Annotated in this window: 52 protein-coding genes, 2 pseudogenes, 6 CRISPR repeat arrays and 1 riboswitch (2 of these 61 running past the window's edge); of the genes and pseudogenes, 31 read left to right on the forward strand and 23 right to left on the reverse strand. The window is 72.9% G+C overall.

All coding sequences use genetic code 11. The features are described 5' to 3' along the window. Positions 1–1,431 carry the 3' portion of an ATP-binding protein gene (locus ACSMX9_RS12700; RefSeq protein WP_445402439.1) on the forward strand. It extends 1,008 nt beyond the left edge of the window, so the window shows 1,431 of its 2,439 coding nt (coding positions 1,009–2,439); its start codon lies beyond the left edge, outside the window; the stop codon is at positions 1,429–1,431. A gap of 19 nt (positions 1,432–1,450) precedes the next feature. On the opposite strand, the gene ACSMX9_RS12705 is transcribed toward ACSMX9_RS12700, so the two are convergent. Next, positions 1,451–1,690, reverse strand: a complete 240-nt coding sequence (locus ACSMX9_RS12705) for a hypothetical protein (protein ID WP_445402440.1) — start codon at positions 1,688–1,690, stop codon at positions 1,451–1,453. A 239-nt stretch (positions 1,691–1,929) separates the two neighbouring features. On the opposite strand from ACSMX9_RS12705, the gene ACSMX9_RS12710 reads away from it, so the two are divergent. Then, entirely contained in the window at positions 1,930–2,652 is a 723-nt protein-coding gene (locus ACSMX9_RS12710; protein ID WP_445402441.1) for a hypothetical protein, read from the forward strand. Positions 2,653–2,665: 13 nt separating this feature from the next. On the opposite strand, the gene ACSMX9_RS12715 is transcribed toward ACSMX9_RS12710, so the two are convergent. Then, entirely contained in the window at positions 2,666–3,484 is an 819-nt protein-coding gene (locus ACSMX9_RS12715) for an alpha/beta fold hydrolase (RefSeq protein WP_445402442.1), read from the reverse strand. Positions 3,485–3,542: 58 nt separating this feature from the next. Here ACSMX9_RS12715 and ACSMX9_RS12720 point away from each other — a divergent pair, with 58 nt between their 5' ends. Together ACSMX9_RS12720 and ACSMX9_RS12725 are read left to right on the forward strand one after the other, a co-directional pair. After that, positions 3,543–4,040 carry a MarR family winged helix-turn-helix transcriptional regulator gene (locus tag ACSMX9_RS12720; RefSeq protein ID WP_445402443.1) on the forward strand — a complete coding sequence of 166 codons (498 nt, stop codon included), beginning with the start codon at positions 3,543–3,545 and terminating at the stop codon, positions 4,038–4,040. Positions 4,041–4,204: 164 nt separating this feature from the next. Continuing rightward, complete coding sequence (locus tag ACSMX9_RS12725; RefSeq protein WP_445402444.1) at positions 4,205–4,657, forward strand: hypothetical protein; 453 nt, start codon at positions 4,205–4,207, stop codon at positions 4,655–4,657. A 142-nt stretch (positions 4,658–4,799) separates the two neighbouring features. Here ACSMX9_RS12725 and ACSMX9_RS12730 read toward each other — a convergent pair whose 3' ends face one another. Beyond that, entirely contained in the window at positions 4,800–5,477 is a 678-nt protein-coding gene (locus ACSMX9_RS12730) for a hypothetical protein (protein WP_445402445.1), read from the reverse strand. Between the two features lie 166 nt (positions 5,478–5,643). Between ACSMX9_RS12730 and ACSMX9_RS12735 the strand changes: the two genes are divergently transcribed. Both ACSMX9_RS12735 and ACSMX9_RS12740 read left to right on the forward strand, forming a co-directional pair. After that, complete coding sequence (locus ACSMX9_RS12735) at positions 5,644–6,576, forward strand: RNA polymerase subunit sigma-70 (protein ID WP_445402446.1); 933 nt, start codon at positions 5,644–5,646, stop codon at positions 6,574–6,576. A 131-nt stretch (positions 6,577–6,707) separates the two neighbouring features. Further along, positions 6,708–7,118 (forward strand): hypothetical protein, encoded by a 411-nt coding sequence (locus ACSMX9_RS12740; RefSeq protein WP_445402447.1) that lies wholly within the window; start codon positions 6,708–6,710, stop codon positions 7,116–7,118. Between the two features lie 53 nt (positions 7,119–7,171). Here the strand turns inward: ACSMX9_RS12740 and cobN are convergent, their stop codons facing one another. From cobN to ACSMX9_RS12755, 3 genes are all read right to left on the reverse strand, one after another. Further along, positions 7,172–11,053 carry a cobaltochelatase subunit CobN gene (gene cobN / locus ACSMX9_RS12745; RefSeq protein WP_445402448.1) on the reverse strand — a complete coding sequence of 1,294 codons (3,882 nt, stop codon included), beginning with the start codon at positions 11,051–11,053 and terminating at the stop codon, positions 7,172–7,174. A 53-nt stretch (positions 11,054–11,106) separates the two neighbouring features. Next, a riboswitch (cobalamin riboswitch) is annotated at positions 11,107–11,185 on the reverse strand. A 426-nt stretch (positions 11,186–11,611) separates the two neighbouring features. Continuing rightward, positions 11,612–12,921: direct repeats of the CRISPR family, unit length 28 nt; unit sequence GTGGTCCCCGCGCACGCGGGGGTGGTCC. A gap of 146 nt (positions 12,922–13,067) precedes the next feature. Then, on the reverse strand, positions 13,068–13,280 hold the full coding sequence (locus tag ACSMX9_RS12750; RefSeq protein ID WP_445402975.1) for a DUF397 domain-containing protein: 213 nt from the start codon (positions 13,278–13,280) through the stop codon (positions 13,068–13,070). Next, positions 13,277–14,119, reverse strand: a complete 843-nt coding sequence (locus ACSMX9_RS12755) for a helix-turn-helix domain-containing protein (RefSeq protein WP_366113374.1) — start codon at positions 14,117–14,119, stop codon at positions 13,277–13,279. Before ACSMX9_RS12755 ends, ACSMX9_RS12750 begins: the two co-directional genes overlap by 4 nt. 331 nt (positions 14,120–14,450) lie before the next feature. Here ACSMX9_RS12755 and tgmA point away from each other — a divergent pair, with 331 nt between their 5' ends. Genes tgmA through ACSMX9_RS12770 form a run of 3 tightly spaced genes read left to right on the forward strand, consistent with a single transcriptional unit; the run spans position 14,451 to position 16,886 of the window. After that, positions 14,451–14,747, forward strand: a complete 297-nt coding sequence (gene tgmA / locus ACSMX9_RS12760; protein ID WP_445402449.1) for a putative ATP-grasp-modified RiPP — start codon at positions 14,451–14,453, stop codon at positions 14,745–14,747. Between the two features lie 37 nt (positions 14,748–14,784). Beyond that, complete coding sequence (gene tgmB, locus ACSMX9_RS12765; protein ID WP_445402450.1) at positions 14,785–15,750, forward strand: ATP-grasp ribosomal peptide maturase; 966 nt, start codon at positions 14,785–14,787, stop codon at positions 15,748–15,750. Then, positions 15,747–16,886, forward strand: coding sequence for a methyltransferase domain-containing protein (locus ACSMX9_RS12770; protein WP_445402451.1), 1,140 nt, complete (start codon positions 15,747–15,749; stop codon positions 16,884–16,886). The genes tgmB and ACSMX9_RS12770 overlap by 4 nt, the downstream gene beginning before the upstream one ends. Positions 16,887–17,149: 263 nt before the next feature. Here the strand turns inward: ACSMX9_RS12770 and ACSMX9_RS12775 are convergent, their stop codons facing one another. Next, positions 17,150–18,430 carry a helix-turn-helix domain-containing protein gene (locus ACSMX9_RS12775; RefSeq protein WP_445402452.1) on the reverse strand — a complete coding sequence of 427 codons (1,281 nt, stop codon included), beginning with the start codon at positions 18,428–18,430 and terminating at the stop codon, positions 17,150–17,152. Positions 18,431–19,228: 798 nt separating this feature from the next. On the opposite strand from ACSMX9_RS12775, the gene ACSMX9_RS12780 reads away from it, so the two are divergent. The 7 genes from ACSMX9_RS12780 (at position 19,229) to ACSMX9_RS12810 (ending at position 26,285) form a co-directional block, all read left to right on the forward strand. Then, complete coding sequence (locus ACSMX9_RS12780; protein WP_445402453.1) at positions 19,229–19,360, forward strand: albusnodin family lasso peptide; 132 nt, start codon at positions 19,229–19,231, stop codon at positions 19,358–19,360. Positions 19,361–19,437: 77 nt separating this feature from the next. Beyond that, complete coding sequence (locus ACSMX9_RS12785; RefSeq protein WP_445402454.1) at positions 19,438–21,252, forward strand: albusnodin/ikarugamycin family macrolactam cyclase; 1,815 nt, start codon at positions 19,438–19,440, stop codon at positions 21,250–21,252. Continuing rightward, positions 21,245–21,970, forward strand: coding sequence for a lasso peptide biosynthesis B2 protein (locus tag ACSMX9_RS12790; RefSeq protein ID WP_445402455.1), 726 nt, complete (start codon positions 21,245–21,247; stop codon positions 21,968–21,970). The genes ACSMX9_RS12785 and ACSMX9_RS12790 overlap by 8 nt, the downstream gene beginning before the upstream one ends. A gap of 4 nt (positions 21,971–21,974) precedes the next feature. Next, a complete protein-coding gene (locus ACSMX9_RS12795; protein ID WP_445402976.1) occupies positions 21,975–22,532 on the forward strand; it encodes a GNAT family N-acetyltransferase in 558 nt (185 codons plus the stop codon). Positions 22,533–22,997: 465 nt separating this feature from the next. Further along, positions 22,998–23,391: a CRISPR direct-repeat array (repeat unit 28 nt; unit sequence GTGGTCCCCGCGCACGCGGGGGTGGTCC). Between the two features lie 195 nt (positions 23,392–23,586). Further along, entirely contained in the window at positions 23,587–23,868 is a 282-nt protein-coding gene (locus ACSMX9_RS12800) for a hypothetical protein (RefSeq protein ID WP_445402456.1), read from the forward strand. 208 nt (positions 23,869–24,076) lie between these two features. Next, positions 24,077–24,391 (forward strand): 4a-hydroxytetrahydrobiopterin dehydratase, encoded by a 315-nt coding sequence (locus ACSMX9_RS12805; RefSeq protein WP_445402457.1) that lies wholly within the window; start codon positions 24,077–24,079, stop codon positions 24,389–24,391. A gap of 349 nt (positions 24,392–24,740) precedes the next feature. Then, entirely contained in the window at positions 24,741–26,285 is a 1,545-nt protein-coding gene (locus ACSMX9_RS12810) for an AMP-binding protein (protein WP_445402458.1), read from the forward strand. A gap of 100 nt (positions 26,286–26,385) precedes the next feature. On the opposite strand, the gene ACSMX9_RS12815 is transcribed toward ACSMX9_RS12810, so the two are convergent. The 5 genes from ACSMX9_RS12815 to ACSMX9_RS12835 form a co-directional block, all read right to left on the reverse strand. Next, a complete protein-coding gene (locus tag ACSMX9_RS12815; protein ID WP_445402459.1) occupies positions 26,386–28,446 on the reverse strand; it encodes a hypothetical protein in 2,061 nt (686 codons plus the stop codon). A gap of 177 nt (positions 28,447–28,623) precedes the next feature. Beyond that, positions 28,624–29,151 carry an RICIN domain-containing protein gene (locus ACSMX9_RS12820; RefSeq protein WP_445402460.1) on the reverse strand — a complete coding sequence of 176 codons (528 nt, stop codon included), beginning with the start codon at positions 29,149–29,151 and terminating at the stop codon, positions 28,624–28,626. A gap of 276 nt (positions 29,152–29,427) precedes the next feature. Further along, a complete protein-coding gene (locus ACSMX9_RS12825) occupies positions 29,428–29,952 on the reverse strand; it encodes an RICIN domain-containing protein (protein WP_445402461.1) in 525 nt (174 codons plus the stop codon). Between the two features lie 507 nt (positions 29,953–30,459). Next, positions 30,460–31,097: direct repeats of the CRISPR family, unit length 28 nt; unit sequence GTGTTCCCCGCGCACGCGGGGGTGGTCC. Positions 31,098–31,264: 167 nt separating this feature from the next. After that, positions 31,265–31,483: a DUF397 domain-containing protein gene (locus ACSMX9_RS12830; RefSeq protein ID WP_366113359.1), complete on the reverse strand. Its 219-nt coding sequence runs from the start codon at positions 31,481–31,483 to the stop codon at positions 31,265–31,267. Next, a complete protein-coding gene (locus tag ACSMX9_RS12835) occupies positions 31,483–32,316 on the reverse strand; it encodes a helix-turn-helix domain-containing protein (protein ID WP_445402462.1) in 834 nt (277 codons plus the stop codon). Before ACSMX9_RS12835 ends, ACSMX9_RS12830 begins: the two co-directional genes overlap by 1 nt. 196 nt (positions 32,317–32,512) lie before the next feature. On the opposite strand from ACSMX9_RS12835, the gene ACSMX9_RS12840 reads away from it, so the two are divergent. The 4 genes from ACSMX9_RS12840 to ACSMX9_RS12855 are packed head-to-tail and all read left to right on the forward strand — an operon-like array spanning position 32,513 to position 34,212. Then, positions 32,513–32,680, forward strand: coding sequence for a hypothetical protein (locus ACSMX9_RS12840; RefSeq protein WP_351239208.1), 168 nt, complete (start codon positions 32,513–32,515; stop codon positions 32,678–32,680). Continuing rightward, positions 32,671–32,952, forward strand: a complete 282-nt coding sequence (locus ACSMX9_RS12845) for a DUF7848 domain-containing protein (protein WP_351239206.1) — start codon at positions 32,671–32,673, stop codon at positions 32,950–32,952. The genes ACSMX9_RS12840 and ACSMX9_RS12845 overlap by 10 nt, the downstream gene beginning before the upstream one ends. Before the next feature lie 26 nt (positions 32,953–32,978). Beyond that, positions 32,979–33,497, forward strand: coding sequence for a hypothetical protein (locus ACSMX9_RS12850; RefSeq protein ID WP_445402463.1), 519 nt, complete (start codon positions 32,979–32,981; stop codon positions 33,495–33,497). Then, a complete protein-coding gene (locus tag ACSMX9_RS12855; protein WP_445402464.1) occupies positions 33,472–34,212 on the forward strand; it encodes a hypothetical protein in 741 nt (246 codons plus the stop codon). The genes ACSMX9_RS12850 and ACSMX9_RS12855 overlap by 26 nt, the downstream gene beginning before the upstream one ends. A 430-nt stretch (positions 34,213–34,642) precedes the next feature. Here ACSMX9_RS12855 and ACSMX9_RS12860 read toward each other — a convergent pair whose 3' ends face one another. Further along, positions 34,643–34,912 (reverse strand): GntR family transcriptional regulator, encoded by a 270-nt coding sequence (locus ACSMX9_RS12860; protein WP_366113354.1) that lies wholly within the window; start codon positions 34,910–34,912, stop codon positions 34,643–34,645. Positions 34,913–35,093: 181 nt separating this feature from the next. On the opposite strand from ACSMX9_RS12860, the gene ACSMX9_RS12865 reads away from it, so the two are divergent. Then, positions 35,094–35,423 carry a hypothetical protein gene (locus ACSMX9_RS12865; protein WP_445402465.1) on the forward strand — a complete coding sequence of 110 codons (330 nt, stop codon included), beginning with the start codon at positions 35,094–35,096 and terminating at the stop codon, positions 35,421–35,423. After that, positions 35,420–35,623: a hypothetical protein gene (locus tag ACSMX9_RS12870; protein WP_445402466.1), complete on the forward strand. Its 204-nt coding sequence runs from the start codon at positions 35,420–35,422 to the stop codon at positions 35,621–35,623. The genes ACSMX9_RS12865 and ACSMX9_RS12870 overlap by 4 nt, the downstream gene beginning before the upstream one ends. Positions 35,624–35,919: 296 nt before the next feature. Next, positions 35,920–36,987: a CRISPR direct-repeat array (repeat unit 28 nt; unit sequence GTGGTCCCCGCGCACGCGGGGGTGGTCC). Between the two features lie 2 nt (positions 36,988–36,989). On the opposite strand, the gene ACSMX9_RS12875 is transcribed toward ACSMX9_RS12870, so the two are convergent. The 4 genes and pseudogenes from ACSMX9_RS12875 to ACSMX9_RS12890 all read right to left on the reverse strand — a co-directional run. After that, positions 36,990–37,520: a hypothetical protein gene (locus tag ACSMX9_RS12875; protein WP_445402977.1), complete on the reverse strand. Its 531-nt coding sequence runs from the start codon at positions 37,518–37,520 to the stop codon at positions 36,990–36,992. A gap of 20 nt (positions 37,521–37,540) precedes the next feature. Next, positions 37,541–38,692 (reverse strand): DNA polymerase III subunit beta family protein, encoded by a 1,152-nt coding sequence (locus ACSMX9_RS12880; protein WP_445402467.1) that lies wholly within the window; start codon positions 38,690–38,692, stop codon positions 37,541–37,543. 354 nt (positions 38,693–39,046) lie between these two features. After that, positions 39,047–39,382: direct repeats of the CRISPR family, unit length 28 nt; unit sequence GTGGTCCCCGCGCACGCGGGGGTGGTCC. Positions 39,383–39,728: 346 nt separating this feature from the next. Further along, complete coding sequence (locus tag ACSMX9_RS12885; protein ID WP_445402468.1) at positions 39,729–40,628, reverse strand: NADase-type glycan-binding domain-containing protein; 900 nt, start codon at positions 40,626–40,628, stop codon at positions 39,729–39,731. A gap of 580 nt (positions 40,629–41,208) precedes the next feature. Beyond that, positions 41,209–41,424 (reverse strand): annotated as a pseudogene (locus ACSMX9_RS12890) (phage tail protein); the annotation flags it as partial. A 320-nt stretch (positions 41,425–41,744) separates the two neighbouring features. After that, a CRISPR array of direct repeats spans positions 41,745–42,505; the repeat unit is 28 nt; unit sequence GTGGTCCCCGCGCACGCGGGGGTGGTCC. Between the two features lie 268 nt (positions 42,506–42,773). On the opposite strand from ACSMX9_RS12890, the gene ACSMX9_RS12895 reads away from it, so the two are divergent. After that, positions 42,774–43,337, forward strand: coding sequence for an HD domain-containing protein (locus ACSMX9_RS12895; protein ID WP_445402469.1), 564 nt, complete (start codon positions 42,774–42,776; stop codon positions 43,335–43,337). Here ACSMX9_RS12895 and ACSMX9_RS12900 read toward each other — a convergent pair. Together ACSMX9_RS12900 and ACSMX9_RS12905 are read right to left on the reverse strand one after the other, a co-directional pair. Next, a complete protein-coding gene (locus ACSMX9_RS12900) occupies positions 43,325–43,792 on the reverse strand; it encodes an NUDIX hydrolase (RefSeq protein WP_445402470.1) in 468 nt (155 codons plus the stop codon). The genes ACSMX9_RS12895 and ACSMX9_RS12900 overlap by 13 nt on opposite strands. Further along, a pseudogene (locus tag ACSMX9_RS12905) lies at positions 43,779–44,288 on the reverse strand (XRE family transcriptional regulator); the annotation flags it as partial. The pseudogene ACSMX9_RS12905 and the gene ACSMX9_RS12900, both read right to left, overlap by 14 nt. A 138-nt stretch (positions 44,289–44,426) precedes the next feature. On the opposite strand from ACSMX9_RS12905, the gene ACSMX9_RS12910 reads away from it, so the two are divergent. The 3 genes from ACSMX9_RS12910 (at position 44,427) to ACSMX9_RS12920 (ending at position 48,156) form a co-directional block, all read left to right on the forward strand. Next, a complete protein-coding gene (locus ACSMX9_RS12910; protein ID WP_445402471.1) occupies positions 44,427–45,890 on the forward strand; it encodes a cobalamin biosynthesis protein CobG in 1,464 nt (487 codons plus the stop codon). A gap of 83 nt (positions 45,891–45,973) precedes the next feature. Beyond that, on the forward strand, positions 45,974–46,600 hold the full coding sequence (locus ACSMX9_RS12915) for a precorrin-8X methylmutase (protein ID WP_351239285.1): 627 nt from the start codon (positions 45,974–45,976) through the stop codon (positions 46,598–46,600). Between the two features lie 2 nt (positions 46,601–46,602). Next, positions 46,603–48,156 (forward strand): precorrin-2 C(20)-methyltransferase, encoded by a 1,554-nt coding sequence (locus ACSMX9_RS12920; RefSeq protein ID WP_445402472.1) that lies wholly within the window; start codon positions 46,603–46,605, stop codon positions 48,154–48,156. A gap of 42 nt (positions 48,157–48,198) precedes the next feature. Here ACSMX9_RS12920 and ACSMX9_RS12925 read toward each other — a convergent pair whose 3' ends face one another. Further along, positions 48,199–48,957, reverse strand: coding sequence for a cobalt-precorrin-6A reductase (locus ACSMX9_RS12925; protein WP_445402473.1), 759 nt, complete (start codon positions 48,955–48,957; stop codon positions 48,199–48,201). Positions 48,958–48,974: 17 nt separating this feature from the next. Between ACSMX9_RS12925 and ACSMX9_RS12930 the strand changes: the two genes are divergently transcribed. Continuing rightward, positions 48,975–50,129, forward strand: coding sequence for a cobalt-precorrin-5B (C(1))-methyltransferase (locus ACSMX9_RS12930; RefSeq protein WP_445402474.1), 1,155 nt, complete (start codon positions 48,975–48,977; stop codon positions 50,127–50,129). A 57-nt stretch (positions 50,130–50,186) separates the two neighbouring features. Here ACSMX9_RS12930 and ACSMX9_RS12935 read toward each other — a convergent pair whose 3' ends face one another. Beyond that, on the reverse strand, positions 50,187–50,753 hold the full coding sequence (locus ACSMX9_RS12935) for a VOC family protein (protein ID WP_445402475.1): 567 nt from the start codon (positions 50,751–50,753) through the stop codon (positions 50,187–50,189). A gap of 142 nt (positions 50,754–50,895) precedes the next feature. Beyond that, complete coding sequence (locus ACSMX9_RS12940; protein ID WP_445402476.1) at positions 50,896–51,783, reverse strand: hypothetical protein; 888 nt, start codon at positions 51,781–51,783, stop codon at positions 50,896–50,898. Between the two features lie 293 nt (positions 51,784–52,076). Between ACSMX9_RS12940 and ACSMX9_RS12945 the strand changes: the two genes are divergently transcribed. The 4 genes from ACSMX9_RS12945 to ACSMX9_RS12960 all read left to right on the forward strand — a co-directional run bounded on the left by ACSMX9_RS12945 (position 52,077) and on the right by ACSMX9_RS12960 (position 55,382). Further along, positions 52,077–52,529 carry an NUDIX hydrolase gene (locus ACSMX9_RS12945; protein ID WP_445402477.1) on the forward strand — a complete coding sequence of 151 codons (453 nt, stop codon included), beginning with the start codon at positions 52,077–52,079 and terminating at the stop codon, positions 52,527–52,529. A gap of 106 nt (positions 52,530–52,635) precedes the next feature. After that, complete coding sequence (gene cbiE / locus ACSMX9_RS12950) at positions 52,636–53,964, forward strand: precorrin-6y C5,15-methyltransferase (decarboxylating) subunit CbiE (protein WP_445402478.1); 1,329 nt, start codon at positions 52,636–52,638, stop codon at positions 53,962–53,964. After that, complete coding sequence (gene cobM / locus ACSMX9_RS12955; RefSeq protein WP_445402479.1) at positions 53,961–54,710, forward strand: precorrin-4 C(11)-methyltransferase; 750 nt, start codon at positions 53,961–53,963, stop codon at positions 54,708–54,710. The genes cbiE and cobM overlap by 4 nt, the downstream gene beginning before the upstream one ends. 108 nt (positions 54,711–54,818) lie before the next feature. Further along, on the forward strand, positions 54,819–55,382 hold the full coding sequence (locus ACSMX9_RS12960; protein ID WP_445402480.1) for a dihydrofolate reductase family protein: 564 nt from the start codon (positions 54,819–54,821) through the stop codon (positions 55,380–55,382). Positions 55,383–55,442: 60 nt separating this feature from the next. Here ACSMX9_RS12960 and ACSMX9_RS12965 read toward each other — a convergent pair whose 3' ends face one another. Continuing rightward, positions 55,443–55,518, reverse strand: the final stretch of a protein-coding gene (locus ACSMX9_RS12965) for an IS110 family transposase (protein ID WP_445402481.1). The gene runs 1,025 nt beyond the window's last position; only the last 76 of its 1,101 coding nucleotides appear in the window; its start codon lies off the right edge, out of view; the stop codon is at positions 55,443–55,445.

A 55,518-nucleotide genomic window follows, 5' to 3' on the forward strand; every position in this document is an offset into this window, starting at 1 on the left:
TTCGGGGTGCCGCAGGCCGCCGCCCTGACCGGGGCCGGGCCGGTCATCACCCGGCACCTGCTGGACGCCCTGACCGGAGCGCACCTGCTGGAGCAGACGGTGCCCGCGCGGTACCAGTTCCACGACCTGCTGCGCGCCTACGCCGTGGACCAGGTCAACCAGGAGGAGACCGGCGAGGACCGCACGGCGGTGCTGCGCCGGTTGTTGACCTGGTACCTGCACACCGCGGACGCCGCCGCCCGCCACGAGTCCGGGCTGCACCGGGTGGAACTGGGGCCGCCGGAGGCGGGGGTGGTCCCCTCGTCCTTCCGCGACGGGCACGAGGCGGTCGGCTGGCTCACGGCCGAGCAGGCCAACCTGACCGCCGCGGTGCGTGCCGCGGCCGACGCCGGGTTCGACCGGATCGCCTGGCAACTCCACGTGGTGCTACGGGCGTTCTATTCGCACCAGAACCTGTTCGCCGACTGGCACACGACCGGCGCACTCGCCCTGGCCGCGGCCCGCCGCCAGGGCGACCGGCGCGGGGAGGCCGAGGTCCACCACAGCCTGGGCATGGCGCACACCCAGTCCCAGCAGCTCGACCGGGCGGCCGTGCACCACGCCGCGGCGCTCGCCGCGCGGCGGGAGACCGGGGACCGGTGGGGGGAGCTGATGTCGTTGAACGGCATCGGGCTGCTGGAGTTGCGGCGCCGCCGGCTCGACGTCGCCCGGGCCGCGTTCGAGGAGAGCCTCGCGGTGGCCGAGGAACTCGGGGACCGGCACTGGCGTGCGGTGGTCCTGTCCAACCTGGGCGAGACCGACGGCGAGCGCGAGGAGTTCGAGCGGGCCCACGCGTTGCTGACCGAGGCCCTGGAGGTCTTCCGGGAGCTGGGCGCGGAGGGGAACGAGGGCAATGCACTCCGCTGTCTGAGCGTCGCCCAGCGCGGGCTGGGACGGACCGAGGACGCCCTGCGTTCCGCGGGCCGGGCGGTGGCCCTGGCACAGGAGCACGGCAACCCGATGTGGGAGGGGTACTGGCTGCTGGAGCTGGGTCGCGTCCGCTTGGCCGGCGACCGCCCGGAGGAGGCGCTCACCGCGTACCAGAAGGCGGCGGCGCAGCAGCGTCGGCTGGGCGACCGCAGTCGGGAGGCGCGGGCCCTGGACGGTGCGGGCGAGGCGTACCAGCGGCTGGGGCGGCCGGCGGACGCCGTCGACTTCCACCGACGGGCCGCCGCGGTGCACCGGGAGCTGGGCGACCTGTGGCGGTGGAGCCGGGCGACGGCGTCCCTGGCCGACGCCGTGGAGGCCGCCGCGGACGAGGGGGACGGGGCCGAGGGCGCGCGGGAGGCGGCCCGCTTGCGGCGGGAGGTCCTCGCCGTTCCCCCGCAGCCGGGCGACCGGGCGGCGGCCCGACTGCACGAGCGGCTCCGGGCCGCCCGGGGCACGGGGTGACCGCGGCCCGGGCCCGCGGTCACGGCTGGAGGTCGCGCTCGATCCTCGCCTGCTCGACCAACTCCTCGTAGGCGTCGGGCTCCGCCTCCACCAGGGCCACCGACCACGGGATCGGACAGGGCGGCGCGTGGTCGGGGTCCGGGCACAGCAACCCGGTGATCCGCTCCTTCACCTCCTCGGCCTGCGCCCGGGTCGCGTAGATCCCCAACCGCACCTCGTAGACACCCTCGTCCGCGGTTCCGCCTTCGCCTTCGGGCACGCCTCTTCCTCCTGTCGGGGCCGCGAGGGGGCGGGGAGCCCGCCCCCCTCGGCTCCCCGTTCTACCAAACGCGCTTGGTATCGCCGTGGCGTTCGTGACGGCCCGGCGGCATCGACGACCGGCGCCCGGCCGGAAGCCGTTGCTGCGTGCGCGGCGCCCCCGACGGCCGGGGTGGGTACCGGGCGGATCTGAGTAGCGGTGCTCATGCGGGGCGAAGGACCGGTTCGAAGACTGGAGCCATGACCGCACACGCACCGCCGGACCTCCCGCACCGCACCGCCCGCCGCACCCTGCGCCGCCCGCGGGTCGCGCCGGCCCTCACCGCCCTGGCCGCGCTCGCCCTCACCGCCTGCGGCACCGACGCCCCGTCCGCCTCGTCGGGGGCGGCGAAGGACGCCGACGCCCCGACGGCCCGGGCGCAGCCGGCCGCGGATCGGGGACCGGACACCGACCCGGACGAGGAGTCCGAGGAAGGGGGGCGCTTCGTCCTCGCCCAGGGCCGGTTCATGGCCGCCTGCGATGACGGTTCCGCGCCGGAGCCGGTGGCGGAGGGACCCGGGCAGCCGCCGACCTCGCCGCCGCCGCTGGTGCTGGCCGACGAGGGCGAGCCGCTGCCCACCGGCGCACCCCGCGAGCAGCAGGATCCGCGACTGGACGCCTTCGACCGGTGCCTGGCCGAGCGGAACGCCGAGCACCTCACCCGGGCCCTCGACGGGCTCGACGACCCCGCCCCGGACCGGGTCCGCGCGGTGTTGAACCGGCTCGACTACCCGAACGACCGCATCCACGGGCTGAGGCGCACCGGCGCCACCACCCGGTTCCTCGTGGACCTGCGGATGTTCGAGGGCGTGCTGGCCCTGAAGGGATCGGTGACCCGGACCGACGGTTCCACCGAGTCCACCTTCGAACCGGTCGCCGTCACCCCGGTGGAGCCGATCGATCCGCGCCTGGCCACCGGCTGACGTCCGGGCCCGGTCACAGCCCGCGCAGGAAGTCCCCCAGCACCGCCAGGAACGCCTCGGGGCGTTCCAGCGGGGCGTAGTGGGCGGCGTCGGGGATCACCCGGGAGCGCCCGTGCGGCACGGTGCGGGCGAGTTCCTCGCCCTCGGCGAGCAGGTCCGGGGAGTCCAGCGCGCCGTTGACGACGAGCACCGGCACCGTGACCCGCGCGATGCGGGCCCGGGTGTCGGTCACCGGGACCCGGTGGTCGGCTTCGCCGGGGGCGTGCTTGGCGAGGGTGTGCCGGGCCATCTCCCGGATCCGGTGCAGGAGTTCGGGGTCCACCTGGTCGAAGGTGCGGTGCGGGCCGGGTGCGAAGCGCAGGAACTCGGCGAGCCAGCGTTCGGCGTCCCCGGCGGCGAGCGCCCCGAGGAAGGCGGACTGGACGTCCACCGCCCAGGGGTCGGTGTAGGTGAACTCGCTGGTGACCGCACCGCAGACGACCAGTGCGCGGACCAGGTCGGGGTGTTCCAGCGCGGTGTCGGTGGCGATGGCCCCGCCCATGGAGACCCCGACCAGCACGGCCGGGCCGGTGTCCAGGTGGCGCAGCAGGGCGGCCAGGTCGTCGGCCCAGCGGAAGGGGCGGGTGCCGTTGGCGGAGCGGCCGTGGCCGCGGGCGTCGGGCGCGATCACCCGGTGGCCGGCGGCAGCCAGGGCCGGGAGGTGGTCGTCGTGGAAGCGGTGGTCGAGGAAGCCGGGGTGGAGCAGGACCACGGGGTCGCCGGAGCCGAGGTCGCGGAAGGCGAGTTCGCCGTCCCCGGAGGTGAAGGAGCGCAGTTCCCCATCGACTGTCATGACAACCAAGGTGTCATCCTTCCGGAGGTTTGGCAACCGAGGTGTCATGATGGTGTCCATGACCGACGACGCCCCCGAACACCCCCTCGACGAGCCCCTCCCCCCCGACGTGCTCGGCCGCCGGCTCACCGAGGTGTTCGCCCTGGTGGGCCCGTTGTACCGGCAGGCGCTGCGCAAGGTGGAACGCGCAGCGCCCACTGCCGGCGTCTCCGTCGGGGTCCGCGCGGTCCTCGACCTGCTGCGCACCCAAGGCCCCCTGACCGTGCCCCAGATGAGCCGGCAGCAGGCCATCAGCCGGCAGTTCTTCCAGCGCATGGTCAACGACGCCCTCGCCCACGGCTGGGTCGAGGCCGTGCCCAACCCGGCGCACCGCCGCTCCCCGCTGATCCGGCTGACCGACCCGGGACGGGCGACGATCACCGCCGTCCTGGACCGGGAGCACCAGTTGATGCGCCGGGTCGGCGGCGAGCTCACCGAGGCCGAGGTCCGCACCTGCCTACGGGTGCTCACCGAGATGCTGCACACCTTCGAGGACGGCGGCGACGCCCCCGCCTGAGCCGCCCGGGCGGCACGTCGACCCGCCGGAAGCGTCCGACACCTCCCCGTTCCGCCCGACGCCCCCGCGGCGACGCGCCCCCTGGGCCACCGACCCCATCCGCTCCTACAGTGGTGCCACCGACGGTCCCGGCAGGGGCCGTTGACGAGCGACAGGGGGAGCGGATGGACCCGATCTCGGCGACGGTACTCGTCGCACTGGCCACCGGAGTCGGCGGGGAGGCCGGCCGCCAGGCGTGGCTGGGACTCGGCCGGCTGGTGGGCCGCCGGCGCGGGGAACCGGACCCTTCCGCCGCGCCCGCCGGGGAGGAGGGCACGGACCGGGCGGACGGCACCGGGACCCCCGTCGAGGACGGGTCGGAGCTGCCCGGCCGAGGGGAGCTGGTCGCCTTGACCGAGGCCCCGGACGACGAGCGGCGGGCCGTGGAACTGGCCGATGCGCTCACCGCCCGGGCGGAGCGGGACGCGGAGTTCCGGGAACTGCTGGCGCAGTGGTGGGACGAGGCGCGGGAAGCCACCGGCGACGGCGGCCCGGTGCACAACTCGGTCAGCGGCGGCACCCAGCACGGCCCGGTCGTCCAGGGCCGGGACTTCTCCGCGATCACCTTCAACCTGTAGTCCCTGCGCGGTCGGTGACGTGGCGGGCCGGGTGCCGAGGGCCCGGGCCGGGAGAGTCCGGGCGCCCGCCCGGTGCCCGGCGTACGGCCCCCCGCCGCCCGGGCCGTCCATCGGGCCGGGGCGACCGTCCGCCGGGCCGGGGCTACGCCCCGAACGCGGCCTCGGTGACGTCCCGCACCACCTCGGCGCGGTGGAAGGCGTAGGTACTGATCCCGGAGACGCGCACGACCAGGCAGAACCGTTCCAGCGAGGCCAACCCGCCGGCGATCTCCTCGTGGTCGCGGCGCAGCAGGTGGATCGCGGCCAGGTTGGTCGTGGAGGTCTGCCCGGCCACCAGGAACACCGGGCGGTCGGACTCCTCGGGCGTGAACTTGGCGACGAGCACGTACTCCTCGTTGCCCTTGTCGTACGGGTACTTCTCGCCGTCGACCTCGATGGCCACCGAGTCCGGGTGCTCGGCGTCGTAGGGGTGCATCACCACGCCCGGGAGGTGGGCGGCCAGATGGCCGCCGGTGCGGAGGTTGGCGCCGCCGGTGGGCCCGCCCACGCAGAACTCGGTGCGGTCCCCGTTGCCGCCCTGGTAGTTGCCGGTCTCCATCTCGATCCGACACCCCAACTCACCTGCCAGGAGGGCGAGTTCAATGGCGGCCCAGACGTCCCGGTAGGTCGCGGTGCCGGGCGCGTTCCACTTGTTGCCCAGCACCACCAGACAGGTCTGCCCCGGCCGGACCCCGAAGAACGCGGCCCGCCGGTTCACCGCCCGCCGCCGCTTGGCCCGCTCCCACGCCCAGACGATGGCACCGCCCAACAGGCTGGTCACCAGCCCCACCGCGATGTTCCCCAGTACCGACTGAATCGTCGTCCCCTCCCCCGTACGCCCCCCGTTGTGCGCCCCATCGTTCCACGGGGCGCGGTGGGCGGACCAGGGGCGTCCGGGAGCGGCCCCACCCCACCGGGAACCCCCGCCCCGCCGGTTAACCTCGCGCATGACGCACCAGACGACGACACCGGACCTGGCCGGCCGCGCGGAGCGGCACCGCGGCGAACTGCGGGTGCACTGCTACCGGATGGTCGGCTCGTACGCGGACGCCGAGGACCTCGTCCAGGAGACGTTGATCCGGGCCTGGCGCAAGCGGGACACCCTCCAGGACCCGGAGCGGCTGCGGCCCTGGCTGTACCGGATCGCCACCCGGACCTGCCTCGACTTCCTGGGCGGGCCCGCCCGCTCCCGGGAGGTGGCCACCGCCGCCTCCGCGATCGCCGAGGTGCGGTGGCTGGAGCCGTACCCGGACGTCCTGTTGGACGGGGCCATCGCCCGGGAGACCATCGAACTGGCCTACCTCGCCGCCATCCAGCACCTGCCGCCGCGGCAGCGGGCGGTGCTGATCCTGCGGGACGTGCTCGGGTTCCCGGCGGAGGAGACCGCCGGCGCCCTGGAGGTGACCGTCGCCGCGGTGAAGAGCGCCCTCCAACGGGCCCGGGCCACCCTGCGCACCCACCTGCCGGCGCGGCGCGCCGACTGGGGGCCGGCGACCGAGCCCAGCGCGGCGGAACGGGCGGTGCTCCGCCGCTACCTGGCCGCGTCCCGGGACGGCGACCTGTCGGAGTTGACCGCGCTGCTGCGCGAGGACGCCCGGCAGACCATGCCCCCGGTGGCCCGGGTGTACGAGGGCCGGGCGGCGATCCTGGACCTGTGGCGTCCGGTGTACGAGGGGCCCGACGCTTGGGGCGCCTGGCGGTCCGTGGAGACGGTGGTGAACCGGCAGCCCGCCGCGGTGAACTACCTCCGGGCGCCCGGGGACACCGCGTACCGGGCGGTCAACATCGACGTGCTGCGGATCGAGGACGGGCTGATCGCGGAGATCACCACCTTCGGGCCGGAACTCCTGCCCACGCTGGGTCTGCCCGCCACGCTCTGACCCCTCGCCCGCGGCGCCCGCCATCACGGCCGATTCCTTCTCCGGTGCCACCCCCGTCACAGGGGTGTACGCACACAGCCGAGCGCGGCAACCCCGCCGCGCCGTCGACCACCGGAAGCGGGCGACCCACCATGTCCATGAAGAACTTCGGCCGTCTCGTCGGCACCTGGCACGTCACCGGCGGCGCCGAGGGCACCGTCACCTACCGCTGGCTGGCCGGCGAGCAGTTCCTGGTGCAGGACGTCGACCTCACCCAGTACGGACAGCCCGTCACCGGCATCGAGGTCATCGGCCGGCTGAAGCCGTTCGGCGCCGAGCAGCCCGGCGAGCACGTCCACTCCCGGTACTACGACAGCCAGGGCAACACCTTCGACTACCTCTACGAGATCGACGGCGACACCCTGACCATCTGGGCCGGCGAGGTCGGCTCCCCCGCCCACTACCGGGGCGCCTTCAGCGCGGACGGCGACACCGTCGACGGCGCCTGGGTCTACCCGGGCGGCGGCGGCTACGCCTCCACGATGACCCGCACCGCCGGCTGACCCCACGGGCCCCGGGGGCGCGGCACCCGCCGCACCCCCGGGCCGGGACAGGCTCAGTCGCCCTCGGTGCCCCCCTCCAGCTCGCCCTCCGTCTCCAGGAACACCTGGCGCAGGGCCTCCAGCGTCTGCGGATCCGGCTTCGCCCACAGCCCCCGCGACTCCGCCTCCAGCAACCGCTCCGTGATGCCGTGCAGCGCCCACGGGTTGGCCTCCTGGAGGAACGCGCGGTTCTCCGGGTCCAGGACGTACGTCTGCGTGAGCTTGTCGTACATCCAGTCGGCGATCACGCCGGTGGTGGCGTCGTACCCGAAGAGGTAGTCCACCGTCGCCGCCAACTCGAAGGCACCCTTGTAGCCGTGGCGGCGCATCGCCTCGATCCACTTCGGGTTGACCACCCGGGCCCGGAACACCCGGGAGGTCTCCTCCACCAGGGTGCGGGTGCGCACCGTCTCCGGTCGGGTCGAGTCCCCGATGTACGCCTCCGGCGCGGAGCCGCGCAACGCCCGCACCGTGGCGACCATGCCGCCGTGGTACTGGAAGTAGTCGTCGGAGTCGGCGATGTCGTGCTCACGGGTGTCGGTGTTCTTCGCCGCCACCGCGATCCGCTTGTACGCGCTCTCCATCTCCTCGCGCGCCGGCCGCCCGTCCAACTCCCTGCCGTACGCGTAACCGCCCCACACCGTGTACACCTCGGCCAGGTCGGCGTCGGTGCGCCAGTCACGGGAGTCGATCAGCTGGAGCAGCCCCGCCCCGTAGGTGCCCGGACGGGAACCGAAGATGCGGGTGGTGGCCCGACGGGCGTCCCCGTGCGCGGCCAGGTCCGCCCGGACGTGGGCGCGCACGTGGTTCGCCTCGTCCGGCTCGTCCAACTCCGCGACCAGCCGCACCGCATCGTCCAGCAACCCGATGACGTGCGGGAACGCGTCCCGGAAGAAGCCCGAGATGCGCAGCGTCACGTCCACCCGCGGCCGGCCCAACTCCTCCGCCGGCACCGCCTCCACCCCGGTCACCCGGCGCGAGGCGTCGTCCCACACCGGCCGCACCCCGAGCAGCGCCAGCGCCTCCGCCACGTCGTCGCCCGCGGTGCGCATCGCGCTCGTCCCCCACAGGGACAGGCCGACCGACGAGGGCCACTCGCCGTTGTCGTCCCGGTAGCGGGTCAGCAGCGAGTCGGCGAGCGCCTGGCCCGTCTCCCAGGCCAGCCGGGACGGCACCGCCTTCGGGTCGACGGAGTAGAAGTTGCGGCCGGTCGGCAACACGTTCACCAGCCCGCGCAACGGCGAACCGGACGGGCCCGCCGGCACGAAGCCGCCGTTCAACGCGTGCACGGTGTGGTCGAGTTCCTGGAGCGTGGCGTTCAGCCGCGGCACCACCTCGGCCGCGGCGAAGTCCAAGACCCGGGCCACGTCCGGGCCGTGGTCGGCGGCCACCACCGCGACCGCCGCCGGGTCCCAGTCCGCCGCCTCCATCGCCTCCACCAGCGTCCGCGCCGCGGCCTCCGCCTCGTCCGCGCCGGTACGGGTCGCCGCCGACTCGTCCAGGCCCAGCGCCTCCCGCAGCCCCGGCAGCGCCGTGGTGCCGCCCCAGATCTGACGGGCCCGCAGGATCGCCAGCACCAGGTTCACCCGGTCCCCGGCCGCCGGCGGCGCCCCCAGCACGTGCAGCCCGTCCCGGATCTGCGCGTCCTTCACCTCGCACAGCCAACCGTCGACGTGCAGCAGGAAGTCGTCGAAGCCCTCGTCGTCGGGCCGCTCCTCCATGCCCAGGTCGTGGTCGAGCCGGGCCGCCTGGATCAGCGTCCAGATCTGCGCCCGGATCGCCGGCAGCTTCGCCGGGTCCATCGAGGAGATCTGCGCGTACTCGTCGAGGAGCTGCTCCAGCCGGGCGATGTCCCCGTAGCTGTCGGCCCGCGCCATCGGCGGCACCAGGTGGTCGATCAGGGTGGCGTGCACCCGCCGCTTGGCCTGGGTGCCCTCGCCCGGGTCGTTCACCAGGAACGGGTACACCAACGGCAGGTCGCCCAGCGCCGCGTCCGGCGCGCACGCCGCGGAGAGCCCGGCGTTCTTGCCGGGCAGCCACTCCAGGTTGCCGTGCTTGCCCAGGTGCACCATCGCGTCCGCCCCGAAACCGCCGTCCTCGCGGGAAGCGGCGATCCACCGGTAGGCGGCCAGGTAGTGGTGCGAGGGCGGCAGGTCCGGGTCGTGGTAGATCGCGATCGGGTTCTCCCCGAACCCGCGCGGCGGCTGGATGACGATCAGCAGGTTCCCGCGCCGCAGCGCCGCCAGCACGATGTCCCCGTCCGGGTTGTGCGTGCGGTCCACGAACATCTCGCCCGGCGGCGGCCCCCAGTGCTCCTCCACGTGCGCCCGCAACTCCTCGGGCAGGGTGGCGAACCAGCGCCGGTAGTCGGCGGCCGGGACGCGCACCGGGTTCGCCGCGAGCTGCTCCTCCGTCAACCAGTCCTGGTCGTGCCCGCCCGCCTCGATCAGCGCCCGGATCAGCTCGTCGCCGTCCCCGGACACCAGCCCCGGGATCTCCTCCGCCGGCCCGAAGTCGTACCCCTCCGCGATCAGCCGGCGCAGCAGCGCCACCGCACTGGCCGGGGTGTCCAGCCCGACCGCGTTGCCGATCCGGGCGTGCTTCGTCGGGTACGCCGACAGCACCAGCGCCAGGCGCTTCTCCGCGGCCGGCACGTGCCGCAACCGGGCGTGCCGCACCGCGATCCCGGCGACCCGCGCCGCCCGCTCCGGGTCCGCCGCGTACGCCGGCAACCCGTCCTCGTCGATCTCCTTGAACGAGAACGGCACGGTGATCAGCCGCCCGTCGAACTCCGGCACCGCGATCTGCGTCGCCGCGTCCAGCGGGGACACGCCCTCGTCGTTCTCCTCCCACGCCGCCCGCGAGGAGGTCAGGCAGAGCGCCTGGAGCACCGGCACGTCCAGCCCGGTCAACGCGCCCGCGTCCCAGGACTCGTCGTCGCCGCCCGCAGAGGCGTCCGCCGGGCGGGTGCCGCCCGCCGCGAGCACCGTCGTCACCACCGCGTCCGCCCCGCGCAACTCCGCCAACAGCTCCGGCTCGGGGGTGCGCAGCGAGGCCACGAAGCGGGGCAGCGCCCGGGCGCCGGCCGCCTCGATCGCCTCGCACAGCGTCGCCACGAACGCCGTGTTGCCGCTCATGTGGTGCGCCCGGTAGTAGAGGACGGCGACGGTCGGAACGACCCGTCCGTCCTCCTGTGCTTGTGCCGATGCCTGTGCTTGTGCCGGTGCCGGTACCTGCGTCTGTGCCTGTGCTTGTGCCGGGGTGCGCTCGGCGCGCTCCAGCGGCCCCCAGGACGGGGCGGGCGCCGGCGGCTCGAAGCCGTGCCCGGTGAGCAGCACCGTGTCGGAGAGGAACCGGGCCAGCTGCGCCAGGTTCGCCGGCCCGCCGTGCGCCAGGTACGCGTGCGCCTCGGCGGCGATGCCCACCGGCACCGTGGACGCCGCCATCAGCTGGGCGTCCGGCGCCTGCTCACCGGTGAGCACGACGACCGGCAACCCGGTGGCGATCACCTGGTCCAGCCCCTCCTGCCAGGCCCGCACCCCGCCGAGCAGCCGCACGACCACCAGCCCGACCCCGTCCAGCAACCCGGCCAGGTCCTCCAGCGGCAACCGCGAGGGGTTCGCGAAGCGGTACGGCACGGGGTTGGCGTCGGCCTGGTTCGCCGACCTGTTCGCGGCCCGGGCGGAGAGCAGGTCGGTGTCGGAGGTGGAGAGGAGCAGGACGCGGGGGGCGGGGGACGGTGCCTGGGCCTCTGCCTGTGCCTCGGCGGTCTCGTCAGCCTGGGTGGGCTGGTCGGTCCGGTCGGTCGGGTCGGTCGGGTCGGTCGGGTCGTTCACCGGCGGGCCGGCCGGTCGAGACTGGTCGTCGGAGCCGTTCTCCTGGCTGGGCTGCTGCATGCGACGTCGGCCTTCCTCGGGGTGTCCGCGCCCCGGGTGGTGTCGGACGGCGGGAGTTCCTGGCTCGTCCGGCCCGTTCGACGGGCCGGTGACACAGTGGCGGGACCGCGCCGGAGTCGCACCGGCTTCCTCCCCTGGTGCCGTCATGGCGATGGCGGGCCCGGTTGACCCGCCGGGACCATCGTATGCAGGTTCCCCACCCGGCTGAATGGCGCCCGACGTGCGGGTTTCGTGCGGGCGGGGGTGGTGGGGGGCGCGTAGGGGGCGGGCCGGTGGGGGGGTGGGGTGCCTGGCTTGCTCTGCTCGCCCGGCCCTGTACGTGGTTCGCCTGGTGGGGGCGAGTGGGTGCGCTCGGCCGGCCCCCTTGGCTAGCCTCGTCCTTGCTGTGGCTCGCGTTTCGGGCTGCTGGGCGGGGAGGGGGTGTCGGGCACGAGGAAGGCCCTTCCGCTGGACGTGCACGAGCTGAGGACCAATGCAAGGGATTTGAACCTTTTGCCGGACTTTCAAGTTCTGAAGGAAAACCGGGTGTTGGCCGGCTAACGTCGCAGGTCGGGAAGGGTGGTCCCCGCGCACGCGGGGGTGGTCCCCACAGCTCGTCCTGGGGGACTGTCCCCACCTTGTGGTCCCCGCGCACGCGGGGGTGGTCCCGCCGCCCCGCCGATCTACCGGGCGATCTGCGGGTGGTCCCCGCGCACGCGGGGGTGGTCCCGACACCATGGTCACGCGGCAGCGGACGCCCTGGTGGTCCCCGCGCACGCGGGGGTGGTCCTTCCAGGTCCCGCGCGGCGCCGCAGGCGGGGCGGTGGTCCCCGCGCACGCGGGGGTGGTCCCTCCGGGTCCATCCCGTCGATCGTCAGGTGGGAGTGGTCCCCGCGCACGCGGGGGTGGTCCTCACCCCATACCGGTGCGCCCGGGACAAACTGTGTGGTCCCCGCGCACGCGGGGGTGGTCCGCGGGGGGCCTTTCGCGTGCCAGCCAGTGCACCGTGGTCCCCGCGCACGCGGGGGTGGTCCCGATGCGCCGCCCACCGCGAACGCCGTTCGCGCGGTGGTCCCCGCGCACGCGGGGGTGGTCCCTACCACCTGAAGGGCCGATGATGACCGACGAGGTGGTCCCCGCGCACGCGGGGGTGGTCCCTCACGTTTCTACCTCCCGATCAGTCCGGGTGGGTGGTCCCCGCGCACGCGGGGGTGGTCCCCGCAGGGGTCAGGGCCGGGGTGGACGGGTTGGGTGGTCCCCGCGCACGCGGGGGTGGTCCGCTCCCTGCTCGCATGGTGCAGCCGGTCCCCGCGTGGTCCCCGCGCACGCGGGGGTGGTCCCGCCCGGTGGTGCCGAGGGGTTGAAGTGCCGCCGTGGTCCCCGCGCACGCGGGGGTGGTCCCCCCAGCGGGGGCCACCGGCGGGGCCGCCGCGGGTGGTCCCCGCGCACGCGGGGGTGGTCCCGTCGGCGGCCACCTCGGCACCCGGCTGTGGGCGTGGTCCCCGCGCACGCGGGGGTGGTCCTTCTATCGGTGGTATGTGAACGGAAAGCCGTCGGTGGTCCCCGCGCACGCGGGGGTGGTCCGATCCGCCACCCCTGCGCCCGGGCCAGATCGACGTGGTCCCCGCGCACGCGGGGGTGGTCCCGTCCGGTAGGAGCTGTACTTCGGTGGGGTCAGGTGGTCCCCGCGCACGCGGGGGTGGTCCCGGTCCGGCGGCTCCGGCATGGATCAGGGGTTCGTGGTCCCCGCGCACGCGGGGGTGGTCCCGGGGCCAATTTCACCGCGATCTACGGCGGTGGGTGGTCCCCGCGTACGCGGGGGTGGTCTCGCACTCAAGCGCCTGGCCAAGCACCCCGACGCGTGGTCCCCGCGCACGCGGGGGTGATCCCGAGACGACCACCCCGGTGTGCGGTGCCGAGCCGTGGTCCCCGCGCACGTAATCAGATGGCCGTGGCATGAAACAGCCCCCACTACCTCTGATCAGAGTTGAAGGGGGCTCTCGTACCGGTAGTACGTCGAAGGCTGCATGGGCGCTCAGGCAGCGCCGAACTCGCCGCCCTTCACACCCTCCACGAAGGACGAGAACGCCGAGGCCGACAAGCTCAACACGGGGCTGGCCGAATCCTTCGAGTCACGGACAGGAACCGTGTGGTGCGATGCGACGAGGTCTGCCGCTACCTCCACGCAGGCCCCTCCGTTGGAGCTGTAGGAGGACTTAACCCAGTGCAACGATGACGAATTGTTCAGCACGGTGAACTGCCCCTTCGAATCTTGTTGATCATGGCTACCGAGGCAGCTTGAGATGGTGCCTCGGCTTGCAACAAATGGTAGTTCCGAAGCACCGGCAGAACGAACCGCCCATCACGCTCAAGGTAACCGCGCATCGATGACTCGGCGTATGCCATGAGCTGACGATCGGCCATCGTCAGGATGTACGCCGGCAGGGTCATCGACCGCAGCTCGCCAAGAGCGAACGGCGCCACCTGCAAGACGGTGTTGGGCTGCTCGGCGAAGTGAACCAACCTGGCCAACTGGGCGTCCATGACCGAAGGGTCACCGATGGGGCAGTAGAGGCAGCTCTCATCGAGGACCACGAACACCTCCGGCGCCGACTTTCGGGCAAGCATTGCTTGCCGCTTCGCGACAAGCTCTACCCGCTCCTGCGCCTGGTCGGGGGTGAGCGCACCACGCTTGGCTTCGCTCGCCACCAATGCCGCTGTGTACTCCGGGGTCTGAAGCAATCCCGGGATGACGCCCACTTCGTACAGCCGGATCTCGGCCGCGCGCCCCTCGTACGCCACGTACTCCGGGAACCCGTCCAACAGACTGCCGTGGTGCATCTCGCGCCACTGGCGCTCGAACGTGTCCGTCGTCCCGAGTAGGCCGAAGGCCCTGTCCGCGGCTCTCGCGAAGCGCAACGAAGGTGTTTTGCGGGTAGTTTCGACCCCAGAAATATGCCCACCGGAAATGCCCATGTGCGTGGAAAGCTCCGCCTGCGTCCAGCCGCGCGCCTCACGTGAGCTGCGCAGACGCGCTCCGAACGCCGCTAGCGGGGATGCCTCCGGGTTCAGATCCTTACGGTTCATCTTTCACCACCCCTGATTGATCTTTCTCGTCAGCCACGTTGATCGAGCCAGGACCGTGGGCCAACCTGAGCCTCTCAGTAGCAGCCTCGCTACGGAGAGGAGTGATCCCATGTGCGGAGAGAACGTAGCGGAACATCACCAACTCCGCCCCGGAGACCTCACATACGACACCGGCAAGGGTGCGCTCGGCATCGTCATGGACACGGGCACGGAAGCGGACGGTGGGTCGAGGGTTCCCTGTCCAAGACGGCCCGCACAGTCCTGCCCGTGACCACTGCAGACACCCCAATGCTCGGGGCGACGTTCCACTCAACCGATTTGGAGAACGTAGATGAGCAAGCTCGCACCGTCCGCCTTCCCCTCACAGGTACAGCGCACCACGATCGCTGACCGGTCGGCGGGCACTGTCCGTCCGTTCGGTCTGACCACCGCCCTGCCCATCCGGGACGTGGAGGGTGACGCGGACACCACGACCCCGCTGTCCCTGTGCCTGACACGGCAGATCACGGTGACCGAGAGCGGACACCCGTTCATTCACGCGCCGTCGATGAAGACGGCGTTCACCAGCCAGACCCAGACGCGGGAGGACATGCAATTGGCGACCGACACGGAGAACGACACTGACTGACGGCGCCCGGCCTACCTGACGAAGGGAACGTGACGCCGTGACGGTCCTGGTGCTGACCCGCCCCGACCTGGACGCGACTGCTGATCTGGTCATTGCCGAGCTCAACGACCGGGGGGTCCCGGTGCACCGCGCCGACCCGGGAGACTTCCCGGAGCGGGCGGAGTTCGGTGCCACGCTCGGCACCGGCCAGGTGGACTGGTCGAGCACGTGGCGCGGTCAGCACCGGGGCCTGCGGATGCGGGACGTGACGGCGGTCTACTACCGCCGTCCCAGCCCGTTCGCCCTGCATCCCGGGCTCTCCGCCGAGGACGCCCGATGGGCCTTCGACGAGGCCCGGGCGGGCTTCGGCGGAGTCCTGGCGTCGCTGCGGTGCACCTGGGTCAACCACCCGCACAACAACGCGGTGGCCGGCACCGCGCCGGTCGCGCTGGCCACGGCCCTGCGTTGCGGTTTGCGTGTCCCACGAACGCTCCTCACGAACCATGCGGATACGGCAAGGGAGTTCATCCGCGGCCTGCCGCGGAAGGTAGCGGCGTACAAGACCCTCGGCACAACGGGTCCGATCGGTACGGGCGGCGAACCGGTGGCGGTGTGGACCAGCCGAGTGGAAGCCGACGACATCACCGACGAAGTGGCGCGCACGGCCCACCTGTTCCAGGAGTGGATCGACAAGGAGCACGAGGTCCGACTCACCGCGGTGGGCTCGCAGATGTTCGCCGCCGAGATCCACGCCGGTTCGCCCGCTGCCCGGATCGACTTCCGACGTGACTACGACTCGCTGACCTACCGGCTCTGCCACGTGCCCGCGGGCGTCGCGCACGGCGTCCGCCGGCTGATGGAAACCCTCGGACTGCGCTACGTGGCCCTGGACTTCCTCGTTGATCAGGGCAACCGCGACTGGCACTTGATCGACGTCAACCCGGGCGGCCAGTTCGGGTTCGTCCCTGACCTTCGCGCGCCCATCACCCAGGCCCTCGCCGATGTTCTGGAAGGAAGGCAGTGACCACCATCTCCACCGCTTCGGAGGAAGCCCGCGCCCACCTGGTCCGGAGCATGACCGACGCCGGGGCGTTGACTTCACCGGGCTGGACGGACGCGTTCCGCGGCGTGCCCCGGGAGGCGTTCGTACCCAGCTTCCAGGTCCGTCACGGAGACCAGATCGACACCCTCACCGCGCAGGACCCCGGCTTCCACGCCGCGGTCTACCAGGACACCTCGCTGATCACCCGGTGGGACGCCGGTGGCACCGCCGTCAGCAGTTCCAGCGAGCCGTCCCTGATGGCCCGGATGCTGGAGGCGTTCCCCCTCACCCGCACCGACCGGGTCTTGGAGGTCGGCACGGGCACCGGATACAACACCGCCCTGCTCTGCCACCGCCTCGGCGACGACCAGGTCGTCAGCATCGACATCGACCCCGAGCTGACGGCAACAGCTCGGCGGAGCCTGGCCTCCGTCGGCTACGTGCCGGACCTCGTCACCGGCGACGGCACGCGCGGCGTCGGCGACCGCGCCCCGTACGGTGGAATCCTCGCCACCTGCGGAGTGCACCGCATCCCCGCGGAGTGGGTACGCCAGGTGCGGCCCGGGGGAACCATCGTCACGAACATCGGGACCGGCATCGTGCGCCTGAGCGTCGGCGCGGAGTCCGCGACGGGCGGGTTCCTGCCCGACCCGGCCGCATTCATGATCGCCCGGCCCACCCCCGAGCAGGTGGCGCACCGTGCGTCGTCGTACACCGCCCTCGTGATCAACGGCACCGGCCGGGACCGCCGGATCGACCTGCCGGACGCCCAGGACCCGCGCGGCTTCTACCAGGACCTGATGGAGGGCGGTGCGCTCGAAGTCGCCATGGCCCAGTACGACGTGCTCTCCATCGCCCTCACCGCCGGCGACACGGACGTGTACGGGCTCGTGCATCCGGACACCGGTTCGTGGGCCCGCATGACCCCGGCCGGGAAGTCCACGGCGGACGTCACCGTGGGCGGCCCGCGGGACCTGTGGACCGAGCGGGCGACGCTGACGGCACAGTGGATCGCCGCCGGACGGCCGGGGCCCGACGCCTACACCCTCACCGTCGAACTCGACGGTGCGCACACCCTCCGGCGCGAAGAGCCCACGACCACCTCGTGGCGGCTCTGACCCCCACCACCACGGCCGGAGCCGAACGGGGCCCGCCTCGGTGACAGTGGTGTGGGGGCGGACGCGAGGGAGAACCTTCCGCTGAACGTTCACAACCTTGGGTTGGCATGGGCCTTTAAACCCTTTGCCGGACTCTCAAGTTCTGAAGGAAAACCAGGTGTTGGCCGGCTAACGTCGCAGGTCGGGAAGGGGTGGTCCCCGCGCACGCGGGGGTGGTCCCCGCACGCGCGGGGGTGATCACCCCTGTTCGTGTGAGGGCTCGGTCAGCGACCGACCAGTACGTCCCCGAACCCGCTCCGGGCCGCGCCGGACATCGTTCGATGCAAGGACTCCGCTCGCGAGCGGACCAGCCCCTGGCGGTATGCCTCCGGAAGCCTCGTCCAGACGTCCGAAGCCAGCTCCGCCGCTGCCGACTGATCCCCGTCCGCCGACAGGCACAGAGCGGTGTCGATGGACAGGAGGGCGCGCGTCATCACCGAGGGGGACCGGGTCAGGGCGAGCGCCGCTTCCTGCTCCTCGTACGCCTCACGGGTCCGGCCCATCAGGGTGAACGCCTGGGAGAGGTGGACGTGGTGCTTCTGGAGCGGGTAGCCGAACCAGGTGTCGGCGGTCTGGGAGGTGTCAAGCCGGTCGGCGATGGACCGGGCGTCGGCGACCGCGCCCAGAGCGGCCTGGTGGTCCCCGGTCGAGGCGAGGGCCCGCGCGGTGACGGCGGCGGCGAGCGCGGCGGCAGCGGTCGGAGACTTCCCGGCTTCCGTACGGGAACGCACGGCCAGCGCCGCCGCGGTCTTCGGTGCCCCGTAGTTGAGCGGGACCATCGCGTGCCGGGCCAGGACCCAGGCCAGCATGTGCCGGTCCCCGGATTCCCGGGCCGCCTGTTCGGCGGTCGCGAACCATCCGTAGGCGTCCCGTTGGTCTCCCCGGTCGTGCTGGATGATCGCCACCAGACCGGTGATTCCCGCGGCCGTACGGGCCAGTTCAGCCCGGGTGGCCGCCGGATGCGGGCGGCCGAGCACCTCTCGTAACAGGCCGAGGTCGGCGGTCATCTCGTCGAGGACGACACTCGGCGGGCGCCCGTGGTACCCACCACGGTGCCTCTCGAAAGCGCCTGCCAGATACGCCAGATCACCGGCGTCGGAGCCGGAGAGGCCAGCGTCGATGCCCTGCCGCGCCTCGGCGATGCCCGGTAGCGCGGCCGTTCCCGCCGTCATCGCCGCCACACCGAAGAATCGTCGTCGTTCCACCGCCGTCTCCTCCTTCCCCTCTCCGTCCGGAGCCGCTCGGCGCTGCTGCCTGCGCCAGCGCCTGCTCGCGGCCACAGCGTGGACGATCTCCTCGACCGAACACCCGTAGCCCTTCGCCAGCAGCTCGTGCCAGACCGGTGTCGGCAGACGGCGTTCGGTCTCCCAGCGTTTGAGGTTCTCCGGGTCGAAGCACTTGCCCCCCTGGACCTTCTGTAGCACCAGGGCCTGTTTCTCGCGGGAACGTCCTTCGGCTTCCCGGATTTCCCTCAACAAGGCCCCGATGCCTTCTGGTGCCATCATGCCCATCCCCCAAGCGCCTGAAAGTCCCGTCTCTCATCCTGGCCCCCTGAAACGGCCCCCCACGCGGAAACGCACCCCTTCCTGGCACCGGTGGCCGGACCGGTCACGGAGTTGACTGGATAGCGGCCGGTCAGCAGACGGAAGACGGCACATGCCTTCCCGCGACGCGGCAGCTCACCGCTCAGGTCCGTCGGCCATCGGAGGGGTCCGTCATGCGCGTACGCGGCATAAGATTCTTCCCGCTCCGTGACCCGTCCTCCGTGCCGCTGGGCCGTCGGCAGCTCCGCGGCCTCCTCACCCAGCGGGGACTGCACGTGGACGAGGACTCCGGGATCGCACTGATCACCGTCACCTCGGAGCTGTTGGCGAACGGCCTACTGCACGGCACCGGGACCATGCTCACCGTCGGGGTACGCATCGGCCTCGGACACCGCCGAGTCCCGGTCGAGGTGTACGACGACTCGCTCGCCCTGCCGCACCGCCGAGCCGCTGGCCTCAACGCCCGGAGCGGACAAGGACTGTTGCTCATCGACCGGCTGGTCACTCGTCACGGCGCCGAGCGGACCGACCTGGACAAGCGGGTCTGGGCCGAGATCACTTGTTCCGCGACAGCCCCAGACCCAGTACCGGCTGTTCTCCCGTCGGCGGCCCCGCGCCTCTTCGACCGGCGGCCCCTCCGTCGGGGAAGCTCGCCTGACGCTCCGCCCCGGCCTTTGATCGTCCGGTCCGCGACGGCGTCACCGAGCAGACCGGGCAGCACCACCGCACCTTCCATCACCCAGAAGAAGGGAACACTTCATGAGCGAACCGATGAACGCCACCGTGAACACCGAGGACGAGCTGCTACCGGTAGAGATCGGTGAGATCGCCGAACTGACCGAGGGCCAGGACGGCACCGGGAGCGAGGACAAGCGGCGTATGTACAACTGACGCCCGCGAGGTGGTGCGGCCCTATCCAGGGGCCGCACCACCCCTTCCCGTTCGTGACTCCGTCCATGGAGGAAGACATGATCTTCGGAGGTTCCTGTACGGCCCGCCCCGGTGAACCCCGCCCGGTGGGCGCGGAGCCCGTCGCCGCCGGATCGTCCGTCTGGCGGCTCGGCCCGGGGCCAGCACGGGTTTCCGCTACTCGCGGCGGCCGACGCCGGGTCACGGTCCTCGGTTGCTCCGGCGGCTCGGACCAGGAAGTTGCTCGCCTGGCGGACACCCCGCTCCCGACCGACATCACGTGGCGATGGCCCGGCACGTACACCGTGGTGGACGAGAACGAAGAGCTGGTGGCGCTGTACACCGACCCGGCCGCCGCCCAGCCCATCTACCTGGCCCGGCATGAGAACGACTGGGTGTGGTGCAGCTCCGCCCGCGCCTTGGCCGCGCTCACCGGAGCCGGTATCGACACCCAGCGGCTGGCATGTGCCGTCTTCCTGCCCTCGGTCCCCGCACTCGCCAACGGGCGGACCTTCTTCGCCGGGGTGAAACAGCTTCCGCCCGGCAGCCGGATCGAGCTGCCGAGAAACGGGAGTGCTCCGCGCCGTGCCACCGTGTGGCGGCCCACCTCCGAAGGCGCACCGGAGCAACGCCTTCGCCAGGCCCTGAACGCGGCCGTGGTCCTGCGTACAGCGTCCGATCCGAACCTCGCGTGTGACATGTCCGGCGGACTGGACTCCACGTCCCTCGCCGTTCTGGCGGCGCAGGCACTCCCGCCGGGCAGCGACCTGAACGCCGTCACCATCCACCCCGAGGGCGACGAGACCGGAGCCGACCTGCGGTACGCCCGTCTCACCGCTGCCGCGCACACGGACCGAATCGTCCATCACCTGTTGCCGCTGACCGCCGAGCACCGCCCGTACACCCGGATCGCCACCGTCCCCGCGACGGACGAGCCCGCACCCTCGACCCTGACCCAGGCCCGCCTGACCGGACAATTCCGCTGGATGACGGAACGTCTGGGCACCCGTACCCATATGACCGGCGACGGAGGCGACAGCGTCCTGTTCCAGCCACCGATCCGACTCGCCGACCTCGTACGACACCGGAGCATCCGACGCCTGGTGGGCGAAGCCCTCGGTTGGGCCCGGCTACGGAGGAGGCCGGCGCTTCCCCTGTTGCGGGACGCCGTCACGGTCGCCAGGGCCGGTCGGCACGAGGCACTGGCCGATCTCGCCCGTACGGTGGGCACTCCCGGCCGCGACGATCACGGGCTGGTGCGCTGGTTCCCCTTGATGCCCTTCCCCTCCTGGGCCGAACCGGCGGCCCGGAAGAAGCTGGTTGCCGCCGCACAGGAGGCCGCATCAGCACCTGATCAGCTACCGGGGCTCGATTTCTCCGTACGGTCCCTGGTGGACGAGATCCGCGAGGTCGCCCGCACGGCGACCGCCGATGCAGCTCTGGCGCGAAGTTGCGGCATCGACCTCCACAACCCGTTCCTCGACGCGGTCGTGATGGACGCCGTGCTGCGGACACCGCTCGACCGCCGCCCGGCCGTCCACGAGTACAAGCCGCTGCTGCGACGTGCCATGGCGGACCTCCTGCCCCCGGAGGTCGCGGCCCGCACGACCAAGGGCAGCTTCGAGGCAGACCACTACACGGGGATGCGCGCCAACCTCCCGGATCTCCTGCCCCTCGCGGACGGGCACCTCGCCTCCTTCGGTCTCCTTGCCCCTGACCGGTTCCGCCGAAGCCTGCGGGAGGCGTCAGCTGGCGTGCCGATGCCGCTGGCCACAGTGGAGCAGGCACTCATGGCCGAAGCCTGGCTCGTCGCCCACCACCGCGAACCCGCCCCCGTCTGGACGTACGAGCCCGTGGGGAGCGCACATGGCTGACCTGCCCGAATTCGCCAGCGCACCCGGTTACGTCCGTTCCGTGGATTTCGAGCATGTCCTGGTGCTCCTGGACTACCGGACCGGACGGGTCCAGTGCCTGCTCCCCGCAGCCGCCGAACTGTGGCACGAGGCCGCCGCCACGGGACGCTTGGACGGCATGGAACCCACCCTCGCCACGCGACTCCTCGACGCCGGCCTTCTGGTGCCGACCACCGCTCCGACCCCATGGCCCCTGCCGGTGAGCGCCAAGGCGCCTCTCGCGAGCTGGGGCGGCACCGAGCACACCGCAGGCACGACCCGTCCGGGCGTGGCGTGCTCCCCCACAGCCGTGGCCGCCCTCGGAACCGTCCTCGGGATCATACGCGCGGGCACCCGACACACCGCCATGCACCGCCTCACAACCGTGATCAAGCACGCCGCGACAGCCGTCCGACGACCCGCCACCCCCACCGAGGCAGCCTTGGCCGTCAACGCCGTACGCCGGGCTGGCTGGTATTCACCGACTCGGACCGCATGCCTGGAGGAATCAGCCGCCGCCGTGCTACTTCTGGCCTCCCGCCGTCTCTCGGTCACCTGGTGTCACGGCGTCGCACCCGACCCCGTCCGACTGCACGCCTGGATCCAGACCGAGGACGGAGCCCCGGCCGCCGAACCGCCCTCGACCCTGTCCTTCACCCCCGCCCTCACCATCGGAGCCCGTCATCAGCGCCAGCACTGACCCCATCCTGTGGGTCTCCAACGACACCTGCGCCCTCGGCCCCTACCGCGCCGATCTCGTCGAGACGTACTGGCGCTGGGAACAGGACCCCGCCCTCCTCGTCGGCTACGGCCGCCAGACCCCCGAATCCCTGGAAGCCCGCACCGAGGGCATGGCCCACCAACTCCGCGGCGGCAACCCCCGCTTCACCGTCTACGACCTCACCAGCGGCGAGCCCGTCCCCGCCGGAGTCACCACCCTGCTCCCCGACGACTCCGTGCGCACCGCCGAATACGTCATCATGCTCGCCCCCGAAGCCCGCGGACGCGGCCTCGGCACCCAGGCCACCCGCCTCACCCTCGACTACGCCTTCCACATCACCAACCTCCGCATGGTCTGGCTCAAGGTCCTCGCCCCCAACAAACCCGGCATCCGCGCCTACGAGAAGGCCGGCTTCCACACCGTCGGCGCACTGCGCCAGGCCGGCTACTGGCTCGGCCAGGTCTGCGACGAGATCATCATGGACGCCATCGCCGACGACTTCACCGTCCCCTCCGTGATCTCCCCTCTGCTTGGCAAATAGAACGGAAGCGATACACCACAATTTCCACCAACCCTTCGAACGAATTGATCTCCACTTCAAGAGAAATCCTGGTAGCACCAAGGCAACCACCTTCCGCTTGACGCCTTCGCCGAATCAGCGAATATCCAACCCCGACCTGCGCACTCCTCCCCAACCACGCCATCGAATCAAAGACGTTGACCAGGGAGACTTGGATGACCAGGTCCACCGCCGGCGCCGGGCGGGGGCCGTGTACCGGCACCGGCTCAGTCAGACCGTGTCTTGAGCGAGTCCCCTTCGCCGAACTCGTTGGCTAGCTTCGTTCTTGCCGGTGCTCGTGCCTCGGCCGTTGGGGTACACAAGGGAGGCACTCCGCTGAGCGTTCACAACCTTGGGATTGACATGAGGCTTTTGGACTCTTTGCCGGACTTTCAAGTTCTCAATGAAAACCGGGTATTGGTCGGCTAACGTCGCAGGTCGGGAAGGGTGGTCCCCGCGCACGCGGGGGTGGTCCCCCCCGGTGCGCGCGGGGCGTTCCGGGGGTTCGGTGGTCCCCGCGCACGCGGGGGTGGTCCCCGCAGCGGGTTGCTTCCGCCCTGGGCGGTCTCGTGGTCCCCGCGCACGCGGGGGTGGTCCCCCTGCTCCAGACCATCGTGGCCCTCGCCGTCGGTGGTCCCCGCGCACGCGGGGGTGGTCCCTGTGCCACCCGGCGGAATCCGCTCTGCACTTTGTGGTCCCCGCGCACGCGGGGGTGGTCCATCCCGGGACACACCGCCCGAATGGACCGATACGTGGTCCCCGCGCACGCGGGGGTGGTCCCCGGGTGAGGTCCTCTGCCTCCTCTGCCAATCGGTGGTCCCCGCGCACGCGGGGGTGGTCCCTGGTAGACGCCTACGCCGGTCTGCGGGTCCAGGTGGTCCCCGCCGCACGCGGGGGTGGTCCCTATTCACGGCCTCCGCCTCGGCGCGGCCCCGGGCACGCGGGAGCGGACGCGGGTGGAGAGCGGGCCCGACTTCGCGTGCCCCTCACACGCGCGACAGTCCCGTAAACCCTGGGGTTGAGATACCCTTCGGTCGTGACCACCAACGACCGAACCGCCCGCCACCTCGACACCGCCATCGACGCCATCATTGACGAACTCGCCACCATCGCGGATCCCGTTGAACGGCAGAACGCCGCCCTTCACGTCCTCGACACCCTTCTCCCCGCCGCAAAAGACCGCGTCCGCGCCATGCGCGCCGAAGCCGTCGCGGAACTCCGCGAAGGCCGCACCCTCGCAGCGGTCGGACAGCTCCTAGGCGGCATCTCCGCCACCCGCGTCGACCAGATCCTCAACCCCGGGCGCAAGAAACGGTGACACCCCCTCCCGTCGAGACGGGACGGGGGTGTCACCACGCACGCGGGGGGTAGTCCCCCTGCCCCGAGAACCCACCGCCCCCACACGCAAGACTCTGGAAGCACTCCGCGAGAGCATGAGCCGTTGGCAGAACGACCCCATCGGGGACTGGCTTGTCAAGGCCCTCAAACCACTCGCCACTTGAAACCGTTGAACGCAGGAGATCGCCGTGCCCGCCACGCCACTGACCAGCGCCGAGCTTGCCCAGGCCCTCACCCACCTCCCCGGCTGGGCCGTGGAGGACGGAAAGCTGACCGCCGCCTTCAAGGCCGACCGCTCCGCCCTGCCCGCCCTGTACGCGGCCGTGGCGGCGGCCGAGGACGTGGCCAACCACCACGCCGAGGTCCAGATCCTCTACGGGACGATCGGCTTCGCCCTCAACACCCACGATGCCGGGGGCGCCATCACCGCACTCGACACCGCCATGGCCGCCCGCCTCACCACCCTCGCGAGCGAGCACGGCGCCCGCCCCGCGGAGGGCTGACGCACGACGGGCCCCGCCACCCGCGCGCCCCGCGGCCAGCGCCCCTGCACCCGCACCCGCACCCGCACCCGCACCCGCACCCGCACCACCGGAACAACGAGCATGGTGACCGACCAAGCCGAGCCAGGCCGAGCCGGAGCGGACGACCGAGCCGGCCTGAGCCCCCGTCCCGGGCAAAGGCCCCGGCCCGCCCCGGGCCAAGGGGCAAGGGCGCGAGCCCGCACGCGAGCGCCGCCCGTGCACGACAAGGCATCGGCACATGGCGGATTCGGTCATGGAACGCGGCGGCGAGCGGGACTAGCGTCGATGACGTCCAGTCATCCGCACCCGACCGGGGAGAGCACCAGCGATGAGTCAGCACACCGCCGAGGACGCCGGGACCTTCGAGAGTTACGTGGAAGCCGTTCTCGACGTGCTGGCCGCCGCGCCGGACCGACCGGTCGTCACCACGGCGGAGGGCGTGGTGATCCGGGCGGCGGACTTACACGACCAGGTGCTGCGACTCGCCGGGGAACTCGCGGCGGACGGGATCGGGCCGGGCTGCACGGTCACGCTGCTCACCGGCAACACCGTCGAGGCGGTCGTCGCCCGCTACGCGGCCAACCTGACCGGCGCCCGGGTGGTCAGCCTGTACGAGGGCATGAGCCCGGCGACGATGGCGCACATCATGGCGAGCGTCGACAGTTCACTCCTCCTGGTGGACGGTCAACGCCAGCGCACTGCATGGGAGTTGCAGGAACTTGCCGATGTGCCCCGAATGCTTTCGCTGGGTCCGGGCGACTTCGCCGAGGACGTGCTCGCCAGGGCCGCGCACCGCCCCGCGCTACCGATGCGCGGCCGGGTCGGCCCGGACGACCACTGCCGCATCGGGCACACCGGCGGCACCACGGGCATCCCCAAGGGCATCCCCGCGACCCACGGCCCCCTCCGGCGCGGCCTGGACTTCCGGTTCGAGAACGCCGGCGTCCCGCCCCGGCTGCTCGTCTGCACCTCGCTCTCCCACATCGCCGGGTTCCTGGTCGACCAGGCGCTCTACCAGAACGGTTCGGTGGTGCTGCGGCACGCGTTCGAGCCGGGTGAGGTGCTGGCCGCCGTCGAGCGGGAACGCGTCACGCACACCTGGCTGTTGCCGCCGCTGATCTACCAACTGCTGGACCACCCGGACCTGGCCACCACCGACCTGTCCAGCCTGACCCGGATCACCTACGGCGGCACGGCGGCCTCGCCGATCAGGATGCGGCGGGCGGCCGAGGTCCTGGGGCCCGTGCTCTACGGGATCTACGGGCAGTCCGAGGCCCAGCTGATCACCACGGTGTCGCCCGCGGAACTCCTGCGCACCGGCCCGGGCGGGCGGCTCACGGTGGGGCGGGCGGCACCCGGCGTGGAGATCGTCATCCGCGGCGCCGACGGCACCGACCTGCCGCCCGGGGAACCCGGCGAGATCGTGGTGCGCTCGCCCGCGGCGATGCCCGGCTACTGGAAGCAGCCGGAACTCACCGCCCAGGTGCTGCGGGACGGCTGGGTGCACACCGGTGACGTGGGCTGCCTCGACGAGGACGGCTACCTCTACATCGTGGACCGGATCAAGGAGATGGTCGTGGTGGTCGGGGGCCATGTGTACCCGTCCGAACTGGAGGACCTGCTGTTGGGCCACCCCACCGTCGCCCAGTGCACGGTCTTCGGCACCCGGGACGAGGACGCCGTGGAACACGTCCACGCCGCCGTCGTCCCCGTCCCCGGCCGGCGCCCGTCCCTGACCGAGATCCGTGACTACGTCACCACCCGCAAGGGGCGCCTGTACGCCCCCGACGCCCTGCACCTGGTGGACGCCCTCCCGCTCACGGCGGTGGGCAAGCCCGACCGGCGGCACCTGGCCGACCGCTTCCCCGGCTGAGGGGCCGAACGGACGGGGGCCCGGGCGGAGGCCCTCCGCTCGGGTGCCCGTCCCGGGGGCAACACTTGCCCCCGGCCGCGGACCGCTCCCGCAAGGCGGGTCACTTCGACGGGCGCGGGCACGCGAGCCAGTTCACGCCGATGCCGTTGTCCTGGGCGAAGGCCGGGGGCAGTGTCCCCTGGTCGCTACGGCGGACGCCGGCGGTGAACCCGGTGCGCTGGGCCCCGTAGAGGCCGGGGACGCAGAGTTCGGCGGCCCGGACGGTGCCGGTGAGGGTGGCGACGAAGGCGGGTTCGTCCGGCAGGTCGACCGACCCGTCCGCGGTGGCCTCGGTGAACAGGATGCGTGCGTCCTTGCCCTGCACCCAGGTGTCGGGGGCGGTGCGGCCGGCGGCGAAGGCCGTAGTGTCCTCGGGGCAGGCGATCCAGTTGATCCGCAGTCCCCGGCTCCGCGCCGTCTCCGGGTCGAGGTCGCTCTGGTCGCTGAGGCGGACGGCGACGGTGAAGCCGTCGCGGCGCGGGTCGACGACGGCGACCGTGCTGAGGTCGGCCGTCAACGCGTCGCCCACCACGGACGCGACGACCACGGGTGTCGTGGTGAAGCCAGCGGGGCCGGTGTCCACGTCGACCAAGACCACCCGGGTCCCGTCCGCCTCCTGTCGCCAGGCGTCGGGGTCGGTCCGGCCACAGGCGACGCCTTCGGCGTCCGGGGGGCAGGCGATCCAGTTCAGCCGGAACCCGTTCTCCACCGCTGCCGCGACGTCCAGGCCGGCCGGGTCGACCCAGCGCAGCCCGGCCCGGAACCCGTTCGGGGACTCCTGGTGGATGCCGGGCGCACCGAGGTTGGCCGCGTACCGGTGGCCGGCGACGGAGGCGACGTGGACGGGGGTCTGCTCGAAGCCCTCCCGGCTGCTGTCCGCCGTGACGACGAGGGTGTGGGCATCGGGGCCTTGGGCCCAGCCGGCCCCGCTCTGGCCCGCGACGACCTGGCCACCGTCCGGCACGGGTAGGGGCGGGACGTGGGTGTCCACCGTGGCGGAGGAGTGGGCGGAGGTGTTGGCACGGGTCGCCGAGGCGATCCGCGCGGTGGCCGTGAGGGTGCTCGCCGCGGCACTGCGGGAGACGGTGCCGCGGACGGTGATCCGCGCACTGCTGCCCTTGGGCAGGTTCAGCGGTTGGCGCAGCCCGTGCGTGGTGGAGCCGGGCCCGAGGACGGTCCCGCCGTGCGTTTCGCACTCCACGGTGACGTCGGAGAGGCCGCCGGGGATCGCTCCGGTGACCTCTGCGTCGGGGGCGTCGTTGGGGCCGTCGTTCTGCACCGTGATCGTGTAGCTGACGCGGTCGCCGACCTTGGCCGTTGCCGGGCCCCGCAGGTCCAGCGGCATGTCGGCGGGGAGTGCGACGTGCAGGCTCCTGATCGAGTGGGCCGCCCTGGCCCCGCCCGTGCTGGCCGAGAGGCCGAGTTTGAAGGTGGTCGGTAGGGCGACTTGTCCGGGGGCCGTGGTGAGGTCGTAGCCGTCGATGAGGAGTTCGGTGTCGGTCCCAATGGTGTGCCGCACCGTCAATTTCCCTTGCACAATGCTGACTTGGACGTGGGTGCGCTTCAGCCAGTTGGTCCGGAAGCCGCCGGAGACCTCCCTGCCGGTGAGCCATCGGAAGCCCGTGCGCAGGTTGCCGGAACCGCGCACGCCGAGCGTGTCGGGCGTGCGCCCCGGCCCGTTCGGGCCGGCCAGGTCGGAGGCGTAGTTGCCGTAGTTGTCGAAGCCGACGCCCACGTACCCCGCGGTGACCCCTCGTGTCGCCGTGCTGGGGTTGGTGCCCATGCGGGAGTAGCCGAGCGCCGCGCCGTAGGCGCCGGTGTCCGTGGTGTGCCGTCCGTCGATCAGATAGAGGCAGAATCCATCGCCGAAGTAGTCGAGGTCGGTGCCCTCGCAGGCGTAGTCGAACTCGATGCTGACACCGAGGCGGGAGGAGAACGACTGGTCGAGGTAGGCGGTACCGGCCTTGTCGTCCTCGTCGGGCGTCAGTTGCAGACAGCCGTCCGGCCCCGGGGTCAGCCTCGCGTCACCGCGCAGCACCCAGTGCGGGTTGGCCGTACGGCCGGCGGTGAACGACTCGTCGATCGGGAACGTGGCCTCGTCTGCGGTGGGGGCAGTGCTCATGGTCGTGGCCATGGGTGACTTCCAAGGGGCTGGGGTGCTGGTCGGGTGGACCGCCGAAGGCGGTGGCCGGCGCCGGAAGGCGCGGGGCGCTCAGCGCACACGGCCCCGCCCTAGCGAGGGGCTGGGGACGGGGCCGCGGTAACGGGTCCGTGGTCGTAGTCGTGGTCGCCGAGCGGATCAGTAGCCGGGGGGCACCGCGCTCCAGTACTGGGCGAAGGTCCCGTGGTAGATCTCGACGGAGACTCCGCCGCCGAACTCCCCGCTCCCGGTGAGGTAGAGGGCGTGGTGGGGGGCGAGCACCAAGGTGAACCGGCCCTCACCCCAGTACTCCGCCCGCCACTGCTGGTTCACGTTGGTGGGGTCGCAGGTCTGGAGCGTGACGGAGCCCTGGGAGCCGCCGCCCGGTGCGGTGAGGCACGTGCCCGTCGCCTTGTTCTTCAGGAGCTGCTGGCCTTCGGCGCCGCTGAGGCCCCAGAGCTGACGGTCGCTGTTCGGCGCGCGGTCGACCATGACGAGCCGGCCGCCGCTGTCGACGTCCATGGTGCGCGTGTTGGAGTTCGGCGGGGTGACCTCGTAGCGGACCCAGGTCTCGTTCTGCTGGGACGGCGGTGACGTCTGCGGAGCGGCCGCCACGGCCAGGCCGGGGGCACCGCCCAACAGGGCGGCGATGACGGCCGCGGTCGCGATGCGCTGGGCAGGAGACATGGTTGACCTCTCATGTCTTGGGGGATGTTCGAGAGGCGTGCGGGCCCGTCCGCGAACGGCGTCGGGCGCCCCGCGGTCCGTGGACCACGCCGGGGCCGCCCGAGAGGACGGATCGCTCACCGCCCCGGCTGCTGCGCCTCGAAGACCCGATGGGCACGCAGATGAATCGTGCTCACCCGACCAGGCTAGCCATATGTCCGGCCACCCGCAGCTCAGCGGGAACCTGCTGGTCACAGCCGTGCACGCGGCCCGCCGGGGCCGGCCGCCGCGCGACCGTCACCCCACGGTCCGGACGAACCACTGCTGGTCGAGCACGTCCACGTAGGGCTGGAGGACGACTCCGCTGCCGAGCTGCTCGCCCCCGGTGAGGGCGAGATCGAGGTTGTTCGAGGGGGCGATCTGGGCCTGGCCGGGCTTCACGTAGTGCAGGTCCCACTTCTGGTGCACGTCGTTCTTGTCGCAGGCCCGGACGGTGACGGAGCCCTGGGAGCCGCTCGGCGCGGTGAGGCAGGTGCCGGTCGCACGGTTCTTGACGAAGAGCTTCCCGCCGGTGCCGCTCAGGCTCCACTGCTGGCGTTCGCCCTTGGCATCCGGAACGCCCACGACGACCGTGCCGCTGCCGTTGACGTCCAGCTGCCTGGCCGGTGCGGCGGCCTCCGGGTAGATCCGGAACTGGTACCAGGTCTCGTTCCGCTGGGACGGCGGTGACGCCCCCGGGCTGGCCGCCACGGCCAGCCCGGAGGCACCGCCCAACAGCGCGGCCATGACGGCCGCGGTCGCGATGCGCTGGGCAGAAGACATGGTCGACCTCCCATGTCGTGGGGGATGTCCGGGAGAAGCGTGCGGGCTCCTCCCCGAACGGCGTCGGAAACGGCGGTGCGAGCCGTGGCACCGCGCCGAAGACCACCCGAGGCGGCCCGTCCGGCCACGGTCCAGGTTGCTGCTGCCGGGCCGCCAAGGCCCGGTAGGCACGGTGGGCGGGGGCGAGGTGGTGCTGCGTACCCGCTCGACCAGGCTAGCCAGGGGCCCGGCCGGTCGCAGCCCAGCGGGGACCGGCCGGCTGCGGCTGTGGGTACGGCGGGAGGACGCGGGCGAGGAACGAGGAGCGCCACGTGAACGGCATACTCGACATCGGGACGATGTTCCATGGCCGGCTGGAGGAAACCGACTGACGAACAACGCGGACAGCCTCAACGCCTCCACGTTCGGGGACTTGATGATGAGATGGGATGGTTGAACCTTTTGCCGGACTTTCAAGTTCTCATGAAAAACCGGGTGCTGGCCGCCTAACATCGCAGGTCGGGAAGGGTGTTCCCCGCGCACGCGGGGGTGGTCCGTCCCCCCGGGTGTACGCCAGTTCGATCATCCTGTGTTCCCCGCGCACGCGGGGGTGGTCCCAGGCGAAAGTGTGCCGGGGGCTCCGTCAGTTGGTGTTCCCCGCGCACGCGGGGGTGGTCCCCTGGCCTACGCGATCACGATCGCTGAGCAGCAGTGTTCCCCGCGCACGCGGGGGTGGTCCGCGTCCACGGCCGCAGCCACACGCAACCGCGCCGTGTTCCCCGCGCACGCGGGGGTGGTCCTGCCGTCATGGCCCTGAATCCGATCACCTTGATGTGTTCCCCGCGCACGCGGGGGTGGTCCCCTCTCGGGCCCGACGGCACGCTTCACCAACGGGTGTTCCCCGCGCACGCGGGGGTGGTCCCCTCTCGGGCCCGACGGCACGCTTCACCAACGGGTGTTCCCCGCGCACGCGGGGGTGGTCCCCTCTCGGGCCCGACGGCACGCTTCACCAACGGGTGTTCCCCGCGCACGCGGGGGTGGTCCCAGGTTGTCGGCGCCGGCCGCCCCGATCGGGCTGTGTTCCCCGCGCACGCGGGGGTGGTCCCTCGTTGCCGACGTTGGTGAGTTGGAGTTGGTTGTGTTCCCCGCGCACGCGGGGGTGGTCCCCACGTCGCGCCGCCGGAGATGGAACTCCTCGGGTGTTCCCCGCGTGAAGGAACGATCCAAGTAATCCCCGCGCACATGTGGCATGAAAAGATCCCCGCCAACTCGGATCGAAGTCGGCGGGGGCTCTCTCACACTGCCGGTTGTCCGTCGAAGGCCGCATTGACGCTCAGGCAGCGCCGAACTCGCCGCCCTTCACACCCGTCACGAAGGACGAGAACGCCGAGGCCGAGAAGCTCACCACAGGACCGGCCGCGTCCTTCGAGTCACGGACGGGGACCACACCCGTGGCGGACACGTCAGGAGCCCACTCGACGCATGCACCCCCGTTGTGGGTGCTGTAGGAAGACTTGACCCACCGCAGCGGAAGGGAGTTGGTCCTAGCCATTAGATGCCCTTTCGTAGCTGTTCGATCATGGCGACAGACTCCGCTTGGGACGCTGCCTCGATCTGTAGCCGATGGTAGTTCCTCACCAGCGGCAACACAGAGGGCAGTTCACGGTCCAGGTTCCCCTGGGTCTCCGACTCGACGTAGGACATCAGGGACCGGTCAGCCATCGTCAGGAGGCAGACGAGTCGGATGAACGGCTTCCGCTCCGCCATGGAGAACGGGGCGATCTGGAGGGCGGTATGCGACTGTCCGGCGAACTCAACCAGGTGTGCCAGTTGCGCATCCATGACGGCAGGGCCACCGATGGGCGTGCGAATGCAACTCTCGTCCAGGACTACGAAGATGATCGGCGACGGCGTTCGGACCAGCATGGCCTGCTGCTCTATCAGGTAGTCGACTCGCTCGTCCGCCTGTTCAGGACTGATGTCACCTCGCTGGACGTCACTGTCTGCCAACACCCGGGCGTACTCCGGCGTCTGAAGCAGACCGGGAACGAGGCCCGATTCGAACACTCGGATCTCCGCTGCCCGGCCCTGGTAGGTGACGTACTCCGGGTATCCCTCCAGCAAGCTGCTGTGGTGCATCTCGCGCCACTGGCGCTCGAAGGTGACGTCCGTCCCGGTCAGGCCGAACGCCTTGTCAGCGGCTTTCGCGAAGCGCAACGAAGGTGTTTTCCGGGTAGTTTCGACCCCTGAAATATGCCCCCCGGAAATGCCCATGTGCGTGGACAGCTCCGCCTGCGTCCACCCACGCGCCTCGCGTGAGCTGCGTAGACGCGCTCCGAACGCTGCTTGAGGCGATGCCTCCGGGTTCAGGTCCTTGCGGTTCATCCTTCACCACCCCTGGTTGATCTTTCTCGTCAGCCACGTTGATTGAGTCAGGACCGTGGGCCAATCTGAGCCTCCCAGTAGCAGTGTCGCTACGGAGAGGAGTGACCCCATGTGGGGAGAGAACGTAGCGGAACATCACCAACTCCGCGTCGGAGACCTCGCATACGACACCGTCAAGGGTGTACTCGGCGTGGTCATGGACACGAGTACGGAGGCGGGGCTGATCTACCTCCGCCCCCAGGGCGGCGGGGTCGAGTGGACCGTGCAGCGCGATCACGTCCGACTCGCCACTGCCACGGATCAGTTGAGGCCGACCCTGGCCGCGGTGAACGCGCAGAGCCTGCGCCGGGCGTCATGGGGGTGAACCGACGCTTCCGCCACGTCGAGTGGACCCTGAAGGCCCTGACGTTCCGCGAGGTGCAAGCGCACGTCCAGTGCGTCTCGGGGGTTCCGCAGTGCGGGGCGGTGCCGCCGCGGAGGCCCGAGCACCTGTCCCCGGACGGCGTCCTCACCTGGGCCGAGGAGCACTTCCGTGCGACGGGCCACCGGCGTTACGACCGGGTGGTGTTCGACACCGTGCAGTGGGACCCGCCCCAGGGCGTCGACCCGCGCGGCCTCCCCGGGGTGACGACGTGAGGCGGGCGCGGGCCCACGCCCGCCGCGTGCGCACCTACGCCCCCACGCCGGCGGCCGGCCCGGTACCCCTGCACCTTCCCGAGCTGCCGGAGGTCGAACGTCTGCACTTGGCCCGGGTGTTCGCTGAGGGACAAGTCGCCGGCACCGGCCTCCCCGCACGGTTCGTCCTCGGCACGTTCGCCAGCCCGTCCCCGCGCCGGGTGCTGCGGTGGCTGCGACGGCAGGCGTTGCGGATCGCGGACGGACTCGACCCCGACCCGTCCGCCTTCCCCTCCGCCTCCCCCGCGGCCCTCCGGCGGGACCCGGCCGGACGACGTTTCGGGGACGTGCCCACCGCCCTACGGGCCTGGGCACGCGACGACGGCCCCTGGTCCGCCGCACACCACCGGCTCGCCGCCGGCGAGCCCTTCCACCTCGTCGAGGTCGACCACACCGGCCGGTACGCGCTCACCGCCTGGTCCGTCGACGTACCCACCCCCGTCGTCCCCTCTCGGCAACCCTCACCCCTTGGCAGGACGCATGACGTACCGATCCGCTCGGCTTGACGAACTACGCAGCGCGCTCGACGTGTTGGGCGAGTGGCCGGGTGTAGGTCACTGGGAGGACGTGCGGCTCGTCGCCGGTCGCGTCGCCCCGCTGGTGTGGGAGGAGTTGCGGGAGAGGGAGGTGTGGCACCGGATGGAGGCGGCCGACCGCGCCGCCGTGTACTGGGCCCTGCACACCGGCCACCGCATCAGCCTCGGTTGGGACCCCGCCATCAGCAACTGGAAGCCCTTCGTCACCGAACTCCGCCGTGAGTGCGCCCACTTCGCCGCCCAGTGCGAGTCCAGGAACGGCCACCGCTGGCCGGAGGCGGAAGGCCGTGTCGACGAACACACCGAGGCCGTGCAGGCCCTCCTGTGGTACCGGTCCTTCCACCCCGCCTGGCGTCCCGAGGTGTTCCGCACCCTGAACCACGCCCACCTCACCGAACGCGACCCTGAGAACCATCCGCCCACCGCCTGGGACGCCCTCCACCACGTCCAACAACGCACCCTGGAAGGCGGCGACAAACCGCGTGCCGCCACGGGCCACCGGGCCACGGGGGACGGCATCGACGTGGCCGAACTGTTCGACGCGCTCCCGGAAGGCTGGCAGATCGAAGCCATCCGCCGCATGTCCACCGGCTACACCCCCGGCCACGCCGTCACCACGGCGGCGGAAGCCATCAACGCACTCCCCCGCTTCGGCGTCCCGCTCCGCCCCGTACCCCCACCCTGAACGCCCGGCCGACGCCCACCGTCGGGACGTCACCGGGTCGCACGCAGAAGGGTGTTCCGTCCGCCGTGTACCGATGCTCTTCAGCCGAGTTGAACAGGCAGCCAACGCAGTGGAGTTGGAAGACGTCAAACACTCCGACGGGGCGGTGTGCCCGGGACGGACGGATGCCGCACGCGAGGTGGTGTGCGGTCCTCGGTCCCGAAGGGCTCGGGCACGGCGGGAGCCCAGCCCTCCGCCCTGCCGCACACCCCCGGCCCGATCGCCGTCCGCCCTTCGATGAAGGAGCGGCGGCGGACGGGACGGGGTGCGGGTCCCGCCGCGGAGTCGCGGGGAGCGTTCCGCGACGGATGAGGGGCCGGCCTGCCTGGTGCACGGGCGGGTCGGCCCCGCCGCGCCCACCGGCCCCTCACAGGGTCGGGGCGCGCGGTGACTACGCGCCGCCCCGGGCACCCGGGGCCGGCCCGCCCACCACGAAGGAGCCCTTGCCCCACTCGGTGTAGACGAGCCCGCGTTCGCGGAGTTCCCGCACGGCTCGGCGGGCGGTCATCTTGGCCACCCCGTACATCACGGCCAGCTCGGCCTCCGAGGGAATCGCAGCGCCGGGCCCGTAGACGCCGGCGGCGATGTCCGCCGCGAGCGCGTCTCTGACTCGCATGTACGGAGCGCGCGGGGTGTGCGGACTGATCTGGGGCTCAGACATGGACGAAGCGTAGACAACCAGTTGACGAGCGAGCGACTTGGAGGAGGCGTAACTGTTGGCCCCACACGCCGGTTAGAGCGGTAGTTCAACTCACCTGCATCACAGAGAAACGCCCCGACAGACCGCGGCAACGGTCCATCGGGGCTCACCGAACCAGCTTGACTAAGGAGCTGATCGACGTATGTCCGATCGTATCGCCCATGCACTCGTTTGGGTGCTCGCCCACCTGCCGTTGACCCGCCGGACCCGGCCCGGCCGCCACACCGCGGAGCACCTCACCGCCCCGCCCGCCACCGCCCCCGGGCCCGTTCCGTCCACCAGCGCATGGCACCGCCCCTGGCCCGGCCCGAGTTCCGCGGAGGCCCGCGCGATTTTCCACGCGGAGGAGGCCCGGCACCTGAGCCCCGAACGCCGCGAGCGCTACTACGCCACCGCCTGGGCCGAGCGGGGCTACGACTACCCGTACGTCGCCCCCGGCGTCCACCAGGTCCGGACGGGCGCTGCCGCATGACCCGCGAGGCCCTCACCACCGCCCCGCCCACCGAATCGGGCACCCACTGCTGCCGCTGCGGCCGCTGGACCACCGCCCCCGTCGTGGTCGGCTACGGCAGCGGCAGCACCTCCGGCCCCGAGTTCATCACCCACCACGTCTGCCCCCAACACGTCACCGCCCCGGGTCCCTGCACCGCCGACCACGGTGCCGCCAAGTAGGCGGTTTGGTTGCGCAGTTGGCTGCCGAGTTCCTGTACCCCGTGGGGGTCGCGCGGGGTACAGGGTGCGGGGCGCAGGGCTGCCTGGCTCTCGGTTGGGGGGAGGGATACTTGTTGCCGTTGCCCGGCCTCGTTCCTCCGCCTCGGGGTGGGGGGCGGGGTCGGGGACGGTACGGGTACCTGCACGCTTGGCGTTGGGGGATTGATATACGGTTGGCAATTTTGGGGCTTTTGCCGGGCTTTCAAGTTCTGTATGAAAACCGGGTGTTGGTCGGCTAACGTCGCAGGTCGGGAAGGGTGGTCCCCGCGCACGCGGGGGTGGTCCCTCCCCGGCCGGGCCTACCCGATCGACACTCCTGTGTTCCCCGCGCACGCGGGGGTGGTCCCTTCTTGATCTCGCTCGGGATGATGTCGGAGCAGTGTTCCCCGCGCACGCGGGGGTGGTCCCGCAAGGCTCGGCTTCACCCCGATCTGCTCCTGGTGTTCCCCGCGCACGCGGGGGTGGTCCCAGCGGGAGCGGGCGGCCCGTGAACACCGCGAGGTGTTCCCCGCGCACGCGGGGGTGGTCCCATCCATCAGGTGTCCCCTTCTTCTTCTACGTGGTGTTCCCCGCGCACGCGGGGGTGGTCCCGGGGTCACCGTCGTCGAGGCGAAGCGGCTGCGGTGTTCCCCGCGCACGCGGGGGTGGTCCCCGGCCCGCTCCTGGGGTGATGATGATGGTGATGTGTTCCCCGCGCACGCGGGGGTGGTCCCGCCCAAGGCCCCGCGGGGATCAAAGTCCTGTTGTGTTCCCCGCGCACGCGGGGGTGGTCCCGCCGCCGCTGAGGCAGCCGTCGCGCAGCTCCGGTGTTCCCCGCGCACGCGGGGGTGGTCCGGCGAAGGGGAAGCGCGGGCGTTCTGGGCGGCGGTGTTCCCCGCGCACGCGGGGGTGGTCCCCTCCGCAGTCAGCACGGCCGGGCCGACGTGCAGTGGTCCCCGCGCACGCGGGAGTGGTCCACCGAGTCAAGCTCGCCGCCTGGACCAAGCGCCTGGTGGTCCCCGCGCACGCGGGGGTGGTCCCGTCTTGATCATGTGGCACTCATACCGGAAGGCGTGGTCCCCGCGCACGCGGGGGTGGTCCCGGCCCCGGACGAGTCGACGTCCGGGGCCAGCAGTGGTCCCCGCGCACGCGGGGGTGGTCCTCGGAATCAGGCCGCAGAATCGGTTCCGCTCATGTGGTCCCCGCGCACGCGGGGGTGGTCCCGCGGTCTTGTGGAAGGCGACGTTGACCTCGGTCGTGGTCCCCGCACACGCGGGGGTGGTCCCGGCTCCAGGCCGTTGACCCCCTTGTACGTGTGGTGGTCCCCGCGCACGCGGGGTAGCAGCCCTCACCCCCGCACTCGCGGCTCCCGGTCCCGGCGGGCGATGGCCGTCGCCACCTGGTCGATGGCGGAGCGCAGCAGCGTGCCGTAGTCGTCCTGGGGGAGGTGTGGGGTGTGGTGGCGGGCGGCGTCGATGTGTTCGGTGGCGGCGGTGAAGGAGCCGAGGCGGCGGTAGTTGTCGGCGAGGTTGAGGTGGAGGGACGGGTAGAAGGCGGCGAGGTTGAGGCCGGCGTGGTGCTGGTCAAGGCGTTGGGCGGTGAGGGCGTCAGCGGCGTCCAGGGCTCGGACGTCCCAGGTCAGGGCCTGGGCTGGGTCCTCGTAGAGGTCGGCCAGGTGGTGGCCGAGGGTGCAGCGGTGCAGGGGGTCACCGGTGGGGCCGATGGCGGTCCAGAGGTCCAACAGGGCTCGGCGGGCGACGGCAGCCTCCCCGGTTCGCCCCTCGGCGACGGCCTGCCCGATGGCGTCCATCGTCGGATCGGAGGGAACGGCGGGCACGGAGGACTCGGGGTCGGTGGAAGCGGCCGGGGTGGTGGTCATCTGGGTGAGGTCCTCGTCGTTCATGTGGTGGGCCGGACGGGCATGGCCAGGGTGGTGAGGTCGCCGCGGTCGGCCGAGCGGAGGGTGACCGGCCGGTCGGGTCCGCGCAGGTCAAGCATCAGGTCCGGGCCGACCGCGGTGCTGACGGCCGGGTGCAGGGTGGTCAACTCGAAGGTGATCCGCAGGTCCCGGCCGGTTACGACGGCGGGGAGTGGGCCGGAGGGCCGGACGGGGGCCGAGCCGGGAGGAGAGGCGAGCGGCGGGGTCGGGGACGGATCGAGGGAAGGGACAGCGGCGGGTTCGTCCTCGTCCGCGTGGACGTGCACGCCGCGCCCGGGGGCGAAGTGCAGGGAGATCCTGCGTCCGGGGTTGGCCTCCAGGGCGCCGAGGAACAGGTTCTTGGGGACGGTGGCGCGGGTGGTGGGCTCGGGCAGTTCGGCGAGCATCCGCCGGTAGTCGGGGAACTCCTCGGACAGCAGCCGACAAAGGTGTTCGTGCCCGTCCTCCCGGTCGGTGGGGCGCAGCCGGAGCCCGTGCGCGGTTGCTTCGACCAGTACCGTCGCACTGCGGCGCAACTCCGGTACTGATGAACGGAGTTCGTCCCCGTCGATCGTGCCGGACCAAGGGGTGGGGGCGGGCCGGGCGGGGACCAGGGTGCGGGTGGCGAGGCGGTATCGGTCGGTCGCGGTGAGCGTGAACGCCTCCGGGGTGGCCTCGACGTGCAGGCCGCCGAGTACCGGCAGGCAGGGTTCGCGTGCGGTGGCGGTGAGGACCTGTTCGACCGCAGCTGCCAGGACCGGGCCGGCCAGGGCGGCGAGCGGTGGGCCCGGCGCCTCGCCGGTCCGGGCCGCCTTGATCCGGGCGGCGGTGCGCCGGACGGCTTCCGCGTCCCCGAGGACCCTCGCGACGTGCGCGTCGATCAGTCGGACGGCCTCGTCGGGTCCGGCGCCGAGGACCGCCTCGGCGTCAGCGAGCGGCATGGCGATCTCGCGGAGCCGGCGGAGTTCGACGGTCCGGGCCACCTGGTCGGGGTGGTAGTAGCGGTAGCCGGAGACCGGGTCGACCTCGGCAGGGGGCAGGAGCCCGCAGTCGGCGTAGAACCGCAGGGCGCTGGGGGTCACGCCGGTACGGCGGGCGAAGGGCCCGATGGGCATCAGCTCGGAGTTCGACACCTCGTCATCGTCGGGCTTCGACCAACCTGAAGGTCAACACGGAGGTCCGCAGGAGGCTCACAGGATGCCGACCGCGCAGCCGCCCCACCCGCCGCCCATCACGTTCACCATGCCATGTGTCCCGGCACCGCCCCGCCAGCCGGGGTCGGGACGACGCACAACGCCTGCCCGGGTGCGCTGCTACTGCGGGTCGCCGCCGAAGGGTAGGGCGACGGCAAGCTGCGCCACGAGGGGGATACTTCTACTGAGGCCAGGACCACGGGGGGTTAAATGAACCTTTTGAACTCTTTGCCGGACTTTCAAGTTCTCAATGAAAACCGGGTGTTGGTCGGCTAACGTCGCAGGTCGGGAAGGGTGGTCCCCGCGCACGCGGGGGTGGTCCTCCGAGGCGCTCCAGGGCCGCCGATTCCTCTGAGTGGTCCCCGCGCACGCGGGGGTGGTCCCCCGATCCCCCCGCGCCGGTAGCAGTCCGCGCAGTGGTCCCCGCGCACGCGGGGGTGGTCCCTGCTCGCTGCGCTCCCCGAGGGCACTGGCTCGGTGGTCCCCGCGCACGCGGGGGTGGTCCCCCCCCACCGGGGGCTTCCGCCCCCCCCCGGCGGGGGTGGTCCCCGCGCACGCGGGGGTGGTCCCACGCCCCTCCGTCATCCCCGGACGGAACCGCTGTGGTCCCCGCGCACGCGGGGGTGGTCCACCGAACGAACGCGTCGTGCAGCGTCCGTCATAGTTGCTCCCCGCGCACTCTGGGACGGCCCCGGGGCCGTCCTCGGATGCCGGGACCGGCTTTGGTGGTCCCGGCGTGCGCGTAGGCACCGGCCCGGGACTCCGAACCCGGGCCGGGGCCGGGGCCAGGGCCCGGTGAAGGTTGTCGGCGCTGGCACAGGTACGCCACGGCGCCGACGGGGCTCCCGGGCCAGCGGGCCTTCCGGGCCGCCGGGTTGGGGCTTCGCCCCTCTCCCCCCAACGGCCCGGGGCCCCGTGCGTCGCGCACGCCACAGCCAGCGCCCGGCCAACGGGGTGTTCGCCAGAAGGGTTGGGGTCAGGACCTGTTGGCCTTGGAGGGGCCGAAGAATTCGAGTTCGGCGATGGCCAGCTGCTTGTCGGAGGCGGCCCCGTAGGCGGATTCGATGGTGAAGCGGACCTTGGTGACCACGCCGACGCGGAATGGGCGGGCCTGGGGGCTCGCGATCTTGTCCAGGGTGAGGTGGCGGGTCTTGGTCGAGCCGTCCTCCATCGTGATCGTCGCCTTGATGCGGTGCGGCACGGCCGATTTGTTGATCGTGTTGGCCCGTCCGGACTGACCCGAGGTGATCATCACGTCCAGCAGCCGGGTCGGCTCCGCGAAGGTGGCCTCGATCCACTCGCCCTTGCCGGACTGGGTGATGCCCGGCTCCCACCAGGTGTCGCTGACCTTGTCGATGAGCAGATCGGGCCGGTGGCCGGGGAAGAAGCGCGAGGCCGTGATGTCGTCGGGCGTGACCGCGACCCGCTTGGCGAAGTGGTCGCGGGCGTACCGGAAGCCGTCGGGGACGTACACGAAGCCGAGCACGATCAGCGTGGCCACCACGGCGACGGTGATCCAGGTGCCGATGCGGTCGAAGACCCGGCGCAGACGCGGGCGGTCGCCCGCCCACGGGGTCTCCTGACGCCGTGGGCCGAAGAGCCGGCGCCACCACGGCGGGCGCACCGTGGGCTGGTCCTTGTCGCTCGCTGCCAGGGGCATGGCGCAGCGGGCGCAGTAGTGGCGGTCGGGGCAGTTGGGGGTGGAACACCAGGGGCAGGCAGGGCCGTTGGTGGCCTCGGACTGGTGGCCGGGGGCGCGGACCTGCGGGCGGGCGGCGTCGGGGCGGCCGGGCAGGACCGGGGCGACGGCGGGGGGCGCCGCGGGCGCGGCGGGGTCGGAGACGGGGACCAGGAGGGAACGGGCCCGGTCCGACATGGTGTCCGTGAGTACGTGGGGGTTGGGGGAAGGAGAGGCGGGTGGTGTCGCGGCTGGGGTGACTGGAGGCACTGGAGTGGTGGGGGGCGCTGCCGCTACGGTCTCCTGGGGGTGCGGGGCGCCGGAGCGTTCCGGGGGCGGTCCGGCCGGGGTTGACGGTCCCCCGGTGGGGGCTGCCGGGGGCGCGGGTGTGGCAGGAGCCGCACCCGCTATGCCCGCCGCCCCCGCCGTGCTCGCCGCCGCGCCCACTCCGCCCGCCGCACCCGCCGGGTCGGGCGCGGGGGGCGACGGACGGCGGGCCTGGGGGCGGACGTGCTCGGCGCCGAGGGGGCCGTCCGGGGTGCCGGGAGCCGTGCCGTCCGGAGCGCCCGGGGCCGAAGCGGGAGTGGCGGCGGCGAGAGTGGCGTCCCGCCCCGTTCGGGCTGCCCGGGGTGCGGGTCGGCGGGGTGCCCTCGTTACCGAAGGCGGGGGACACGATGCGGGGGCGCGGGTCTGGTCCCAGCTGAGCACGGCGCCGCACGCGTCACAGAAGGGCTGGCCCGGTTCCGGGGGGTCCCGCACTCGGGGCAGTTCTGCGTGGTCATTTCTCCGGATTCCTTTCCGAGGCGGTCACTTCGACCGTGTAGGGCATGTGGGCGGGGCGGGCGGCGGCGACCAGGGCGTCCAGCCGGTGGGCGTCGGAGGGTTTCGGGTCGGGCAGCCGTACGGCGACGTGCAGGAACGGGCGGGGACGGCCCGGGAAGGGGCCGAGCGGGCGGGCGTTCCAGTCGGCGCCGCCGCTCTCGGTGATCTCCGGCTCCCGGACGCCGGGTTCCGGGTGCCGCTCCGCGACGCCTACCCCCACGAGCTTGCCCGAGCCGTAGGGGCGCCCCCGTTCAGCCCGTAGGTGCGGGGCGGCCTGACCCGTGGTCCAGCCCGGCTCGCGGTCGGGAGGAGGCATACTCGTGCCCGGCCCCGTTCTTCCGCCTCGGCGCGGGAAGGGGGGCGGGGGCGGGTACCTACACGCTCGAACTCGGGGGCATGAGGATGAGATTGTTGATTTTGAGGCTTTTGCCGGATTTTCAAGTTCTCAAGGAAAACCGGGTGTTGCCCGACTAACGCCGCAGGTCAGGAAGGGTGGTCCCCGCGCACGCGGGGGTGGTCCTTCGCGCCATCCGCACGGCTCAGAAATTGAGTCGTGGTCCCCGCGCACGCGGGGGTGGTCCGTACCTTCGACGATCCAGCCGGCGCCGCCGGTGGTGGTCCCCGCGCACGCGGGGGTGGTCCCGACGCCCACCCCGAGATCCTTGGCGGACTGCTGGTGGTCCCCGCGCACGCGGGGGTGGTCCCCCAGTTGCATTCTTGAGCTGTATTTGGACACCGTGGTCCCCGCGCACGCGGGGGTGGTCCCCCAGTTGCATTCTTGAGCTGTATTTGGACACCGTGGTCCCCGCGCACGCGGGGGTGGTCCCGCGACGCTGAGCCGGCAGGTGCCGGTGGCGTCGTGGTCCCCGCGCACGCGGGGGTGGTCCCATGGCTCACCGCCCTTGCAAGGTCTTGGCGATGTGGTCCCCGCGCACGCGGGGGTGGTCCCTCCGTACTCGCGGGATCGTTGTCCTTGTACGGGTGGTCCCCGCGCACGCGGGGGTGGTCCCAGCTCCCTCTTCGCGTTCGTGGCCCCGGTGATGTGGTCCCCGCGCCCGCGGGGGTGGTCCCTGCCGGGGGATGCTCTGCTTCGGGCCCCCGGCGTGGTCCCCGCGCACGCGGAAGTGGTCCCGTGAGCGGGGGGCCGGAGTACCAGCCTGGGGCGTGGTCCCCGCGCACGCGGGGGTGGTCCGCTTCCCGACCCCCCGCTCAGGCCGCGGGTCGGGTGGTCCCCGCGCACGCCGGGTTCGGCGCCGGGGTGAAGAACCTGGCGGCCGTAGTGGTCGGCGAGGTCGAGGTGGAGGGACGGAGAGAAGGCAGCGGAGGTGGAGGCCGGCCGGGAACGGGAGGTGGCCGAGTCGATGTCGGTCGGCCGGGCGAAGAGCCTGCGAACAGCCCTCCCACCAGCAGCTGTTCAACCGCGACCCTGCCCAGCTGCGAGTTCTGGGAGAACGTGCCTGCGTCCTGCTGACGTCTTGGCCGGTCAGGCTTGTGCGAGCCAAGCCCGGGCAGAGAGCCGGCATGGGTGATCTGATCGAGGAGTGGGCGGCACGGGTCGCGGAAGCCGAGCTCAGCCGCGCGCTTCCACGAAGGTGGGCGCACACGCAGGGAGTGGCCAATCGCGCGGTCGAAGTAGGTCAGGTTCTCGGCCAAGACGCCGGCCTCCTCGTCGCTGCCGCAACGCTGCACGACGTCGGCTACGCACCGCGGCTGGCCGTAACGGGGTTCCATCCGCTGGACGGAGCCCGATTCCTTCGCGACGAGCACGGGGCCGACGATCGGCTGGTGCGGATGGTCGCGAACCACTCGTTCGCGCTGTTGGAGGGCGAGGAGCGGGGGCTACGGGAGGAGCTCGCGAGCGAGTTCCCCTTGCTGGAGGACCCGCTGCTGGTGTGCGCGCTCGTGTACTGCGACATGACGACCACGCCTGACGGCGGCCGGACCACCGCCGAGGAGCGGGTCGCGGAGATCCTCGGCCGCTACGGGGACGACAGCGTGGTCGGGCGGTTCATCCGGCGTGCGGCGCCGGAGATCTTCGCCGCCGTGGGGCGGGTGGAGGCCGCGCTGGCGGCTCAGCCGAGGTAGGGGTAGGTGCCGGCGAGGTAGTCGCCGATCTGCTGGCGCATGCTGGCGTGGATGTCGTACCGGTCGAGGTCGGCCGGCCGGACGAAGCGGACTCCGTCGGCCTCGTCGTTGATCGTGGGCTCGCCACCGACGGGGCGGCCGATGTAGGTGTTCTCGTACTGCTGGCGGATCTCGCCGTCGGTGTACGCCACGATGTGGTTCGGGTTGGTGTAGACGCCGAGGAAGCCGGTGACCTCGGCGACGATCCCCGTCTCCTCCAGGCACTCGCGTACCGCGCACTCGGCGGCGGTCTCGCCGATGTCCTGGGCGCCGCCGGGCAGCGCCCACTGGCCGGTGTCACGGCGGCGCTGGAGCAGGATGGCGCCGTTGTCGTCGACGACCAGGAGGTTGCTTGCGGGGATGAGGGTGTTGGCCTTGGGAGCGTTCGGGTCGTTGTAGTACTCAGTCCTGCCCATGTGTGGCGGTCCCCTCGTGATCGGGCGTCCAGGGCCGTGCGCCGGTCCAGACGGCGTCGAAGCTCCGAGCGTAGTTGTCGAACCAGCCGGTGGCGTCCACTTTCCGCAGGTGGAACAGGGGGTTGGCACTCGCCGGCTGGCCCCAGACGTGGGGGTTGACCAGGAGGTCGTCGTCGTACCGGAAGAGGGAGTTGCAGAGCGTGGTGTCGTGGAGCCGCACCTCGCATCCGGCTTCGGACAACAGCGGGCGGTAGTACGTGAGGGAGGCGCGGATCTTGGCGGCGAGGGTGTCGCCGATGCCCTCCTCGCGGCCCCGGGTGGCGGCAGCGTGGCCGCTCGGGTCGCCGAAGCAGAGGCGTACGCGCACCCCGCTGGCCGCGCGCTCGGCGAGCATCCTGGCGACGTGCGGATTGGTCTGGGCGAAGAAGGTGCCGGAGAAGATCAGGACGTCAATCTGCCGCTGGGTGTCCTGGAGGAGGGCGAGCCACCGAGGCCGAAGCAGGTTCCTACGCCGTTGAGCCCCGCCATGGTCACAGAAGGCGGCGAGGGCGGAGGCGCCGGCCGGGCACGGGGAGGTGGCCGGTCGGTGTCGATCGGCGACGGGCCGGGCGAAGGGCCTCGGTACGCTCGCAGGATGCCGACCGCGCAGCCGCGCCCACCCGCCGCCCCTCGGACCGACCACCGGACCGACCACCAGGCCGTTCGCCCTGGCCTTCGCCCGGCCGTCCGTCCGGGCATCGCCCCGCCCGCCGGGGGCCGGAACGACGCCTGCCCGGGTGCGCTGCGGCTGCACTCGGCCGACGACGGGGCACTCGCCCGGGTGCGGATGCCCGGCGGGGTGCTGACCGTCGCCCAGGCGGAGGGGCTGGGGGCCGCCGCCGAGCGGTGGGGCGACGGCGAGCTGCACCTCACCTCGCGGGGCAACGTCCAACTGCGAGGCTTGGACGAGGGCTGCGGGGCGGGGCTGGCGGCAGCGCTGGACGCGGCGGGGCTGCTGCCCTCCGCGGCGCACGAACGGGTGCGGAACGTCGTCGCCTCGCCGCTCTCCGGGCTGGACGGTCTCGGGCACCGGGCCGTCGGGGCGTGGCTGCGCGAGCTGGACGATCTGGTGTGCGCGAGCGGGCGGACGCCCGCCCTGTCGGGACGGTTCCTGTTCGCGGTGGACGACGGGCGGGGCGACACCGACGCGCTGGAACCGGACATCGCCCTGGTCGCCGGAGCGGAGGGCACCGCGACCGTCCGCATCGGCGCCGGCCCGGACCGTACCGTCCTGGCCGTGCCCGCGGAGGCGGCGCCCCGGGTCGCCGTGCACGCCGCCGAGGCGTTCCTCGCCGCGGCCGAGGCCGCCCGGGCCGGGGGTGCCGAGCGGGTGTGGCGGGTCGGTGAACTGCCCGGTGGGGCCGGGGCCGTCCGGGCGCTCGCGCTCGACGCCGTCCGCCGGGCCGGGGTCGGCGACCTCCTCGACGTCACCGAACTCACCGACTTGTCCGCCTCCGCCGGCGCCTCTGCCTCTGCCTCCGGTGGGGGTGCCGCGCGCGGGCGGGTTCCGGTCGCCGGGGTGCTGCCCGGGGGGCTCAGCGTGCTCGTCCCCTTGGGGCGGCTCGCCCCGCACCAGTGGTCGGCGCTGTTGGAGGCCGCGGCCGGGTCCGGGGGCGAGCTGCGGCTGACGCCGTGGCGCGGGGTGGTGGTGCCCGGTGCGGGGGCCGTCGAGTCGGCCGCCCTCGCCGCGACCGGGCTGGTCACCGCGCCGGACGGGCCCTGGGAAGGGGTCACCGCCTGCGTCGGGCGGCCCGGCTGCGCCAAAGCGTTGGCGGATGTCCGGGCCGACGCCGCCGCCACCGTGCGCACCGTCCCGGACGCCGCCCTGCCGGTGCACCTCCCGGGCGGCCTGCCGGTGCACGGGTCAAACGCCCTGCCGGTGCACTGGTCGGGGTGCGACCGCCGGTGCGGGCGGCCCCGCGGCGACCGGGTCGACGTGGTCGCCACCGGCACCGGATACCAGGTCAGCGCGGTGCGCGGGGGGACGGTGCGGGGCACCTCGGTGACGGAAGCCGCAGCGCTCGCGACTACCGTTGCGGCGGCACGGGCAGGACGATGAGGCACCCGGGGTCCCCGAGGACGGGCCCCGCGCCCGCCGAGTGACCAGTGATGGACGAGCGAGCCGAGAGGGCCGACAGAGCAGTGTTCGACTACGAGAAGGACGGGGCGGAGATCTACCGCCAGTCCTTTGCCACCATCCGCGCCGAGGCGGACCTGTCCGGGCTGCCGGCCGACGTCGCCCGGGTCGCGGTCCGGATGATCCACGCCTGCGGCATGGTCGACCTGGTCCGTGACCTGGCCCACTCCCCCGGTGTGGTGGCCCGCGCCCGTGCGGCGCTGCTCGCCGGGGCGCCGATCCTGTGCGACGCCAACATGGTCGCCAGCGGGGTGACCCGCAAGCGGCTGCCCGCCGACAACGAGGTGCTGTGCACCCTGTCCGACCCGGCGGTGCCCAAGTTGGCCGCCGAGCTGGGCACCACCCGCAGCGCCGCCGCGCTGGAGCTGTGGCGGGACAAGTTGGAAGGTTCCGTGGTCGCGGTGGGCAACGCGCCGACCGCGCTGTTCCGGTTGCTGGAGATGGTCCGCGAGGGCGCTCCGCGCCCGGCGGCGGTGATCGGGGCGCCGGTCGGCTTCATCGGCGCCGCCGAGTCGAAGGACGCCCTGGCCGCCGACCCGTCCGGGTTGGAGTACCTGGTGGTGCGGGGGCGGCGGGGCGGCAGCGCCATGGCCGCCGCCGCGCTGAACGCCATCGCGAGCGAGGAAGAGTGAGCATGGACAGCGGCACGGGCACGGAGAGCGGCACCGGCACGAGCAGCGGCACCGGCGCGGTGACCGGACGGCTGTACGGGGTTGGGCTGGGGCCCGGGGACCCGTCGCTGATGACGGTGCGGGCCGTCGAGGTGATCGCCGCGGCGGACGTGGTGGCGTACCACAGCGCCCGGCACGGGCGGTCGATCGCCCGCTCGATCGCGGCCCGACACCTGCGCGAGGACCACATCGAGGAACGTCTGGTCTACCCGCTGACCGTCGAGACCACCGACCATCCCGGCGGCTACCGCGGGGCGATGGACGAGTTCTACGAGGAGGCCGCGGCCCGACTCGCCGCGCACCTGGACGCGGGGCGGGACGTCGCCGTCCTCGCCGAGGGCGATCCGCTGTTCTACGGCTCCTACCAGCACATGCACAAGCGGTTGGCGCACCGCTACCCGACCGAGGTGGTGCCCGGGGTGACCTCGGTCAGCGCCGCGGCGGCCCGCCTGGGCACCCCGCTGGTGGAGGCCGAGGAGGTGCTGACGATCCTGCCGGGCACGCTGCCCGAGGAAGAGTTGACTGCACGGCTCGCCGCCACCGACTCGGCGGTGGTGATGAAGCTGGGCCGCACCTTCGGCAAGGTGCGCCGCGCCCTGGACGCCTCCGGCCGGCTGGCCGAGGCCCGCTACGTGGAGCGGGCCACCATGGCGGGCGAGCGCACCGCGGAACTCGCGGAGGTCGCCGAGGACTCCGTCCCCTACTTCTCGGTGGCCGTGCTGCCGAGCCGGATCGACGCCGAACGGCCGGCGCGGGAGCGCGGCGAGGTCGTGGTGGTGGGCACCGGCCCGGCCGGCCCGCTGTGGCTGACGCCCGAGTCGCGGGGCGCCCTCGCCGACGCCGACGACCTCGTCGGCTACACCACCTACCTGGCGCGGGTGCCGCACCGCCCCGGCCAGGTGCGGCACGGCTCCGACAACCGGGTCGAGTCCGAGCGCGCCGAGTTCGCACTGCAACTCGCCGCCCGCGGGCGGAAGGTCGCCGTGGTCTCCGGCGGCGACCCGGGGGTGTTCGCCATGGCCACCGCCGTGCTGGAGGTGGCCTGCGAGGACGCCTACCGGGACGTGCCGGTGCGGGTGCTGCCCGGGGTGACGGCCGCCAACGCGGCGGCGGCCCGGGCCGGCGCCCCGCTCGGCCACGACTACGCCACCGTCTCGCTGTCCGACCGGCTGAAGCCGTGGGAGGTCATCGCCGAGCGGCTGCACGCGGCGGCCCGCGCGGACCTGGTCCTCGCCCTCTACAACCCGGGCTCCCGCTCCCGCACCTGGCAGGTGGGCAAGGCCCGCGAACTGCTGCTGGAGCACCGCGCCCCGGACACCCCGGTGGTGGTCGCCCGGGACGTGGGCGGCGAGGGCGAACGGGTCCGGATCGTCAGCCTCGCCGACCTCGACCCGGCCGAGGTCGACATGCGCACCCTGCTGCTCGTCGGCTCCTCGCAGACCCGGCGGGTGCGGCGCGGCGACGGCACCGGTGGCGAAACCGTCGTGTGGACGCCCCGCCGCTACCCCGAGGCGTGAGGGCGTGACCGGTACGGGGCCGGGCCCGCGGCCGGCCGGGGTTCAGCGCCGTGCGCGCACCCAGCGGGCGGCCTCCTCGGGCCCCGTCACCACCGGCACGCCCGCGGGCACCGGAGGGCGGCGCACGATCACCACGGGCACCCCCGCCTCGCGGGCCGCGGTCAGCTTGGGCGCGGTGGCGGGCCCGCCGCTGTCCTTGGTGACCAGGACGTCGACGCGGTGCGCGGCGAGGACTCCGCGCTCCCCGTCCAGGGTGAACGGGCCCCGGTCCAGCAGCACCTCGCAGCGCGGCGGAACGGGCGGCTCGGGCGGGTCGACCGAGCGCACCAGGAACCAGAGCCGGTCCAGTTCCGGGGTGCCCGTGAACGCGGCCAGCCCCATCCGGCCGGTGGTGAGGAACACCCGCTCGCCGAGGCCGGGCAGCAGGGCGGCGGCCGCGGCAAGCGAGTCGACGGGGTGCCAGTCGTCGCCGGGCACCGGCCGCCACCCGTCCCGGCGCAGCGCCACCAGCGGCACCCCGGTCGCGGCGGCCGCGGCGGCGGCGTGGAAGCTCATCCGCCCGGCGAACGGGTGCGTGGCGTCCACCAGCACGTCCACCCGCTCGGCGCGCAGCCACTCGGCGAGGCCCTCCGCCCCGCCGAAGCCGCCGATCCGCACCCGCCCGGGCGGCAGCCGGGGCGCGGCAACCCGTCCGGCCAGCGAGGATGTGACCAGGAGCCCGTCCGCGCTCCGGTCCTCCCCGGCGAGCAGGGCGGCGAGGCGGCGGGCCTCCGCCGTCCCGCCCAGGATCAACACGTGCACGGAACCGGACCCCCCTCATGACCACTGACCACCCGGACACGGGCACCGCGGGCGACGGCGTCGCCGGCGGGCGCGGAGCCCAACTCAAGCACACCGGTCTGCGCCCCGGCTGGACGACCGGCGCCTGCGCCACGGCCGCCACGACCGCCGCGTACACGGCGCTGCTCGGCGACGACTTCCCCGACCCGGTGACGATCACCCTGCCCCGCGGCCAGACCCCGTCCTTCGCCCTGGCCGTGGAGGAGCGGAACCCGGACGGCACGGCGACGGCCGGGGTGGTGAAGGACGCCGGCGACGACCCCGACGTCACCCACGGGGCACTGGTGCGGTCCACGGTGCGGCTGCTGGAGCCGGGCGCCGGGGTGGTGTTCCGGGCGGGCCCCGGCGTCGGCACCGTCACCCGCCCCGGGCTGCCGCTGCCGGTCGGCGAACCCGCGGTCAACCCGGTCCCGCGGCAGATGATCCGCGAGCACGTGGCCCGGGTCGCCGAGCGGTACGGCGCCGGCGGCGACGTCGAGGTCACCCTCTCCGTCGACCACGGCGAGGAACTCGCCCGCTCCACCTGGAACCCGCGGCTCGGCATCCTCGGCGGCCTGTCCATCCTCGGCACCACCGGCATCGTCGTGCCCTACTCGTGCTCCGCCTGGATCGACTCCATCCGACGCGGGATCGACGTGGCCCGGGCCGCCGGCCGCAGCCACGTCGCCGCCTGCACCGGCTCCACCTCCGAGCGCACCGTCACCGAGCTGTACGGGCTCCCCGAGGACGCCCTGCTCGACATGGGCGACTTCGCCGGCGCGGTCCTCAAGTACCTCCGCCGCCACCCCGTCGACCGGCTCACCGTCTGCGGCGGCTTCGCCAAGTTGTCCAAACTGGCCGTGGGCCATCTGGACTTGCACTCGGCCCGCTCCCAGGTGGACAAGCCGTTCCTCGCCTCCCTCGCCGCCGAGACCGGCGCCGACCCCGCCCTCACCGAAGCGATCGCCACCGCCAACACCGGCCTCGGCGCCCTCCGCCTCGCCGAGGCCGCCGCGGTGCCGCTCGGCGACCTGGTCGCCGCCGCCGCCCGGGACGAGGCCCTGACCGTGCTGCGCGGCGCCCCGGTCCGGGTCGACGTGGTCTGCATCGACCGGGCCGGGGCGATCGTGGGACGGGCGGGGACGGCCCCGTGACCGTCGCCCCGCGGGCCGCGAGGGGCTGAGCGCCGGGGCCGGCGGGGACGGACCGGCTCAGACGCCGTGCGTCGCCAGGCAGAAGGGGTGACCCGCCGGGTCCAGGAGCACCCGCCACGCCTCGGGGTTCGGCTGGAAGTCAGGCAGGACGGCGCCCAGGGCGAGCATCCGCTCCTGAGCGGCGTCCAGATCCTCGACGCCCAACTCCAGGTGGGCCTGCTTGCTGTGGGCGGGGTCGGGCCAGACGGGAGGGCGGAAGCCGGAGCCCGGGACGTCGCCAAACGGCAGTGGCGCACCTTCCGCGCCGACCGGGTGGTGAGCCTGCGCCTCACCAACGAACCGGCCGACCTGACCGATCCGCCCGACGCCGCGGCACTGGTCTCCCGGGGCATCGCGAGCGTGACCTACCCCGTGCACACCACGATCCGCCTCCCGCTCCCCCTGGAGCAGGCACTGCGCGTGGTTCCCCCCACCATCGGCACCCACCGCGCCGACGGCCCCGAAGCCACCGTGGTCGAGATCGGCGGCAACAGCACCGCCTGCCTCACCACCTACCTCCTCGGCCTGGCCGTCCCGCTCACCGTGCTGTCCCCGGACGAGGTGCGCCAGGCACTGAACCAGCACGCCTACGCCCTCCTGACGGCCAACCGCTGACGGCGCCGGCGGCCGGGGACGGCCAGCGCGCCGGCGCGGTCCCCGCCACGGGGTGACCCGGGGGAGCCCCCGCCACCCTCGGGATCGGTGGCGGGTCAGCGGTCCTCGGTGATCAGTGGTCCTCGGTGATGGTGGTGGCGATGCCGTTGCGGATGACGACCGTGGCGCCGAAGCCCTTCTTGGCGGCCTTCTCCAGCTCGGCTTCGTAGCACTGGGTGCCGCCCTGGCCGCCCTCCCCGGTGTTGCCGTCCCCGCAGGCGATGCCGTAGCCCCAGATCATGGTCTCCTCGGAGAGGAGGAACTGCTGCTCGACGCCCTTCAGGTCGGAGACGGTGTACTTGCCGGGGGCCAGGTAGGAGACGTTGCCGAACCAGGTTCCGTTGACGCCCTTGCCCTTGTTGATCCCCTCGATCACGGTGTCCCGGGAGCCGGACCCGGAGGACGAGCCCGAACCGGAGGACGAACCGGACCCGGAGCTGCCGGAGCCAGAGGTACCGGCGGAGCCCGAGGTACCGGAGCCCGAAGAGGTCGAGCCCGAGGTGCCGGTGTCCTTCCGGGCGGGGCGCCGCTCGGTCACCAGGGTCGCGATGCCGTTCCGCATCTCCACGTCGGCGTTCACGGGGCCCTTCTTCGTAGCCGCTTCCAACTGGTCGAGCGTGCAGGGCGCGTCGACCCTGGAGCCGGCATCCCCGCAGACGACTCCGGCGCCGTAGACCTCGGTGTCGTTCGACACCAGGAACTGCTGGCCGGTCTTGCCCGGGACGGCCACGAGGTACTTGCCCGGGGCGAGCAGGGTGACCCGGCCGTTCGTGAACGAGCCGCTGACGCCCGTCCCCTTCCTGGCGTTCGCCGCGTTCTCCGCCGCGGGAGTGGCGGCGGGAGCCCCCGCGCCCTTGTCGGTGGACCCGTCGCCCGAGTCGTTCTGGCAGGCGGTCATCAGCAGCACGGTGCCGATCGCGGCGGCGGTGACGGCGGTACGGCGCAGACGGCGGTTCAGCACGGGGTTCCCCCAACGGTGTGTGTGCGGTTCGGACGGAGCGGGCCACCGGACCGTGCCGGCCCGTCGCCCCCTTCCTGACCGTGAAGAGGGTGTCCGCAGCGGGCCGGTCACACCGGTGATTCCCTCAAGACGCCGCTGTGGCACGGCTGTTACCGCGCAACAGCCGTGCTCCGAAGGCGGGCCTGCCCCGTGTCCGCCTTGCGCACGGAGCGCCCGCCCGTGGGGCCGGGCCCTTGGATAGGGTCCGAGGATCCCCGAGGCCCGGGGACGCTCGACGAGGAGGTTCGCGGGGGATGGGTTTCCGACTGGCGGCGTACGCCGTGTGCATCGAGGACGGGCGGGTGCTGCTCGTCCGGTGCGGGAACAGCTGGACCCTGCCGGGCGGCCGGGTCGAGCACGGGGAGGACCCCTTCGACGCGGTGGTCCGGGAGGTGGCCGAGGAGACCGGCTGCACCGCGGTGGTGGAGCGACTGTTGGGCGTGGACTCGCGGCTGATCCCCGCGGCCGAGGCCCGAGCGGGGGTCGAGCACCAGAACGTCGGCGTCTTCTACCGGGTCCGCATCACCGGCGGCCGGTTCCGGCCGGAGCCGAACGGCGCTGTCACCGAAGCGGTGTGGACCCCGTTCTCCGAGGTCGCCGGCGTGCGCCGGTCGTCGCTGGTCGACGTCGGCCTCGCCCTGGCACGGACGCTGCCGGCGACCGGCCACGTCCCGCCCGTCCCGGTCGGCGGTCTGGTGCAGCACTGAGGCCGGCCGACGGAACCCGAGGCGGTCGATCGAGTGCGCCGCCGCACGCGGCCCGCCCCGCTGACCACCCCCGAAGCTCCCGCGACCCGCCGGATACAGTGCGGCGGTGACGTCCGAAGCCCCCCGCCCCCACCCCGTGGGACCCGTCGACCCCGCCGCTCCCGTGCCCCCCGCGCCCCCCGTGGCCCTGGTCGGCATCGGTGCGGACGGTTGGCCGGGCCTGCCCGAGGCGGCCCGGGCGGTGCTGCGTGCCGCCGAGGTGGTCCTCGGTGCGCCGCGCCAGCTCGACCTGTTGCCGGCGGCCGAGTGCGCGGGCGAGCGGGTGCCCTGGCCGTCCCCCTTGCGGCCCGCGGTGCCCGGGCTGCTCGCCGCCCACGCGGGGCGCCGCCTCGCGGTGCTGGCCAGCGGTGACCCCATGTTCCACGGCATCGGCCGGGCCCTCGTCGAGTCGGTCGGCCCGGCCGGGCTGGACGTCCACCCGCACCCGTCCTCCGTCTCGCTGGCCTGCGCCCGGCTGGGCTGGCCGGTCGAGGACACCGACGTGGTCAGCGCGGTGGGGCGGCCCGTGGAGCGGCTGGCCGCGGTGCTGCACCCGGGGCGCCGGGTGCTGGTGCTGAGCGCCGGGGCGGACGGGCCCGCCGCAGTGGCCGCGTTGCTGCGGGACCGCGGCTTCGGGCCGAGCACGGTGCGGGTGCTGGAACGGCTCGGCGCCCCCGACGAGCACCTGACCGACGGGGAGCGGGCCGAGAGCTGGGCGCGACCGCCCGGCGCCGCCTTGAACGTCGTGGCCGTGGAGTGCGAGCGGGCGCCGGACGCCGCGCCCTTGGGCACCGTGCCCGGGCTGCCCGACGACGCCTACGCGCACGACGGGCAGCTCACCAAGCGCCACGTGCGGGCCGCGACCCTCGCCGTCCTCGCACCCGAGCCCGGCGAACTGCTGTGGGACGTGGGCGGGGGGTCGGGGTCCCTGGCGATCGAGTGGCTGCGCGCCCATCCGGCCTGCCGGGCGGTGAGCGTGGAACGGGACCCGGAGCGCGCCGCGCGCATCGCCCGCAACGCGCGGACCCTGGGCGTGCCCGGTCTGCGCGTGGTGACCGGTGCGGCACCCGCCGCGCTGGACGGGCTGCCGGCGCCGGACGCGGTGTTCATCGGCGGCGGCCTCACCTCCGCCGGGCTGCTGGAACGCTGCTGGGAGGCGCTCGGCCCGGGCGGACGGCTGGTCGCCAACACGGTGACCCTGGAGTCCGAGGCGCTGCTCGCCGAGGCCCGCCACCGGTACGGCGGCGACCTCGTCCGGCTGGCCGTGGCGCACGCGGTGCCGGTGGGCCGGTTCACCGGTTGGCGTCAGGCGATGCCCGTCACCCAGTGGGCGGTGCGCAAGCCCCCGGCACGACAGACGCAGCAGGCACCACACGACAAGGGAGACGGCGCATGACCGTGTACTTCATCGGCGCGGGCCCCGGGGCCGCCGACCTGATCACCCTGCGGGGCGCCCGGCTGCTGGGCTCCTGCGGGGTGTGCCTGTACGCGGGCAGCCTGGTGCCCCGGGAACTGTTGGCCGAGTGCCCGCCGCAGGCCCGGCTGGTCGACACCGCCGACCTGACCCTGGACGAGATCACCGAGGAACTGGTGCGGGCGCACGCCGGCGGCCAGGACGTGGCGCGGCTGCACTCCGGCGACCCGTCCGTGTTCAGCGCGGTCGCCGAGCAGATGCGGCGGCTGGACGCGGCGGGCGTGCCGTACGAGATGGTGCCGGGGGTGCCCGCGTTCGCCGCCGCGGCGGCGGCGCTGGGGCGGGAGTTGACGGTGCCGACCGTGGGCCAGACCGTGGTGCTGACCCGCATCGCGCAACGGGCCACGCCCATGCCGCCCGGCGAGGACCTGGCGACGCTGGGCCGCAGCGGTGCGCTGCTGGTGGTGCACCTCGCGGCCCGGTACGCGGACCGGGTGGTCGCGGAACTCCTCCCCCACTACGGCGCGGACTGCCCCGCCGCGGTGGTGGCCTACGCCAGCCGCCCGGAGGAGGTGGTGCTGCGCGGGCCGCTGTCCGGCATCGCCGAGCAGGTCCGCGCGGCGGGCGTGCTGCGCACCGCGGTGATCATCGTGGGGCGCACCCTGGGCGCCGAGCAGTTCCCGGACAGCTACCTCTACTCCGCGGACCGGGACCGTTCGACCTGTTGAGGGCCGACGGTGCGTCAGCGCGGTGACGCACCCGGACGCGGCGCGTCGCGACGGGTCCGGCGGCGCCCCGCGGCCGTACGGTCGAACCCGCACCGAGGAGGGTTCCCCATGCGCGACGTGACCTATTCGATGAGCGTCTCCCTCGACGGCTACATCGTCGGGCCGGACGGCGGCTTCCAGTGGACGGCGCCCGACGCCGAGGTCTTCCGCCTCGCCGTCGACGAGACCCGCGGGGTGGGCGTCCACCTGTTGGGGCGCCGGCTGTACGAGTCGATGCTGTACTGGGAGGACGACGACCGGGTGCACTCCTCGGACCCGACGGAGCGCGAGTGGACCGCGCTCTGGAACCCGCTGCCCAAGGTGGTGTTCTCCACCACGCTGTCGACGGTGCGGGGCAACGCCCGGCTGGCCACCGGCAGCGTGGCGGAGGAGATCGAGCGCTTGCGGGCCGAGCCCGGGGAGGGCGACATCGCGATCGGCGGCGCGACCCTCGCCGCCGCCGCGGCGGCCTCGGACCTGATCGACGAGTACCGGATCAGGGTGTACCCGGTACTGGTCGGCGGGGGCACCCCGTTCTTCCCGCACGAGGAGCGTCGGGTGGACCTGGACCTCGTGGAGACCCGCGCCGTCGGTCCGCAGGTCGTCTACCTCCGCTACCGGGTGGCGCGCTGAGCGGTGCCCCCGCCGGTCCGGACGGGTTCCGGACCTCCCGCCGGGATGCTCCTATGGATGTCAAGCGGCTTCAGTGAGGTCGCTTTGAGTGGTTTGCGGGTTGGTGTCGGTGGTCCGGATCGACCGCATCAGGACG

The organism is Streptomyces sp. LE64 (assembly GCF_052606915.1).

Coding starts and splice junctions, on each gene's coding strand:
- ACSMX9_RS12860 (WP_366113354.1), bottom strand. CDS start 34,912: ATGTCTGAGCCCCAGATCAGTCCGCACACCCCGCGCGCTCCGTACATG.
- ACSMX9_RS12715 (WP_445402442.1), bottom strand. CDS start 3,484: ATGACAGTCGATGGGGAACTGCGCTCCTTCACCTCCGGGGACGGCGAA.
- cobM (WP_445402479.1), top strand. CDS start 53,961: ATGACCGTGTACTTCATCGGCGCGGGCCCCGGGGCCGCCGACCTGATC.
- ACSMX9_RS12740 (WP_445402447.1), top strand. CDS start 6,708: ATGTCCATGAAGAACTTCGGCCGTCTCGTCGGCACCTGGCACGTCACC.
- ACSMX9_RS12870 (WP_445402466.1), top strand. CDS start 35,420: ATGACCCGCGAGGCCCTCACCACCGCCCCGCCCACCGAATCGGGCACC.
- ACSMX9_RS12960 (WP_445402480.1), top strand. CDS start 54,819: ATGCGCGACGTGACCTATTCGATGAGCGTCTCCCTCGACGGCTACATC.
- ACSMX9_RS12845 (WP_351239206.1), top strand. CDS start 32,671: ATGGGGGTGAACCGACGCTTCCGCCACGTCGAGTGGACCCTGAAGGCC.
- ACSMX9_RS12780 (WP_445402453.1), top strand. CDS start 19,229: ATGAGCGAACCGATGAACGCCACCGTGAACACCGAGGACGAGCTGCTA.
- cobN (WP_445402448.1), bottom strand. CDS start 11,053: ATGCAGCAGCCCAGCCAGGAGAACGGCTCCGACGACCAGTCTCGACCG.
- ACSMX9_RS12855 (WP_445402464.1), top strand. CDS start 33,472: ATGACGTACCGATCCGCTCGGCTTGACGAACTACGCAGCGCGCTCGAC.
- ACSMX9_RS12825 (WP_445402461.1), bottom strand. CDS start 29,952: ATGTCTTCTGCCCAGCGCATCGCGACCGCGGCCGTCATGGCCGCGCTG.
- ACSMX9_RS12875 (WP_445402977.1), bottom strand. CDS start 37,520: ATGACCACCACCCCGGCCGCTTCCACCGACCCCGAGTCCTCCGTGCCC.
- ACSMX9_RS12810 (WP_445402458.1), top strand. CDS start 24,741: ATGAGTCAGCACACCGCCGAGGACGCCGGGACCTTCGAGAGTTACGTG.
- ACSMX9_RS12790 (WP_445402455.1), top strand. CDS start 21,245: ATGGCTGACCTGCCCGAATTCGCCAGCGCACCCGGTTACGTCCGTTCC.
- ACSMX9_RS12865 (WP_445402465.1), top strand. CDS start 35,094: ATGTCCGATCGTATCGCCCATGCACTCGTTTGGGTGCTCGCCCACCTG.
- ACSMX9_RS12895 (WP_445402469.1), top strand. CDS start 42,774: ATGGGTGATCTGATCGAGGAGTGGGCGGCACGGGTCGCGGAAGCCGAG.
- ACSMX9_RS12720 (WP_445402443.1), top strand. CDS start 3,543: ATGACCGACGACGCCCCCGAACACCCCCTCGACGAGCCCCTCCCCCCC.
- ACSMX9_RS12820 (WP_445402460.1), bottom strand. CDS start 29,151: ATGTCTCCTGCCCAGCGCATCGCGACCGCGGCCGTCATCGCCGCCCTG.
- ACSMX9_RS12930 (WP_445402474.1), top strand. CDS start 48,975: ATGACCACTGACCACCCGGACACGGGCACCGCGGGCGACGGCGTCGCC.
- ACSMX9_RS12755 (WP_366113374.1), bottom strand. CDS start 14,119: ATGAACCGTAAGGATCTGAACCCGGAGGCATCCCCGCTAGCGGCGTTC.
- ACSMX9_RS12710 (WP_445402441.1), top strand. CDS start 1,930: ATGACCGCACACGCACCGCCGGACCTCCCGCACCGCACCGCCCGCCGC.
- ACSMX9_RS12900 (WP_445402470.1), bottom strand. CDS start 43,792: ATGGGCAGGACTGAGTACTACAACGACCCGAACGCTCCCAAGGCCAAC.
- ACSMX9_RS12785 (WP_445402454.1), top strand. CDS start 19,438: ATGATCTTCGGAGGTTCCTGTACGGCCCGCCCCGGTGAACCCCGCCCG.
- tgmA (WP_445402449.1), top strand. CDS start 14,451: ATGAGCAAGCTCGCACCGTCCGCCTTCCCCTCACAGGTACAGCGCACC.
- ACSMX9_RS12725 (WP_445402444.1), top strand. CDS start 4,205: ATGGACCCGATCTCGGCGACGGTACTCGTCGCACTGGCCACCGGAGTC.
- ACSMX9_RS12945 (WP_445402477.1), top strand. CDS start 52,077: ATGGGTTTCCGACTGGCGGCGTACGCCGTGTGCATCGAGGACGGGCGG.
- ACSMX9_RS12885 (WP_445402468.1), bottom strand. CDS start 40,628: ATGTCGGACCGGGCCCGTTCCCTCCTGGTCCCCGTCTCCGACCCCGCC.
- ACSMX9_RS12830 (WP_366113359.1), bottom strand. CDS start 31,483: ATGGCTAGGACCAACTCCCTTCCGCTGCGGTGGGTCAAGTCTTCCTAC.
- ACSMX9_RS12775 (WP_445402452.1), bottom strand. CDS start 18,430: ATGATGGCACCAGAAGGCATCGGGGCCTTGTTGAGGGAAATCCGGGAA.
- ACSMX9_RS12815 (WP_445402459.1), bottom strand. CDS start 28,446: ATGAGCACTGCCCCCACCGCAGACGAGGCCACGTTCCCGATCGACGAG.
- ACSMX9_RS12835 (WP_445402462.1), bottom strand. CDS start 32,316: ATGAACCGCAAGGACCTGAACCCGGAGGCATCGCCTCAAGCAGCGTTC.
- ACSMX9_RS12840 (WP_351239208.1), top strand. CDS start 32,513: ATGGACACGAGTACGGAGGCGGGGCTGATCTACCTCCGCCCCCAGGGC.
- ACSMX9_RS12735 (WP_445402446.1), top strand. CDS start 5,644: ATGACGCACCAGACGACGACACCGGACCTGGCCGGCCGCGCGGAGCGG.
- ACSMX9_RS12910 (WP_445402471.1), top strand. CDS start 44,427: ATGCCGACCGCGCAGCCGCGCCCACCCGCCGCCCCTCGGACCGACCAC.
- ACSMX9_RS12920 (WP_445402472.1), top strand. CDS start 46,603: ATGGACAGCGGCACGGGCACGGAGAGCGGCACCGGCACGAGCAGCGGC.